Source organism: Hydrogenophaga borbori (genome assembly GCF_003417535.1).
GTDB lineage: Bacteria > Pseudomonadota > Gammaproteobacteria > Burkholderiales > Burkholderiaceae_C > Hydrogenophaga > Hydrogenophaga borbori.
This window is the reverse complement of sequence record NZ_QVLS01000003.1, coordinates 392180-446563: the sequence shown is the minus strand read 5'-3', so window position 1 is coordinate 446563 and position 54384 is coordinate 392180. Positions and strand designations below refer to the sequence as shown.

Here is a 54384-nt window from a genome sequence, read left to right as displayed (position 1 = left end):
CCGAGGTCGTCGCCGACATCCCCAAACGCCCCTTCATTCTCGTGGGCACGCTGGCCTGGCTGCTGCTGCTCGCGCTGGCGGCCACATCCTTCAACCGCGCCATCCGCGCGCTGGGGGCGCCGCGCTGGCAGGCCCTGCACCGCTTGGTCTATGCGGTGGCGGTGCTGGCGGTGCTGCACTTCTTCTGGATGCGCGCGGGCAAGCACGACTTCAACGAGGTCGCGGTGTACGCGGTCCTCTTCGCCGCGCTGCTGGGCTGGCGCGCCTGGCGGCGCTGGGGCGCGCCTCAGGGCAGGGGCGTTTCCAGCCGCATCTGATCGGCGGCGGTTTCACGCTGGCGGATCACGGTGGCCCGGGCGCCATCGACCAGCACCTCGGCGGCGCGGCCGCGCGTGTTGTAGTTGCTGGCCATGCTCATGCAGTAGGCGCCGGCCGACAGCACCGCCAGCCGGTCGCCGGCCTGCACCGCCAGCTCGCGGTCACGGCCCAGCCAGTCGCCGCTCTCGCAGACGGGGCCGACCACATCCCAGGTGAGCGGAGCGGTGTCGGCGCGCGCGCGCAGCGGTTCGATGCGGTGGTAGGCCTGGTACATCGCGGGGCGCGGCAAATCGTTCATGGCCGCGTCCACGATGAGGAAGTTCTTGTGTTCCCCGGGCTTGAGGTAGAGCACTTCGGTCAAGCAGACACCGGCGTTGCCCACGATGGAGCGGCCCGGCTCGATCAGGATCTGGCGGTCGCCGAAGCCGCGCGCGTCCAGGCGCTGCAGCAACTGCGCCCACAGCGCGTCGGCGGCGGGTGGCGTGTCGCCGCGGTAGTCGATGCCCAGGCCTCCGCCGAAGTCGATGTGGTGCAGGCGCAGGCCCAAGCCGAGGCCTTCAATGGCGGCGACCAGGTCGAGCACGCGCTCCAGCGCGTCGAGGTAGGGCGCCGCCTGCGTGATCTGCGAGCCGATGTGGCAGTCGATGCCGACCACCTCGAGGCCGCTGCACGACGCGGCCTGGCGGTAGGTGTCCAGCACCTCGTCGTGCGCGATGCCGAACTTGTTGTCCTTCAGGCCGGTGGAAATGTAGGGATGCGTTTGCGCGTCCACGTCGGGGTTGACGCGCACGCTCACGCGCGCGCGCCGCCCGACCGCGCGCGCGACCTCGTCGAGCACGGCCAGCTCGGCGCGGCTCTCGACGTTGAAGCAGCCGATGCCGACATCAAGTGCGCGGCGCATCTCGGCGCGGGTCTTGCCCACGCCCGAGAAGATGATGCGTTCCGGCGCGCAGCCCGCGGCCAGTGCACGCTCCAGCTCGCCGCCCGAGACGATGTCCAGCCCACAGCCCGCGCGCACCAGCGTCTGCAGGATGGCCAGCGAGGAGTTGGCCTTCATCGCATAGCAGATGAGGTGCGAGCGCCCGGCGAGACCACGCTGGTACGCGCCCAGGGCCTGCAGCATGGCGGCCTGGCTGTAGACAAAGAGTGGGGTGCCGTGGGCCCGGGCCAGGCTGTCGAGGCTCAGGTCCTCGACGTGCAGTTCACCGTGACGTTGCGTCAGGAAGGCGGGCAGGGGCGACAGGGGCATTGTTGGCGGGCTTGGGCGTGGTCTCGGGGCTCTTGGGGGGCGGCAGATAGAGCGGACCTTTCTGGCCGCAAGCCGCCAAGCCCGACAGCAGCAGCGACAAGGCCATGACCCGAGCGGGGCCTGAACAGCGACCTAGAATGCGCAGCCACCCAAACATCCGCGCATTGTATGACCGACCTCGAATACCAGGATCGCGCCGAGGCCCTGTTGCGCGCCATCGAACTGAACTGCGACCGCATCAACGAAGACACCGATGCGGACATCGACAACCAGCGCGTGGGCGGCATGATCACACTCACCTTCGCCAACCGCAGCCAGATCGTGATCAACCTGCAGAAGCCGCTGCAAGAGGTGTGGATGGCCGCACGCGCCGGCGGTTTTCACTACAAGCACGATGGCCGCGCCTGGCAAGACACCAAGGGCAACGGCGAGTTCTTCGAGAACCTGTCGCGTTACGCGAGCGAGCAGTCGGGCCAGGCGCTGCGCTTCAGTTCCTGAACAGGTCCAGGATGCTGCGCCGGTTTTCCACCGGTGGCTGCGGCGGCGGCGGGGCCATCGGCACGCCATTGGCATCGACCGCCGCGCCGGCGGGCGCGCCAGGCCAGGGATCCGCCAGGCCCAGCCCATGCACGCCATTGCCCGGGCCGTATTCTTCGTAGTACCACTCGCCGCCGATGTTGACCACGCCGGGCGGCGCGCTGTAGGTGGTCACGGGCACGTTCTTCAGCATCTCCTGCATGAAGGAGATCCAGATCGGCAGCGCCAGGCCGCCGCCGGTTTCTCGGCTGCCCAGGTTGCGCGGCGTGTCGTAGCCCACCCAGGCCGCGGCGGCCAGCGTGGGCTGGTAGCCGACGAACCAGGCGTCCACCGCGTCGTTGGTGGTGCCGGTCTTGCCATACAGGTCGGGCCGCTTGAGGGTGGCCTGCGCGCGCGCGGCGGTGCCTGAGCGGGTGATCTCCTGCAACAGGCTGTTCATGATGAAGGCGTTGCGCGGCTCGATCGCCTGTGGCGCGTTGTCCAGTGTGGTCTGTGGTGCTTCGAACAGCACGCGCCCGCGCGCGTCCGTCACGCGGGTGATCAGCAGGGGCGTCACCCGGTGGCCGCCGTTGGCGAACACCGAATAGGCCGTGACCATCTGCAGCGGCGTGACCGAACCGGCGCCCAGCGCCATGGTGAGGTAGGGCGGGTGCTTGTCGGCCTCGAAGCCGAAGCGCGTGACCCAGTTCTGCGCGTTCTGCGTGCCCACCAGCTGCAGCACGCGAATGGACACCATGTTCTTGGACTTGGCCAGCGCGCGGCGCACCGACATCGGGCCTTCGAACTGGCCGTCGTAGTTCTTCGGCTCCCAGGGCTTGCCGCCCGTTTCGGCGGCGGAATAGAACAGCGGCGCGTCGTTCACCACCGTCATCGGTGTCAGGCCCTTTTCCAGCGCGGCGGAATAGATGAAGGGCTTGAAGCTGGACCCCGGCTGGCGCCAGGCCTGGGTGGCGTGGTTGAACTTGTTCTTGTTGAAGTCGAAGCCGCCGATGACGGCCGCGATGCGGCCGTTGCGCGGGTCCAGCGCCACGAAGGCGGACTCGACCTCGGGCAACTGCGTCACGCGCCAGGATTTGTCGCCCACCTTGACGATGCGCACGACGGCGCCGGGGCGCAGCTTGATGTTTGGCCCGGCCTTGTCCGACAGGCCGCTCTGCACCGGCTTGAGGCCTTCGCCGGTGATCTCGATCGGGTCGCCGTCCTGGCGCACCACCACCACCTTGCGGGGGTCGGCCTGGAGCACCACGGCCGACAGCAGGTCCCCGTTGTCGGGGCGTTCCGCGAGGGCTTCGTCGATGGCCGTGTCGCGTTCCTGCGCGTCCTCGGGCAGGTTGATGAACAGCTCCGGGCCGCGGTAGAACTGCCGGCGCTCGTAGTCCAGCACGCCCTGGCGCACGGCGCGGTAGGCGGCTTCCTGGGCGCGCGGGTCGATGGTGGTGGACACCACCAGGCCGCGCGTGTACGCGGCCTCGCCATACTGGGCCACGATGGCCTGGCGAACCATCTCTGCCGCAAACTCCGCGCGCAGGCTGTCCTCCATGGCACCGCGGTGGACCTTGACCTCCTGGGCCTTGGCTTCTTCGGCCTGTTGGGCGGTGATGAAGCCGTTTTCGACCATGCGGTCGATGATGTACAGCTGGCGCGTGCGGGCGCGCTTGGGGTTGCGGACCGGGTTGTAGGCCGAAGGCGCCTGCGGCAGGCCCGCGAGCATCGCGGCCTCGGCGATGGTCACGTCCTTCAGCGGTTTGCCAAAGTAGATCTGCGAGGCCGACGCGAAGCCATACGCCCGCCGGCCCAGGAAGATCTGGTTCATGTAGATCTCGAGGATCTGCTCCTTGGTGAGCATGTGCTCCAGTTTGAAGGTGAGCAGCACCTCGTAGATCTTGCGCGTGTAGCTCTTCTCCGCCGACAGGTAGACGTTGCGCGCCACCTGCATGGTGATGGTGGAGGCGCCCTGGCTCTTGGCCTCGCGCAGGTTGGCCAGCGCGGCGCGCACCATGCCGCGGTAATCCACGCCGCTGTGCTCGAAGAAGCGTGCGTCTTCGATGGCCAGCACCGCGTGTTTCATCACGTCGGGGATCTGGTCGATGGTCAGCAGGTTGCGCCGCTCTTCACCGAACTCGCCGATGAGCTGGCCATCCACGGCGAGCACGCGCAAAGGCAGCTTGGGTCGGTAGTCGGCCAGGCCCGTGACGTCCGGCAGATTGGGGTAGGCCACCGCCAGGGCGATGCCAAGGGCCATCAGCATGGCCGCAACACCTGCCGCCGCCAGTCCGGCGACAACCACCACCAAGCGACCGATCCAGATGAGCGTGCGGGGCGCCGCAGATACTGCCTTGGCAGGAGCCGCGCGAGAGGGCTGGGATTCTTGGGGCATGCGAACTCGGACTGGAAACGTGCCGCATTTTAGAAGTCGGGCAAGGTGCCGACATGGAATGAACGGAACGTAGGGGTTTGGGCTTGTAGACCGGATTGTCGGTGGGGGTTCAGACCATCGCGTCGGCCCTTCATCCCGTCGGCTTTTGACAACGTTTCGATTTGTGCGTTTGGCAAAAAATCTTTGCCGCTCAATGGGCTTACTGCTAGCATTGAAGTGAATTCTTAAGTCTGGCGTAGTACATCGCCATGCGATTTGGGGGCCATCTTGATCTCACTGGGATCGCTATTCAGCCGAGAGCCAGCGCCGCTGCTGGGCATTGACGTGAGTTCGTCGAGCGTCAAGCTTGTCGAACTCAGCCGCAACCGCGCCGGCGAGTTCGTGCTGGAGCGGTGTGCCATGGAACCGCTGGAACGCGGCTGGATCACCGACGGCAACATCGAAAAATTCGATGAGGTGGCCGACGCGGTGCGCCGGGTGGTCCGCAAGAGCGGCAGCAAGACGAAAAACGTGGCCCTGGCGTTGCCGGCCTCGGCGGTGATCACCAAGAAGATCGTGCTGCCGGGCGGCATGAGCGACAAGGAGCTCGAGGCGCAGGTCGAGTCCGAGGCCAACCAGTACATTCCGTTCTCGCTCGACGAGGTGAGCCTCGATTTCTGCGTTGTCGGCCCCAGCGCGACGTCCGTGGGCGACGTCGAGGTGCTGATCGCCGCCTCCCGCAAGGAAAAGGTATCCGACCGGCAGGGTCTGGCCGAAGCCGCGGGGCTCAAACCCGTGGTCATGGACGTCGAATCCTATGCGTCGCGGCTGGCCGCTGGCCGCGTGATCGAAACCTTGCCGAACCAGGGAGTGGACGCGCTGGTGGCGCTGTTCGAGATCGGCTCCATGACCACGAGCCTGCAGGTCATTCGCAACGACGAAGTGCTCTACGAGCGCGACCAAGCGTTTGGGGGCGGTCAGCTCACCCAGCTCATCATCCGCCAGTACGGCTTTTCGCCCGACGAGGCGGAAGCGAAGAAGCGCTCGGGTGACCTGCCGGAGGACTACCAGAGCGCGGTGCTGGAACCGTTCATCGAGAGCCTTGCCCAGGAAATCGGTCGCGCGCTGCAGTTTTTCTTCACCAGCACGCCGTACAACAAGATCGACCACATCCTTCTGGCCGGTGGCAGCGCCGCCTTGCTGGGGCTCACCGAGGCGGTCACCCACCAGACCTCGTTCGCGTGCATGCTGATCAACCCGTTCGATGCGATGGAGCTGGGGACGGGTGTGCAGGCGCGAAAGATCTCGCGTGAGGCACCGGCCTACCTGACGTCCACCGGGCTGGCGCTGCGGAGGTTCTACCAATGATCCTCATCAACCTGCTGCCCCATCGCGAGGCAGCGCGCAAGCGCCAGAAGGAACAGTTCTATACGCAGCTGGGCTTGTCGGCGCTGCTGGGCGGCATCATCGGTGGCGCTGTCTTCACGTGGTATCAGGGCCAGATCTCCATCCAGCAAGACCGCAACCAGTTCCTGACCCAGGAAATCGCGAAGCTGGACGCGGAAATCAAGGACATCGCCACGCTGCAGCAGCAAATCGCGTCGCTGCGGGCGCGTCAGACCGCCGTCGAGGACCTTCAGGCGGGGCGCAACCTGCCGGTGTACCTGCTGGAGGAACTCGTCAATCAACTGCCCAAGGGCGTTTTCCTGCGGTCGATGAAGCAGGAAAACATGAGCGTGCTGTTGACGGGCACCGCGCAGTCGCAGGAGCGCGTGTCCGAGCTGTTGCGCAATCTGTCGAACAACAGCCCCGCCTTGACGCGTCCTGAGCTGGTGGAAATCGTGTCCGCCAACGCGGCCATCAGTGGCGCCGATGCGCGACGCGTGGCCAACTTCACCATGCGCGTGACCTTGCGCAAGCCGGCGGTCACGCCGGCGCCGGCCACGCCAGCCACCGCACCCGCGGCGGGCAAAGTCTGACCCGGGGTGGCGTGATGGCGAAGAAGTCGAGCATCAATATCGATCTGAAGGGCGTGCAGGACAAGCTGCGTGCCCAGTTCACCGGCCTCGATCCCAACGACCCGTCCTTGTGGCCGGCGCTGCCCCGAAACCTGCTGTTCGTGGCCGTGTGTTTGGGCGTCGTGGCCGCGCTGTGGTTCGTCTGGCTCAAGGGCGTCGACGAGGAGCTGGTGGCCGAGAAGGCCCGCGAGGAGCAACTGCGCACCACCTACCGCAGCAAGCTGGTGCAGGCCGTCAACCTCGACGCCTTGCGCAAGCAGCTGGAGCAGGTGCAGCAGTACGTGACGCAGCTGGAAAAGCAACTGCCCAGCAAGGCCGAAATGGACGCCTTGTTGTCCGACATCAACCAAGCCGGTCTGGGGCGCAGCCTGCAGTTCGAACTGTTCCGTCCCGGACAGGTGGTGGTCCGTGAGTACTACGCCGAGCTGCCGATCGCCATTCGGGTCACGGGCAAATACCACGACGTCGGCCTGTTCGCCGCCGATATCGCCAACCTGTCGCGCATCGTTACCTTGAACAACCTCAGCCTGACGCCCATCGCCACCCGCGACGGTTACCTGACGATGGATGGCGTGGCCAAGACCTTCCGGTACCTGGACCCCGAGGAAGTCGCGGCCCAGCAAAAAGCGAAGGGGGCAAAGAAGTGAGCCGCCTCGCCCCCTATTCCTTGTTGGTCCTGGGCCTTGTGTTGGCGGGTTGCACGTCGTCCGGGCAGGACGAGCTGCGGTCCTGGATGCAGGCCGAGCGCAATTCGATCAAGCCGTCGGTGCAGCCGATTCCCGAACCCACGCGGTTCGAGCCACAGCCCTACAGTGTCGAGCGCGAAACGCCGCCGTTCAGCACGGAAAAACTGGCCAGCCTGCTGCGCGGCACGCAAACGGCAAGCGCCGCCAATGCCGCGCTGATCGAGCCCGAACTGGCGCGTCGGCGCCAGCCGCTCGAAGCCTTCCCCTTGGACTCCATGACCATGGTCGGCAGCCTGGACCGTTCGGGGGAACTGGTGGCGCTGATCAAAGTGGACCGCTTGCTGTACCAGGTGCGTCAAGGACAGTACCTGGGACAGAACTTCGGACGCGTAACCCGCATCACCGAAACCGAAGTCGCCTTGCGCGAAATCGTGCAGGACCCGTCGGGTGAATGGATCGAGCGCCCCACGGCGCTGCAGCTAGTAGAGGACGCTAAATGAACAAGCCAGAACAGGCGACCGCTGGAACGGCGTGGGGGCGGAGGATGGTCAAGGGGGGGCTGGTTCTCGGTCTCGTCCTGTCGGCCTGCTGGGCGCAGGCGCAGTCTGCCATCCAGTCGGTCACCGGAGGTATTCAAAGCGGTGCCGAGGTGGTCCGGATCAACCTGTCGGAACCCCTGAAGGCCACGCCGTCGAGCTTCACCGTGCAGTCGCCCGCGCGCATCGCCCTGGACTTTCCGGGCGTGGCCAATGCCATGGGGCGCAGCACTGTTGACATCAACGAAGGCAATCTCCGTTCGGCCACCGTGGTCCAGGCGGGCGAACGCACACGGGTGGTGATCAACCTCAAGCAGCCGGCGCCGTTCCAGACGCGCGTCGAAGGCAACAGCCTGCTGGTGGTCATGGAGCGTCCCGAAGCGGTGACGGCCCAAACCAATCCGCCGACGCATTTTGCCGAGAGCCGCAACCTGGACGTGAGCTCGCTGCGCGACATCGACTTCCGCCGCGGCACGGGCAATACGGGGCGTGTCGTCGTCGAGTTGCCGAACAACCAGGTCGGTGTCGACATCCGCCAGCAAGGCACGGGCCTCGTGGTGGAGTTCCTGAAGAGTTCCCTGCCCGAGGGCCTGCGCCGCCGCCTGGACGTGACCGACTTCGGTACGCCGGTGCAGTCGGTGACCACCACGCAGACGGGCGACCGCGTGCGCATGGTGGTGGCGGCGGCGGGCAATTGGGAGCATTCCGCGTACCAGAGCGACAACCAGTTCGTGCTGGAAGTGCGCGAGCAGCGCGTGGATCCCAACAAGCTCAGCCAAGGCCCGGGCTACACCGGCGAGAAGCTGTCGCTGAACTTCCAGAACATCGAAGTCCGTGCGCTGCTGCAGGTCATCGCCGATTTCACGAACTTCAACATCGTGACGTCCGATTCCGTGGCGGGTTCGGTCACCCTGCGCCTGAAGGATGTGCCCTGGGATCAGGCGCTGGACATCATCATGCAGGCCAAGGGCCTGGGCCTGCGCAAGTCGGGCAACGTGCTGTGGATCGCCCCGCGCGATGAAATCGCGGCCCGCGAGAAGCAGGAGCTGGAAGCGCGCGCCACGGTGGAGAGCCTCGAGCAGGTGCGCACGCAATCGTTCCAGATGAATTACGCCAAGGCGGCCGACATCGCCACGCAACTGACGGCTGGGTCGTCGTCGACGGTCAGCGGCGGAGGCAATTCCAGCAACGCACGCATCCTGTCCCCCCGTGGCAGCGTGATCGCCGAGCCGCGAACCAACCAGCTTTTCGTGACGGACATCCCTTCGCGCCTGGCCCAGGTGCAGGAGCTGATCACCAAGCTCGATATCCCGATCCGCCAGGTGCTGATTGAGGCGCGCATCGTGGAAGCCGACGACGACTTCAGCAAATCCATCGGCGTGCGCCTGGGCGGTGGCGTGCGGGAATTCGGTGTGGGCTCGGCCAATGGCAACCCGGTGCGTGGCAACTTCGGCAGCAACTACGGGGCCGTGACCACCGGACCGTCTCTGACCTCCGCCCCCTTCGTGAACCTGCCCGCCTTGCCGCCGACCGGTCAGGCGGCGTCCTACGCCCTGTCGCTGTTCAGCCCGAACGCCTCGCGCTTCCTGGCGCTGGAAATCTCGGCGCTGGAATCCGATGGCAAGGGTCGCATTGTGTCCAGTCCCCGCGTGGTCACGGCCGACCAGGTGAAGGCGCTGATCGAGCAGGGCACCGAGTTCCCCTACCAGACGGCCACGTCCAGCGGCGCCACGGCCATCGCGTTCCGCAAGGCCAACCTCAAACTGGAGGTCACTCCGCAGATCACGCCCGAGGGCAACATCATTCTCGATCTCGACGTGAACAAGGACACCCGCGGCGAAACCACTGCGGACGGTATCGCCATCGACACCAAGCACGTGCAAACCCAGGTGCTGGTGGAGAACGGCGGCACGGTGGTGATCGGCGGCATCTTCGAGCGCACCGAGCGCAACCAAATCCAGAAGGTGCCGCTGCTGGGCGATCTGCCCGCCGTGGGCAATCTGTTCAAGTCGCGCAACCAGATCGATCAGCGTTCCGAGCTGCTGATCTTCATCACGCCGCGCGTCCTGGGGCGCACCGCCATCAACTAATTGAACCCCACGCAGTCGGTCTTCCTGGTCGGGCTGCCTGGATCGGGCAAATCCACCGTCGGGCGCCAGCTGGCCCGGCGGCTGGGGTTGCCTTTTGTCGATTCCGATCACGTGATCGAGCAACGCATAGGGTCGAGCATCCGGGCGTTTTTTGATCGCGAGGGGGAGGCGGCGTTCCGGGATCTTGAGGCACAGGTCATTGATGAAGTCACCGCCGGTCCGTTGGCGGTGATCGCCACCGGTGGCGGCGCCGTGCTGCGCCCGGAGAACCGGGTGCACCTGCATGAGCGCGGCCGCGTGGTCTATCTGCGATCGACGCCGGAGGACCTTTTTCGCCGTCTGCGCCACGACCGCCACCGTCCGCTGTTGCAGGTGGCCGATCCCTTGGCCCGGCTCAAGGACCTGCACGCGCAGCGGCACCCGCTGTACGCCGAGACGGCGCATTTCGCCATCGACACGGGACGCCCCTCGGTGGCCACGCTGGTCAACATGATCCTGATGCAGCTGGAGTTGGCCGGGCTGGTGTCCAGCGCCCCGCCTCCGGACGGGGCCGACACGCCGCCGTGAGGGGCGCCGGCCGCCCGTGAGGGGCGGCATACACTCGGGCCATGTCCCCCGCCATTTCAACCACCGAGACCCAGCGCGTCGCCATCGACCTGGGTGAGCGCAGTTACGACATCCACATCGGCGCCGACCTGATCGGCCATGCCGGTACCTTCGCCGGCCTGCCGACGGCGAACACCGGCGTGATTGTCACCAACGAGGTGGTGGCGCCGCTGTACCTGGCGTCCCTGCGCGCGGCGCTGAGCGGGCGCCATGCGCGTGTGCTGGACGTGGTGCTGCCCGACGGCGAATCGCACAAGCATTGGCAGACGCTGCAGACCATCTTCGATCGCCTGCTCGAGGCCGGCTGTGACCGCAAGACGGTGCTGTACGCGCTGGGCGGGGGGGTGGTGGGCGACATGACCGGTTTCGCGGCCGCCTGCTACATGCGTGGGGTGCCCTTCGTGCAGGTGCCCACCACCTTGCTGGCGCAGGTGGACTCGTCGGTGGGTGGCAAGACGGGCATCAACCACCCCCTGGGCAAGAACATGATCGGCGCCTTCCACCAGCCGCTCAGCGTGGTGTGCGACCTCGACGCGCTGCGCTCCCTGCCCGACCGTGAGTTCAGTGCCGGCATGGCCGAGATCATCAAGTACGGACCCATCGCCGACATGGCCTTCCTCGGTTGGATCGAGGACCACATCGAGGCCCTCATGGCGCGCGATCCGGCGCATCTGGCGCACGCGGTGCGGCGCAGCTGCGAGATCAAGGCCCAGGTGGTGGGCGCCGACGAACGCGAATCGGGGCTGCGCGCCATCCTGAATTTCGGCCACACCTTCGGCCATGCGATCGAGGCCGGCATGGGCTATGGCGCCTGGTTACACGGCGAGGCCGTGGGCTGCGGCATGGTGATGGCGGCCCGCCTGTCGCAGGCGCTGGGTTTGGTGGACGAGGCGTTCGTCGAGCGCCTGAAGCGCCTGGTGGTCCGCGCCGGCCTGCCGGTGGTGGCGCCGGTGCTCGATCCCGCGCGCAATGCCGAGCGCTACCTTGAGCTGATGCGTGTCGACAAGAAGGCCGAGGCGGGGGAGATCCGCTTCGTGCTCATCGACCCACCGGGCCGGGCCTCGATGCGCCCGGCCAGCGATGCCGTCGTGGCGGGGGTGATCGCGCGAAGCTGCCAGCCGGCATGAGCCTTGCACCGTACGCCAGCGATCCGGCGCGCAGCCGTGGCCGGCGCCACCCGGAACCCCCCGCGCCCACGCGCACCGATTACCAGCGCGACCGCGACCGGGTGATCCATTCGACGGCGTTCCGTCGACTGGTCTACAAGACGCAGGTGTTCCTCAACCACGAGGGAGACCTGTTCCGCACCCGCCTGACGCACTCGCTGGAAGTGGCCCAGCTCGGCCGCAGCATCGCGCGGTCGCTGGGGCTCAACGAAGACCTGGTCGAAGCCATCGCGCTCGCACACGACCTGGGCCACACGCCCTTCGGCCACGCCGGCCAGGACGCGCTGCACGCCGCCTTGCAGGCGCTTGGGCCCGATGGCCGCGCGCCCGACGGCTGGGGCTTCGAGCACAACCTGCAGAGCCTGCGCGTGGTGGACGAACTCGAGGAGCGCTACCCCGCGTTCGACGGCCTGAACCTGTCCTTCGAAACGCGCGAAGGCATTCTGAAGCACTGTTCACGGCACAACGCCGAACGCCTGGAGCGGCTGGAGCCCGGCGGCGTAGCGGCGCGCTTCCTGCGCGGCGGCGCTCCTTCGCTCGAGGCGCAGTTGTGCAACCTGGCCGACGAGATCGCCTACAACGCGCACGACATCGACGACGGCGTGCGCTCGGGCCTGCTCTCCCTGGAGCAGCTCGAATCCGTGGAGCTGTTCGACCACTACCGCCGCCAGGCCCTGCGGGAGCACTCGCAACTGCAGGGGCGCCGGCTGTTGTTCGAGAGCATCCGCCGCATGCTGAGCGACCAAGTCTACGACGTGATCGCCGCAACGCGCGGGCGCCTTCGCGACTCGGGCGTCGCCTCAGCCGACGAGGCGCGCACCCAGGCGGCCCTGGTGGCTTTCTCCGACGCCATGCGCGAGCGCAGCCGCGCGCTCAAGGCCTTCCTGTTTCGTAACCTCTACCGTCACCCGCAGGTGGTCGAGACCACTGGCCGCGCGCGCCAGGTGATCGGCGATCTTTTCACGCGCTACCTGGCCGAGCCTGGCGAGATGCCCGAAGCCCATGGGCAACGCCGGCACATCGAGCGCGCGGTGGCCGACTACATCGCCGGCATGACCGATCGTTTTGCCATCCGCGAGCACGAGCGCCTGTTCGGCTCGGTACTGTTTCCATGACCGCCATACCACCGCCCGAGTCCCATCCCGTTCGCGCTGCCGCCCTGGTCGTGGCGGTGGGTGTCACCTGTGCCCTGCACATCGGCAAGCTGCCCGTCGCCATTCCCGCGTTGCAGACCGGGCTGGGCGTGAGCCTGGTGCAGGCGGGCTTCCTGCTTTCGCTCGTGCAATTGGCCGGCATGGCGCTGGGTCTGTTCGTGGGCTTGGCGGCTGACCGCATCGGACCGCGCCGGATCATGCTGGTCGGCCTGGTGGCCCTGGCACTGGGCAGTGCCTGGGGCGCGACGGCCGGCTCGCCGGCCGACCTGCTCGCCTCGCGCGCGCTGGAAGGCCTGGGGTTCCTGCTTGCCGTGCTGCCGGCGCCGGGCCTGATCCGCCGCCACGTGGCCGAGCCGCGCCTGCTGGCCAAGGCCTTGGGCTGGTGGGGCGCCTACATGCCACTGGGCACGGCCCTGGCCTTGCTGTTCGGCGCACCGGTCATCGAGTGGCTCGGGTGGCGCGCCGTCTGGCTGGGGCTGACGGCCTGCTCGCTGCTGGCGCTGGTGGCCCTGTGGCGCGGCTTGCCGTCCGACGCGGCGCTGGCGGGGCAGGGCGCGCCGCTGGGCCCGCGCCTGCGCCGCACGCTGGGTGCGCCTGGGCCCTGGCTGGTGGCCGTGGCTTTCTTCCTGTACTCGGGGCAGTGGCTGGCGGTCGTGGGCTTCTTGCCCACCATCCTGGCCCAGGCCGGCGTGAGTGGCGTGCTGGCGGGCCTGCTCAGTGCGGCCGCGGCGGCGGTGAACATGGGCGGCAACATCGGGGCTGGTCGCTGGATCGCGCGCGGCGGCCGCCCCCGCGTTGTGATGGGCTTCGCCTACATCGCCATGGGCCTGGGGGCCCTGTTGGCCTTTGGCCTGAGGGGCGCGCCCGTGGTGCAGTACCTTGCTGTGCTGGCCTTCTCGGGCCTGGGCGGGCTTATCCCGGGCACCCTGTTCGGCTTGGCGGTGCGCCTGGCACCGGGTGAAGACACCATTTCCACGACGGTGGGCTGGATGCAGCAGCTATCGGCACTGGGGCAGTTTGTCGGACCGCCGTTCGTGGCCTGGGTGGCCACGCAAGTGGGTGGGTGGCAACTCACCTGGGTCGTCACCGGCGCGGCCTCCCTGCTGGGCCTCTGGGTCGCGCACCGCATCCAGCGCACGCTCCCGGCTTGACGGGGGGCTGGCCGGCTCTGGGGCCTCCCCCACCTTCCATGCTTTAATTAGGGTCAGATTCCAATTGAATTGAGCGCCATGGCCCGATTGCCCCGTTTGACCGTCGCTGGCTACCCGCACCACATCATCCAGCGCGGCAACAACCGCCAGCCCATCGTGCGCGACGACGAAGACCGGGACGCCCTGCTCGAACTGATCACCACCCGCGCTCGCCAACACGGCGTGGCGCTGCACGCCTGGGTGTTGATGGACAACCACTTCCACTTGTTGGCCACACCGGAAACCGTGGAGGGTGTGCCCCGCTGGATGCAGGACGTTGGCCGCAGTTACGTGCGCCGCTTCAACGATCGCCACCAGCGCACGGGCACCTTGTGGGAAGGGCGCTACAAGTCCACGCTGGTGCAGACCGAGCGCTATTTCCTGGCTTGCATGGCCTACATCGAGCTCAATCCGGTGCGCGCTGGCATGGTCATGGAGCCCCGGCAGTACCCCTGGTCCAGCCATCTGCACCACATTGGGCAGCGCGTGGACCGCCACCTCACGCCCCATCCCGTCTATTGGGCCCTGGGCAACACGCCCTTCGCGCGTGAGGCCGCTTACGCCGAGTGCGTGCGGACAGGCCTCGGCGCGCCACAGCAAAAAGCCATCACCGACGCCTCTTTGCATGGTTGGGCCTTGGGCGACGACCGCTTCGTCGAGGCGTTGCAGAAGCAGACCAGTCGCCGGGTGTCGCGTGCGGCGCGGGGTCGCCCGCCGGGGGCGCCTGAACCCAAGACCGAGGGCTGATCGCGCAAGCGCCGTCGTGTCACCTTCGGTTCTTTTGATATGTCCCTAATTATTATGGAGAGGTATCAGTCGGCGAATTAATTGGAATCTGACCCCATTAAAAATGCTTGGCACGCATGGTGCAATGCAATAAGCTCCGCGGTCCAACGGATTCGCCCCACAGACGAGAAGGAAGCGCGCCATGAACACGGCTGCCGAGAAAGCGCATTTGCAACAGCACGGCCTCTATGACCCGGCGAACGAGCACGACGCCTGCGGCGTCGGTTTCGTGGCCCACATCAAGGGCGAAAAGAGCCACGCCATCGTCGAGCAGGCACTCAAGATCCTTGAGAACCTGGACCACCGCGGTGCGGTGGGCGCCGACAAGCTGATGGGCGATGGCGCGGGGCTGCTGATCCAGATGCCCGATGCGCTGTACCGGGCCGAGATGGCCGCGCAGGGCGTGACGCTGCCGCCCGCGGGCGAGTACGGCGTGGGCATGATCTTCATGCCCAAGGAACACGCCAGCCGCCTGGCCTGTGAACAGGAAATGGAGCGCGCCATCGCCGCCGAAGGCCAGGTGCTGCTGGGCTGGCGCGAGGTGCCCGTGAACGCCGACATGCCCATGTCGCCCACGGTGCGCGCCAAGGAGCCGATCATTCGCCAGGTCTTCATCGGCCGTGGCAACGACGTCATCGTGCAAGACGCGCTGGAGCGCAAGCTGTACGTGATCCGCAAGACCGCCAGTGCCGCCATCCAGCGCCTCAAGCTCACGCACTCCAAGGAGTACTACGTGGTGAGCATGAGCAGCCGCACCGTGGTCTACAAGGGCCTGCTGCTGGCCGATCAGGTGGGCACCTACTTCAAGGACCTGCAGGACCCGCGCTGCGTGTCGGCCCTGGGCCTGGTGCATCAGCGCTTCTCCACCAACACCTTCCCCGAGTGGCCGCTGGCCCACCCTTACCGCTACGTCGCGCACAACGGCGAGATCAACACGGTCAAGGGCAACTACAACTGGATGAAGGCGCGCGAGGGCGTGATGAGCTCGCCCGTGCTGGGCGCCGACCTTCAGAAGCTCTATCCCATCAGCTTCGCGCACCAGTCCGACACCGCCACGTTCGACAACTGCCTCGAGCTGCTGACCATGGCGGGCTATCCGCTGTCGCAGGCCGTGATGATGATGATCCCGGAGCCCTGGGAGCAGCACACCACCATGGACCCGCGCCGCCGCGCCTTCTACGAGTACCACGCGGCCATGCTCGAGCCCTGGGACGGCCCCGCCTCCATCGTGTTCACCGACGGCCGCCAGATCGGCGCCACCCTGGACCGCAACGGCCTGCGTCCCTCGCGCTACTGCGTCACCGACGACGACCTGGTCATCATGGCCTCGGAATCCGGCGTGCTGCCCGTGCCCGAGAACAAGATCGTGCGCAAGTGGCGCCTGCAGCCCGGCAAGATGTTCCTTATCGACCTCGAGCAGGGTCGCATGATCGACGACGAGGAGCTCAAGGCCAACCTCGCCAACAGCAAACCCTACAAGCAGTGGATCGACAACCTGCGCATCCGCCTGGACGACGTCGAGCACCCGGTGGCCGGCGAGGCCGCGCAGGAGTTGCCCGTGGCGCAGACGGAACCCCAGGCCGCCGGTGTGGAGCGCGTGTCGCCCGAGCTGCTGGACCGCCAGCAGGCCTTTGGCTACACGCAGGAGGACATCAAGTTCCTCATGAGCCCGATGGCCGCCAACGGCGAGGAGGGCATCGGCTCCATGGGCAACGACAGCCCGTTGGCCGTGTTGTCGAGCAAGAACAAGCCGCTCTACAACTACTTCAAGCAGCTGTTCGCGCAGGTCACCAACCCGCCGATCGACCCGATCCGCGAAGCGATCGTGATGTCGCTGGTGTCCTTCATTGGCCCCAAGCCCAACCTGCTCGACATCAACCAGGTCAACCCGCCCATGCGCCTGGAGGTGAGCCAGCCCGTGCTGGACTTCGCCGACATGGCCAAGCTGCGCAACATCGAAGCCGTGACGCAGGGCAAGTTCCGCAGCGTCACGCTGGACATCACCTACCCCGCGAGCTGGGGCCGTGAAGGCGTGGAGGCCAAGCTGGCCTCGCTGTGCGCGGCCGCGGTGGACGCGATCAAGGGCGGCAAGAACATCCTCATCATCAGCGACCGCGGCATCGGCCCGGCGCAGGTGGCCATTCCCGCGCTGCTGGCGCTCTCGGCGATCCACCAGCACCTGGTGCGTGAAGGCCTGCGCACCAGCGCCGGCCTGGTGGTTGAAACCGGCACCGCGCGCGAGGTGCACCACTTCGCCGTGCTCGCCGGTTACGGCGCCGAGGCCGTGCACCCCTACCTGGCGATGGAGACCCTGGTGGCCATCCACAAGGACCTGCCGGGCGATCTGAGCGCCGACAAGGCGATCTACAACTACACCAAGGCGATCGGCAAGGGCCTGTCCAAGATCATGTCCAAGATGGGCGTGAGCACCTACATGAGCTATTGCGGCGCCCAGCTGTTCGAAGCCATCGGCCTCAACAGCGACACCGTGGCCAAGTACTTCACCGGCACCGCCAGCCGCGTGGAAGGCATCGGCGTGTTCGAGATCGCCGAGGAGGCCATCCGCATGCACAAGGCCGCCTTCGGCGACGACCCGGTGCTGGCCACCATGCTGGACGCCGGCGGCGAGTACGCCTGGCGCACGCGCGGCGAAGAGCACATGTGGTCGCCCGACGCCATTGCCAAGCTGCAGCACAGCACGCGCGCCAACAGCTGGAACACCTACAAGGAATACGCCCAGCTCATCAACGACCAGAGCCGCCGCCAGATGACGCTGCGTGGCCTGTTCGAATTCAAGCTGGACCCGAGCAAGGCCATCCCGCTGGACGAGGTGGAGCCCGCCAAGGAGATCGTCAAGCGATTCGCCACCGGCGCGATGTCACTGGGCTCCATCAGCACGGAGGCACACGCCACCCTGGCCGTGGCCATGAACCGCATCGGTGGCAAGAGCAATACCGGCGAAGGCGGCGAAGACGAGCGCCGCTACCGCAACGAGCTCAAGGGCATCAAGATCACCAAGGGTGAGACGCTCAAGTCCATCATCGGCGAGGACGTGGTCGAGGTCGACCTGCCGCTGGAAGACGGCGACAGCCTGCGCTCCAAGATCAAGCAGGTGGCCTCGGGCCGTTTCGGCGTCACCGCCGAGTACCTGCAGAGCGCCGACCAGGTGCAGATCAAGATGGCCCAGGGCGCCAAGCCCGGCGAGGGCGGCCAGCTGCCCGGCGGCAAGGTGTCCGAGTACATCGGCAAGCTGCGCTACTCGGTGCCGGGGGTGGGCCTGATCAGTCCGCCGCCGCACCACGACATCTACTCGATCGAAGACCTGGCCCAGCTCATCCACGACCTGAAGAACGTGGCGCCGCACGCCAGCATCAGCGTCAAGCTGGTGTCGGAAGTGGGCGTGGGCACCATCGCCGCGGGCGTGGCCAAGTGCAAGGCCGATCATGTGGTGATCGCCGGCCACGACGGTGGCACCGGCGCCTCGCCCTGGTCGTCCATCAAGCACGCGGGCAGCCCCTGGGAGATCGGCCTGGCCGAGACCCAGCAGACCCTGGTGCTCAACCGCCTGCGCAGCCGCATCCGCGTGCAGGCCGACGGCCAGATGAAGACCGGCCGCGACGTGGTCATCGGCGCCATGCTGGGCGCGGACGAGTTCGGCTTCGCCACCGCGCCGCTGGTGGTCGAGGGCTGCATCATGATGCGCAAGTGCCACCTCAACACCTGCCCGGTGGGCGTGGCCACGCAGGACCCGGTGCTGCGCAAGAAGTTCTCGGGCAAGCCCGAGCACGTCGTCAACTACTTCTTCTTCGTCGCCGAGGAAGCGCGCCAGATCATGGCGCAGCTGGGCATCCGCACTTTTGACGAGTTGATCGGACGCGCCGACCTGCTGGACACGCGCGCCGGCATCGCCCACTGGAAGGCGCGCGGCCTGGACTTCAGCCGCCTGCTGGCCTTGCCCGCCGTGCCGGCCGACGTGCCGCGCCTGCACACCGAGCAGCAGGACCACGGCCTGCACAAGGCGCTGGACAAGGTGCTGATCGAAAAGTGCCGCCCTGCCATCGAGAAGGGCGAGCGCGTGCAGTTCATCGAGGTCGCGCGCAACGTGAACCGCTCGGTGGGCGCCATGCTGTCGGGCGAGCTCACCAAGCACCACCCCGAAGGACTGCCGGACGACTCCATCCGCATCCAGCTGGAAGGCACGGGCGGCCAGTCCTTCGGTGCCTTCCTGGCCAAGGGCATCACGATGTACCTGATCGGCGACGCCAACGACTACACCGGCAAGGGCCTGTCGGGCGGCCGCGTGGTGGTGCGCCCCAGCATCGACTTCCGCGGCGAGGCCACGCGCAACATCATCGTGGGCAATACCGTGCTCTACGGCGCCACCACCGGCGAGGCCTTCTTCGCCGGCGTGGCCGGCGAGCGCTTCGCGGTGCGCCTGTCGGGCGCCACCGCGGTGGTGGAGGGCACCGGCGACCACGGCTGCGAGTACATGACCGGCGGCACCGTGGTGGTGTTGGGCAAGACCGGCCGCAACTTCGCGGCCGGTATGAGCGGTGGCGTGGCCTACGTCTACGATGAAGACGGCCGTTTCGCCGAGCGCTGCAACACCGCCATGGTGAGCCTGGAGCCCGTGCCCACGGCCAAGGAACAGGAGGCCACGTCCAGCGCAGGTGCCTGGCACCGCGGCCAGACCGACGAGGCCTTGCTCAAGAAGCTTCTGGAGGACCACAACCGCTGGACCGGCAGCAAGCGCGCGCGCGAGCTGCTCGACAACTGGGCCACGGCGCGCGGCAAGTTCCTCAAGGTCTTCCCGAACGAGTACAAGCGCGCCCTCGGCGAGATGGCCGCGAAGCAGACGGCCGCCGCCGCGACCACCAAGGCGCAAGGCTCGGCCAAGAAGGCCACCGCACCCGCGAAGTAAGCCCACGAGAAACAGCCCCACGAGATACAGGACAGCACCATGGGAAAAGTCACCGGCTTCATGGAATACGAGCGCATCGAGGAGGGCTACGCGCCCGTGCCCGATCGCCTGAAACACTACAAGGAGTTCGTTGTCGGGCTCGATGACGCGCAGGCCAAGGTCCAGGGCGCGCGCTGCATGGACTGCGGCACGCCGTTCTGCAACAACGGCTGCCCGGTCAACAACATCATTCCCGACTTCAACGACCTCGTTTACCAGGGCGACTGGAAGAACGCGATCACGGTGCTGCACAGCACCAACAACTTTCCCGAGTTCACCGGCCGCATCTGCCCCGCGCCCTGCGAGGCCGCTTGCGTGCTCAACGTGAACGACGACCCGGTGGGCATCAAGTCGATCGAGCACGCCATCATCGACCGCGCCTGGGCCGAAGGCTGGGTGGCGCCGCAGCCGGCCAAGCACAAGACCGGCAAGAAGGTGGCCGTGGTGGGCTCCGGCCCCGCCGGCATGGCGGCCGCGCAGCAACTGGCGCGCGCCGGCCACGACGTGACCGTGTTCGAGAAGAACGACCGCGTCGGCGGCCTGCTGCGCTACGGCATCCCCGACTTCAAGATGGAGAAGTCGCACATCGACCGCCGCGTCGAGCAGATGCAGGCCGAGGGCGTGGTCTTTCGCACCGGCGTGCTGGTGGGTGCCCTGCCTGAAGGCAGCAAGGTCACCAACTGGGCCAAGGAAACCGTCAGTGCCGAGCAGCTCAAGGCCGAGTTCGACGCCGTGCTGCTCACCGGCGGCGCCGAGCAGAGCCGCGACCTGCCCGTGCCAGGCCGCGAGCTGGACGGCATCCATTTCGCCATGGAGTTTCTGCCCCAGCAGAACAAGGTCAACGCGGGCGACAAACTCAAGGGTCAGCTGCGTGCCGACGGCAAGAAGGTCATCGTCATCGGCGGCGGCGACACCGGATCCGACTGCGTGGGCACCAGCAACCGCCACGGCGCCACCAGCGTGACCCAGTTCGAGGTCATGCCCCAGCCGCCCGAGCAGGAGAACAAGCCCCTGGTCTGGCCCTACTGGCCGCTCAAGCTGCGCACCAGCTCCAGCCACGAAGAGGGCTGCGCACGCGAGTTCGCCATCTCCACCAAGGAGTTCGTCGGCAAGAACGGCAAGCTCACGGGCCTGAAGACCGTGCACGTGGAGTTCAAGGACGGCAAGTTCGTCGAGGTGCCGGGCACCGAGAAGGAATACAAGGCCGACCTGGTGCTGCTCGCCATGGGCTTCACCAACCCCGTGGCCACCGTGCTCGAGGCCTTTGGCGTCGACAAGGATGCGCGTGGCAACGCCAAGGCCACGACCGACTTCACGGGCGGCTATGCGACCAACGTGCCGAAGGTGTTCGCCGCCGGTGACATGCGCCGGGGCCAATCGCTGGTGGTCTGGGCCATCCGCGAGGGCCGCCAGGCGGCCCGGTCGGTGGATGAGTTCCTGATGGGGTATTCCGACCTGCCCCGCTGACCCCCAGCGGCGCGTCGCGCCAGTCCTTCGGGACGCCAACACCCGCGGCCCGGCGACGCCGGTTGCGCGGTGTTACCGGGTGCAAGAGGCGGAAGCCCGTCCCATGCGAATCCCGTATCATGCAGCGGCCGGGTTTTCACCCGGCTTTTGCTTGATGAGCACCACACCCTCCGCCCCCCTCGTCGAACTGCGCGACCTCACCTTCGGCTATGGCCCGCGGGTGATCCTCGACAACATCTCGATGACCGTGCCGCGCGGCAAGGTCACCGCGCTCATGGGCGCCTCGGGTGGCGGAAAAACCACGGTACTGCGCCTGATCGGCGGCCAGATCCGTGCCCAGCGCGGCCAGACGCTGTTCGATGGCGCCGACGTCACCACCATGGACCAGGGCTCGCTGTACGCGGCGCGCCGGCGCATGGGCATGCTGTTCCAGTTTGGCGCGTTGTTCACCGACATGAGCGTGTTCGACAACGTGGCCTTCCCGCTGCGCGAGCACACCAAGCTGCCCGAGGTGCTGGTGCGCGACATCGTGCTGCTCAAGCTCAATGCCGTGGGCCTGCGCGGTGCGCGCGACCTGATGCCCAGCGAGCTGTCGGGCGGCATGGCGCGGCGCGTGGCCCTGGCGCGCGCGATCGCGCTCGACCCCGAGCTCGTGATGTACGACGAGCCCTTCGCCGGCCTGGACCCGATTTCTCTGGGCACCGCTGCGCGCCTGATCCGCGAACTCAACGGCGCGCTGGGCCTGACCAGCATCGTGGTCTCGCACGACCTGGACGAGACCTTCGGCATCGCCGACCAGGTCATCGTGCTGGCCAACGGCAAGATCGCCGCCCAGGGCACACCCGACGAGGTGCGCCACAGCACCGACCCGCTGGTGGCGCAGTTCGTCAACGCCCGGGCCGACGGCCCCGTGCGCTTCCACCACCCCGCGCCCGCGCTGGCCGAGGACTTCGGCAACGGAGCCGCCTGATGCTCAAGGCACTGCACCCCGCCCACGTCGGCCGCGCCGTGCGCCAGCACATCACCGCGCTGGGCCATGGCGCGCGGCTGTTCCTGCGCCTGCTGCTCCTGGGCGGGGCGGCGCTGCGCCGCTTCGGTCTGGTGCGAGACCAGATCCACTTCCTGGGCAACCACTCGCTGTCCATCATTGGCGTCTCAGGCCTGTTCGTGGGCTTCGTGCTGGGCCTGCAGGGCTACTACACGCTGCGCATCTACGGTGCCACCGAGGCCCTGGGCCTGCTGGTGGCGCTGTCGCTGGTGCGCGAGCTGGGCCCGGTGGTGAGCGCGCTGCTGTTCGCCGGCCGCGCGGGCACCTCGCTCACGGCCGAGATCGGCCTCATGAAGGCCGGCGAGCAGCTCAGCGCCATGGAAATGATGGCCGTGGACCCGGTGCGCCGCGTGCTCGCGCCGCGTTTCTGGGCCGGTGTCATCACCATGCCCTTGCTGGCGGCCGTGTTCAGTGCGGTCGGCGTGATCGGCGGCTGGGTCGTCGGCGTGGGCCTCATCGGTCTGGACGGCGGCGCTTTCTGGAGCCAGATGCAGGGCGGGGTGGACGTCTGGGACGACGTCGGCAATGGCGTCATCAAGAGCGCCGTGTTTGGCTTCGCCGTGACCTTCATCGCGCTGCTGCAGGGCTACCTGGCCCAGCCCACGCCCGAGGGCGTATCGCGCGCCACCACCCGCACGGTGGTCATGGCCTCTCTCACGGTGCTGGGCCTCGATTTCGTGCTTACCGCCATGATGTTCAGCATCTGAGGATGCGTCGGAGAAAGACCATGACCTCTTCCAAGAACGATTTCTGGGTTGGCCTGTTCGTGCTCATTGGCGGCGCGGCCATCCTGTTTCTCGCGCTGCAGTCGGCCAACCTGCTGCAGATCAGCTTCGAGCCCACCTACCGGGTCACGGCGCGTTTTGACAACGCGGGCGGCCTGAAGACCGGCGCGGCCGTGCGCTCGGCCGGGGTGGTGGTGGGGCGGGTCGAGACCATCGGTTTCGACGACAAGACCTTCCAGGCCAGCGTCGGCTTGACGCTGCAGAAGCGCTACGCCTTCCCGCGCGACAGCTCCATGAAGATCCTCACCAGCGGCCTGCTCGGCGAGCAGTACGTGGGCATCGAGCCCGGCGGCGACCCGGAAAACCTGGCCGATGGCGCCCTGGTCACCCAGACGCAGTCGGCCCTGGTGCTGGAAAACCTGATCGGCCAGTTCCTGTTCAGTCGTGCGGCCGAAGGTGGTGAGAAGAAGTCCGAACCCGGCGCCCAATAAATAAAGAGCAGTCCACGACTGGGAGACCCCATGACCCCCGCACGTTCCACCCCCCGCCCCGCGCTGGCGGTGGCCGCCGCCCTGGTGCTGCTGGCCGGCTGCGCCACCGGCCCCGATGCCGACCCGAAGGACCCGCTGGAGCCCCTGAACCGCGGCGTCTACCGCTTCAACGATGCGATCGACACGGCGGTGCTCAAGCCCGTGGCCACGGCCTACGTCGACATCACGCCCAGCCCGGTGCGCACGGGGGTCAACAACTTCTTCGGCAACCTGGGCGACCTGTGGTCCGCCGTCAACGCCGGCCTGCAGCTGCGCCCGCGCGAAACCGCCGACAACCTGCTGCGTTTCGGCGTCAACACCGTGCTGGGCTTGGGCGGTTTGCTCGACATCGCCGGTGAGGCCGGCATTCCGCGCACGCGCATCGACTTCGGCCAGACCCTGGGCCGCTGGGGCGTGCCGCCGGGCGCCTACGTGGTGTTGCCGTTCTTCGGCCCGTCCACCGTGCGCGACACCGGTGGCCTGGTGGTGGACTGGGAGGGCGATCTGGTGGACCATGTCAACCACATTCCCACGCGCAATTCCCTCTATGCCTTGCGCGTGGTGGATACGCGCGCCGGCCTGCTGCGCGCTGGCGAGTTGTTCGAAGGCGCCGCGCTCGACAAGTACAGCCTCATGCGCGACTTCTACCTGGGCCGCCGTCAGCGTCAGATCGACGACATGATCGACAAAGGCATTGGCACGGGCGATGGGGAATAGGGCGATAGTGGGCGCTTGCTGCTGAAACGCCTCGTCACGATCCCTCGCGAACCCGTCACATTCGACGGGCGCCGCCTCGCCACAATGCGGGCTCACGGGCCACAAGCCCGGAAAGGACTTTCATGATTCTTCTGCACCGACGTTCCTGGCTGGCCGGCATCGCGCTGGCCCTGACCGCCTTCACCTTGCCCGCCCGCGCCGCCGAGGCCCCCGACGCCATGGTCAAGCGCCTGTCCACCGAGGTGCTCGACCTGATCAAGGCCGATCCCGCCATCAAGGCCGGCAACATCGACCGCATCATGGCCGTGGTGGACGAAAAGATCATGCCGAACGTGAATTTCACGCGCATGACCGCTTCCGCCGTGGGCCGCCATTGGCGCCAGGCCACGCCCGAGCAGCAGCAGCGCCTGCAGGCGGAATTCAAGGCCCTGCTGGTGCGCACCTATTCTGGCGCCCTGAGCGAGGTGCGCGACCAGACCCTCAGCTTCAAGCCCCTGCGCATGCAGCCCGGTGACACCGAGGTGGTGGTGCGCTCCGAGGTGCGTGGCCGCGGCGAGCCCATCCAGCTCGACTACCGCATGGAAAAGGCCGGCGATGGCTGGAAGATCTACGACCTGAACGTACTGGGCCTGTGGCTGGTGGAGACCTACCGCACCCAGTTCGCCCAGGAGATCAATGCCAAGGGCATCGACGGCCTGATCCAGACCCTGGCGCAGCGCAACAAGGCCGGCGGTACCACCGCCAAAACCAACTGATGGGCGAGGCCCGCCTGCCCGAGCGGCTGACGACAGCGGAGGCCGCGGCCACGCTGGACGGCCTGCGCCGCGCGCTGGCCGCGCAGCCGGGGGGCGCCTTCACGGTCGACGCCGGCGGGCTGCGCAGCTTCGACTCGTCCGCGGTGGCCCTGCTGCTGGAGTTGCGGCGCGAGGCCCAGCGCGCCGGGCGCTCGCTGAGCGTGACCCACTGGCCGCCGCGCCTGCGCGATCTGGTCGCCGCCTACGGCGTGCAGGAACTGCTGCCCGCCTGAACCGTTGCCGGGGCACCCCTTCGCCAGCGCGGGCGAGGGCCCAGCCGTAGAATCCCCCGTTCCCCGCCCGCCACGGATGTCCCGTGCCTCGGGCCGGATTCGCGGTAGCTGCGCATGCCAGCCGTCTCATTCCAGAACGTATCCAAAACCTACGCCACCTCGCGTGGCGACCTGCACGCCCTGCGTTCGGTCAGTTTCGACATCGAGCCGGGTGAATTCTTCGGTCTGCTGGGCCCCAACGGCGCGGGCAAGACCACGCTCATCAGCATCCTGGCCGGCCTGGCGCGTGCCACCGAGGGCCGCATCACCGTGCACGGCCACGACGTGCAGACCGACTACCAGGCCGCGCGCCGCCAGCTCGGCGTCGTGCCGCAGGAACTGGTGTTCGACCCCTTCTTCAATGTGCGCGAGGCGCTGCGCATCCAGTCGGGCTACTTCGGCATCCGCCACAACGACGACTGGATCGACGAGCTGCTCAGTGGTCTGGGCCTGGCCGACAAGGCCACGGCCAACATGCGCCAGCTTTCGGGTGGCATGAAGCGGCGCGTGCTGATCGCCCAGGCGCTGGTGCACAAGCCGTCCGTCATCGTGCTCGACGAGCCCACCGCCGGCGTGGACGTGGAACTGCGCCAGACGCTGTGGCAGTTTGTCTCGGGCCTGAACAAGCGCCTGGGCAGCACCGTGCTGCTGACCACCCACTACCTGGAAGAGGCCGAGGCCCTGTGCAGCCGCATCGCCATGCTCAAGCTGGGGCAGGTGGTGGCGCTGGAGTCCACCTCGGCCCTGCTGGCGCGCGCCGCGGCCAACGTGCTGCGCTTCAAGACCGACACAGCCCTGCCGGCCGACATCGCGGCGCAGGCGCGCATCACGGGCCGCGTGGTGCAACTGCCCGCGCTGGACGCGCGCGCCGTGGAGCACGTGCTGTCGCGCCTGCGCGAGGCCGGCGTCATGCCCGAGGACATCGAGGTGCGCAAGGCCGACCTGGAGGACGTGTTCCTCGATCTCACGGGCAGCGGCGCATCGGCGATCCCCGCCCAACAGGCGCTGAAGGCATCGGTATGACTGGCTGGCAAACGCTTTTCTACAAAGAGGTGCTGCGCTTCTGGAAGGTCGCTTTCCAGACCGTGGCCGCACCCGTCATCACCGCCTTGCTGTACCTGGCGGTGTTCGCGCACGTGCTCGAGGGTCGGGCCGTGGTTTATGGCGAGGTGAGCTACACCGCCTTCCTGGTGCCGGGCCTGGTGATGATGAGCGTGCTGCAGAACGCCTTCGCCAACAGCAGTTCGTCGCTCATCCAGAGCAAGATCATGGGCAGCCTGGTGTTCCTGCTGCTCACGCCGCTGTCGCACCGCGCCTGGTTCGTGGCCTACGTGGGCTCGTCCATGGTGCGCGGCCTCGCCGTGGGCCTGGGCGTGCTGATCGTGGCCTGGTTGTTCGCGCAGCCCGGTTTCGTGGCGCCGCTGTGGATCCTGGTGTTTGGCGTGCTGGGTGCCGCGCTGATGGGCACGCTGGGGCTGATCGCCGGCCTGTGGGCCGAGAAGTTCGACCAGATGGCCGCGTTCCAGAACTTCATCATCATGCCCATGACCTTCCTGTCGGGCGTGTTCTACTCGATCCATTCCCTGCCGGCGTTCTGGCAGAGCGTGAGCCACCTCAACCCCTTCTTCTACATGATCGACGGCTTCCGCTACGGCTTTTTCGGCCGCAGCGACGTCTCGCCCTGGCTGAGCCTGGCGCTGGTGGGCGGAGCCCTGCTGGCGGTCAGCGCCCTGGCCCTGCACCTGCTCAAGACCGGCTACAAGGTCCGCCACTGATCCCATGACCGCCGAACAACTGCAATCCCTCATCGCCGGGGGCCTGGCCTGCCATCACATCGAGGTGACGGGCGACGGCCGCCACTGGTCCGCGGTCATCGTGTCGCCGGCTTTCGAAGGCAAGCGCCTGATCCAGCGCCACCAGGCCGTCTACGCCACGCTGGGCCAGCGCATGCACACCGACGAAGTGCACGCGCTGTCGATGCAGACCCTCACCCCCGCCGAATGGGCGGCCCAACACTGACACCATGGACAAACTGCTGATCCGCGGCGGCCGCAAGCTCAGCGGCGAGGTGCCGATTTCTGGCGCCAAGAACGCCGCGCTGCCCGAACTGTGTGCGGCCCTGCTCACCGAGGAGGCCGTGACGCTGACCAACGTGCCGCGCCTGCGCGACGTGGCCACCATGCGCCAGCTGCTCAACAACATGGGCGTGCGCACCGACACGCTGGGCGAGCGCGGGGGCATCCGCTTGCAGGCGCCGGACGGTCTGAACCCCGAGGCGCCGTACGACCTGGTGAAGACCATGCGCGCCTCGGTGCTGGTGCTGGGGCCGCTGCTGGCGCGCTTCGGGCGCGCGCGCGTCTCGCTGCCCGGCGGCTGCGCCATCGGCTCGCGCCCGGTCGACCAGCACATCAAGGGCATGCAGGCCATGGGCGCGGAGATCGTGGTCGAGCACGGCTACATGGTGGCGCGCCTGCCCCAGGGCCGCTCGCGCCTGCACGGCGCGCGCATCGCCACCGACATGGTCACTGTCACCGGCACCGAGAACTTCCTGATGGCCGCGGCCCTGGCCGAGGGCGAGACCCTGCTGGAGAACGCCGCCCAGGAGCCCGAGGTGACCGACCTCGCCGAGATGCTGATCCGCATGGGCGCGAAGATCGAAGGCCACGGCACCAGCCGCATCCACGTGCAGGGCGTGGACCGCCTGCGCGGCTGCGACCACCAGGTGGTGGCCGACCGCATCGAGGCCGGCACCTTCCTGTGCGCGGTGGCCGCCACCGGCGGCGACGTGCTGCTGCGTTGCGGCCGCGCCGACCACCTCGACGCGGTGATCGACAAGCTCACCGAGGCGGGCGCGGAGATCGAGGCGGGCGCCAACGCGGCCGGGCCTTTCATCCGCATCCGCGCCTCGGGCCGCATGAAGGCGCAGAGCTTCCGCACCACCGAGTACCCGGGCTTTCCCACCGACATGCAGGCGCAGTTCATGACCGTCAACTGCATCGCCGAGGGCACCAGCAAGGTGACCGAAACCATCTTCGAGAACCGCTTCATGCACGTGAACGAGCTGGTGCGCCTGGGCGCGCGCATCCAGACCGAGGGCAAGGTGGCGATGGTGGAGGGGGTGCCGCGCCTGTCCGGCGCCACCGTGATGGCCACCGACCTGCGCGCCTCGGCCAGCCTGGTGATCGCCGGCCTGGTGGCCGAGGGCGAGACCACCGTCGACCGCATCTACCACCTGGACCGCGGCTACGACCAGATGGAAGTGAAGCTGCGCGCCATCGGCGCCGACATCGAGCGCGTCAAATGAGCCCGTCCATCACGCTTGCCCTGTCCAAAGGCCGCATCTTCGACGAGACCCTGCCGCTGCTGCGCGCGGCCGGCATCGAGGTGCTCGAAGACCCCGAGAAGTCGCGCAAGCTCATCCTGCCCACCAGCCAGGCCGACGTGCGCGTGGTGCTGGTGCGCGCCACCGACGTGCCCACCTACGTGGAGCACGGCGGCGCCGATCTCGGCGTGACCGGCAAGGACACGCTGATCGAACACGGCGGCCAGGGCCTGTACCAGCCGCTGGACCTGAACATCGCGCGCTGCCGCGTCAGCGTGGCCGTGCGGGCCGACTTCGACTACGCCTCGGCCGTGCGCCAGGGCTCGCGCCTGCGTGTGGCCACCAAGTACACCGCCATCGCGCGCGAGTTCTTCGCCAGCAAGGGCGTGCACGTGGACCTGATCAAGCTCTACGGCAGCATGGAACTGGCCCCGCTCACCGGCCTGGCCGACGCCATCGTGGACCTGGTGTCCACCGGCAATACGCTCAAGGCCAACAACCTGATCGAGGTCGAACGCATCATGGACATCAGCTCGCGCCTGGTGGTCAACCAGGCCGCGCTCAAGCTCAAGCAGGCGCGGCTGCGCCCGCTCATCGACGCCTTCGCCCGGGCCGTGGAGCCCGCCACCGCATGACCCTGACCGCCCAGCCCCTTCGCCTGTCCACCACTCAGCCCGATTTCGAGGCGCGCTTTGCCGAGCGCCTGCATTGGTCGAGCGAGACGGACCACGCGATCGAGCAGCGGGTGGCCGACATCCTGGCCGACGTGCGCCAGCGCGGCGACGCGGCCGTGCTGGAGTACACCGCGCGCTTCGACGGCCTGCAGGCCAGCGGCGTGGACAAGCTCGAACTCAGCCAGGCCGATTTCAAGGCCGCCTTCGACGCCTTGCCCGCCGCCCAGCGCGAAGCCCTGCAGTCCGCGGCCGCGCGCGTGCGGCGCTACCACGAGGCGCAGAAGAAGGCCAACGGCGAGAGCTGGAGCTACCGAGACGAGGACGGCACCCTGCTCGGCCAGAAGGTCACGCCGCTGGACCGCGTGGGCATCTACGTGCCCGGCGGCAAGGCGGCCTACCCGTCCAGCCTGATCATGAACGCCGTGCCCGCGCACGTGGCCGGCGTGCCCGAGATCGTCATGGTGGTGCCCACGCCCGTGCGCGGCAGCGTGGCGACCGGTGGCGTGGAAGGCGGCAGCGGCGCCGCCACCGCCACGCGCGGCGAGCGCAACGAACTCGTGCTGGCGGCGGCCCACGTGGCCGGCGTCACGCGCGCTTTCACCATCGGCGGCGCCCAGGCCGTGGCCGCGCTGGCCTACGGCACCGCCACCGTGCCCAAGGTCGACAAGATCACCGGTCCGGGCAACGCCTACGTGGCCAGCGCCAAGAAGCGCGTCTTCGGCACCGTGGGCATCGACATGATCGCCGGCCCGAGCGAGATCCTGGTATTGGCCGACGGCAGCACGCCGGCCGACTGGGTGGCCATGGACCTGTTCAGCCAGGCCGAACACGACGAGCTCGCGCAGAGCATCCTGCTGTGCCCGGACGCGGCCTACATCGAGGCCGTGATGGCCGCGATCCACCGCCTGCTGCCCACCATGCCGCGCGCGGCCATCATCGCCAAGAGCCTCAACGACCGCGGCGCGCTGATCCTCACGCGCGACATGGACGAGGCCTGCGCCATCAGCAACCGCATCGCGCCCGAGCACCTGGAGGTGTCCAGCGCCGAGCCGCACCGCTGGGAACCGCTGCTCAAGCACGCGGGCGCCATCTTCCTGGGCGCCTACACCAGCGAAAGCCTGGGCGACTACTGCGCCGGCCCCAACCACGTGCTGCCCACCAGCGGCACCGCGCGCTTTTCCTCGCCGCTGGGTGTGTACGACTTCCAGAAGCGCAGCAGCCTGATCGAGGTGAGCGAGCGGGGCGCGCAGACCCTGGGCACCGTGGCCGCCGAACTGGCCTACGGCGAAGGTCTGCAGGCGCACGCGCGCGCCGCCGAACTCCGCCTGCCCACCGTACCCCCGATGCGAGGCGATCCCCGATGAACAGCCCCGTGAACCCCAACCCGCTCGCGCGCATCCGCCAGGACATCCAGTCCATGCAGGCCTACGCCATCCAGGAATCGGCCGGCCTGGTCAAGCTGGACGCGATGGAGAACCCCTTCCCCCTGCCGCCCGAGCTGCAGGCCGAGCTGGGTCGGCGCCTGGGCGCCGTGGCCATCAACCGCTACCCTGGTGCGCGCATCGACGAACTCAAGCGCGCGCTGGAGCGCTACGTGGACCTGCCCGCCGGCCACGCGCTGATGCTGGGCAATGGCTCCGACGAGCTGATCTCCCTGCTGGCCATGGGCTGCGACCTGCCCGGCGCCAGCCTGCTGGCCCCGCTGCCCGGCTTCGTGATGTACGCCATGAGCGCGCAATTGCAGGGCCTGGCCTTCCACGGCGTGCCGCTCACCGCCGACTTCGCGCTCGACGAGGCCGCCATGCGGGCCGCGATGCGCGCGCACCAGCCCGCCATCACCTACCTGGCGTACCCGAACAACCCAACGGCCAACCGCTTCGACCCGGACGTCATGCGCCGCCTCATCGCCGAGGCCGCCCGCTTCGGCGGGCTGGTGGTGGTGGACGAGGCCTACCAGCCGTTCTCCAGCCACACCTGGCTGGACGAGATGCGCGCCCGGCCCGAGGCCAACGCGCACGTGCTGCTCATGCGCACGCTCTCCAAGTTCGGCCTGGCCGGCGTGCGCATCGGCTACCTGCTGGGCCCGGCGGCCCTCGTGCACGAGTTCGACAAGCTGCGCCCGCCCTACAACGTGAGCGTGCTCAACGCCGAGTGCGCGCTGTTTGCGCTGGAGCACGCCGAGGTGTTCGCCCAGCAAGCGGGTGTGATCCGCGAGCAGCGCGACGCGCTGATGGCCGCGCTGGCCCGCCTGCCCAAGGTTCAGGCCTTTGCCAGCGAGGCCAACATGGTGCTGGTGCGGGTACCCGACGCGCAGCGCGCCTTCGATGGCCTCAAGGCACGCGGCTTGCTGGTGAAGAATGTTTCTAAAATGCACCCGCTGCTGGCCCAGTGCCTGCGGCTCACCGTGGGTACCCCCGACGAGAATGCCCGGCTCATCCAGGCCCTGCAGACCGCCATATGACCTCCACCACGCCCACTTTCCCCACGCCGGGTCCCGGTGACCGCGCCGCCCAGGTGCAGCGCAATACCAACGAAACGCAGATCGGCGTGCGCATCAACCTGGACGGCAGCGGCGTCGCCGTGCTGTCCACCGGCATTGGTTTCTTCGACCACATGCTCGACCAGATCGCGCGCCACGGCCTGATCGATCTGGAGATCATCGCCAAGGGCGACCTGCACATCGATGGCCACCACACCGTGGAAGACGTGGGCATCAGCCTGGGCCAGGCCTTCGCCAAGGCCGTGGGCGACAAGAAGGGCATTCGCCGCTACGGCCACGCTTACGTGCCTCTCGACGAGGCGCTCTCGCGGGTGGTGATCGACTTCTCCGGTCGCCCTGGCCTGCACATGCGCGTGCCCTTCAAGGCCGGCATGATCGGCGCCTTCGACACCCAGCTCACCTACGAGTTTTTCCAGGGCTTCGTGAACCACGCTGGCGTCACGCTGCACGTGGACAACCTGCACGGTGAGAACGCGCACCACCAGGCCGAGACGGTGTTCAAGGCCTTCGCGCGCGCCGTGCGTTTCGCCCTCGAGCGCGATCCCCGCCTGGGCGACGTGATCCCCTCCACCAAAGGTTCGCTCTGAACCCGTTCCCTTCCCCGTGATGAAAGCCAGGACGGTCGCCGTCGTCGACTACGAGAGCGGCAATCTGCGTTCGGTGTCGCAGGCCGTGCTGCACGCCGCGCGCGGCAGCGGTGTGGAAGTGGTCGTGACCCAGCGCGCCGAGGATGTGATGGCCGCCGAGCGCGTGGTGCTGCCTGGCCAGGGCCACATGGGCGACTGCATGCGCGCGCTCGCGGCCTCGGGCCTGAAGGACGCGGTGCTGCACGCCTGCGCGCACAAGCCGCTGTTCGGCGTTTGCGTGGGCATGCAGATGCTGCTGGACCGCAGCGACGAAGGGCCCACCGAGGGCCTGGGCCTGATCCCCGGACGGGTGGTGCGTTTCGAGCTGGAAGGCCAGCGCCAGCCCGACGGCAGCCGCTACAAAGTGCCGCAGATGGGCTGGAACCGGGTGTTCCACGACCTGGGACGCGGCGTGCACCCCTTGTGGGCGGGCATTGCCGACGGGGCCTACTTCTACTTCGTGCACAGCTACTACGCGCGGCCCGAGCGGCCCGAGCACGTGGTCGGCGAAGCGGACTACGGCGGCCGCTTTGCAGCTGCGGTGTCGCGCGCTAACATTTTTGCGACCCAGTTTCACCCCGAAAAGAGCGCGGACCAAGGTCTCGCGCTCTACCGCAACTTCCTCCACTGGAACCCCTGAGCCGCGCACCCGCGCCTGCCCAAGACCATGCTGCTGATTCCCGCCATCGACCTCAAGGACGGCCACTGCGTTCGCCTCAAACAGGGCGACATGGACCAATCCACGGTGTTCAGTGACGACCCGGCCGCCATGGCGCGCAACTGGGTCGACAAAGGCGCGCGCCGCGTGCACCTGGTCGACCTGAACGGCGCCTTCGCGGGCAAGCCGAAGAACGAGCAGGCCATCCGCGCCATCCTCAAGGAGATCGGCAGCGAGGTGGATGTGCAGCTCGGCGGCGGCATCCGCGACCTCGACACCATCGAGCGCTACCTGGACGCCGGCCTGCGCTACGTGATCATCGGCACCGCGGCGGTGAAGAATCCCGGCTTCCTGCAGGACGCCTGCACGGCCTTCGGCGGCCACATCATCGTGGGCCTGGACGCCAAGGACGGCAAGGTCGCCACCGACGGCTGGAGCAAGCTCACCGGCCACGAGGTGGTCGACCTGGCGAAGAAGTTCGAAGACTACGGCGTCGAATCCGTCATCTACACCGACATCGGGCGCGATGGCATGCTCAGCGGCATCAATATCGAGGCCACGGTCAAGCTGGCGCAGTCCCTGTCCATCCCGGTCATCGCCTCGGGGGGGCTGTCCAAGCTCGACGACATCCGCCAGCTCTGCGCGGTGGAAGACGAAGGCGTGGAGGGCGTGATCTGCGGCCGCTCCATCTACAGCGGCGACCTCGATTTCGAGGCCGCGCAGCAGCTCGCGGACGAACTGAATGGCTAATTTGCGCCCCCACGCTCATCCCTTCGTGTGTTCGCTGCCCCCCGAGGGGGGGCGGCCTTGCGGGGGGCGGCCCGGCGCCGTGGCCTGATGCTCGCCAAACGCATCATCCCCTGCCTGGACGTCACCGGCGGCCGTGTCGTCAAAGGCGTGAACTTCGTCGAACTGAGGGACGCGGGCGACCCGGTGGAAATCGCGGCGCGCTACAACGAGCAGGGCGCCGACGAGCTCACCTTCCTCGACATCACCGCCACCAGCGACGGCCGCGACCTGATCCTGCCCATCATCGAAGCGGTGGCCTCTCAGGTCTTCATACCGCTCACCGTGGGCGGCGGCGTGCGCACGGTGGAAGACGTGCGCCGCCTGCTCAACGCGGGCGCCGACAAGACCAGCTTCAACTCGGCGGCCATCGCCAACCCGCAGGTCATCCGCGACGCCTCCGACAAGTACGGCGCGCAGTGCATCGTGGTCGCCATCGACGCCAAGTGCCGCGCCGACGGCCAGGGCTGGGACGTCTACAGCCACGGTGGGCGCAAGAACACCGGGCTCGACGCCGTGGCCTGGGCCAGGCAGATGGCCGATTTCGGCGCCGGCGAGATCCTGCTCACCAGCATGGACCGCGATGGCACCAAGTCGGGTTTCGATCTGGCGCTCACGCGCGCCGTGGCCGACGCGGTGAGCGTGCCCGTCATCGCCTCCGGCGGCGTGGGCAACCTGGACCATCTGGCCGACGGCGTGCAGCAGGGCGGCGCCGACGCGGTGCTGGCCGCCAGCATCTTCCACTATGGCGAATACACGGTCGCGCAGGCCAAGGCCCGCATGGCCGAGCGCGGCATTCCGGTGAGGTTGTGATGGACTGGCTCGACGCCGTGAAATGGGACGAGCAGGGCCTGGTGCCCGTGATCGCGCAGGAAGCCGCCACCGGCGACGTGCTGATGTTCGCCTGGATGAACCGCGAAGCCCTGCACAAGACCGCCGAGCTGGGCCGGGCGGTGTACTACAGCCGCTCGCGCCGCAAGCTCTGGTTCAAGGGCGAGGAGTCCGGCCACGTGCAGACCGTGCACGACATCCGCCTGGACTGCGACAACGACGTGGTGCTGCTCAAGGTCACGCAGCTGGGGCACGAGCCGGGCATCGCCTGCCACACCGGCCGACACAGCTGCTTCTTCCAGCGCCACGAGAACGGCCAATGGGTCACCGTGGAGCCGGTCTTGAAAGACCCGGAATCCATCTACAAATAGGCATGAGCGACGCACGGCCGTCCGACGTCGCTCGCACCGCAGCGCGCTGCGCGGAGGTATCCAATTGACCAGCACCGACGACCTGGCCCGTCTGGCCGCCGTGATCGAGAGCCGCAAGCCCGCGAACGGCGGTGATCCCGAGAAAAGCTACGTCGCGCGCCTGCTGCACAAGGGCCCCGAGGCCTTCCTCAAGAAAATCGGCGAGGAAGCGACCGAGGCCGTGATGGCCGCCAAGGACCTGGAGCACGGCGGCAGCGACCGCCAGAAGCTGGTGAACGAAACGGCCGACCTCTGGTTCCACAGCATGATCGCCCTGGCCCATTTCGGGCTCGGGCCGTCCGACGTGGTGGCCGAGCTGGTGCGCCGCGAAGGTCTGAGTGGCCTGGAAGAAAAAGCCCTGCGCAAGGTGCGCGAACGCGAAGCGAAGGAGTGATGCCATGAGCGACGTGATCGACGTGGAAACCACCGACAACGAGAAAGCCCAGTCGCTCAAGAGCGTGGGCTGGCTCAGCTACATCCTGCACCTCATCGTGGCGGTCGGCGCGGTGCTGCCCTCGGCGCAGCCGGGCATCGCGCTGCTCATCGTGGCGCTGATCATCGACCTGGTGAAGCAAGGCGAGGCCGCCGGCACCTGGCAGGCCAGCCACTTCTCCTGGCGCATCCGCTCGGTCATCTGGGCCGCCATCCTGTACGTGGTGACGATCCCCCTCTGGCTGCTGCTCTTCGTGCCCGGCTGGATCGCCTGGTGCCTGATCTCGATCTGGTTTCTCTACCGCATCGTCAAGGGCATGGTGAACATGAACGCCAACCGCCCCATGCCGCAATAAGCCCACCGACCCATGAGCGCACACGACCCGAACTGCATCTTCTGCAAGATCGTCGCCGGCCAGATCCCGTCCCGCAAGGTCTACGAGGACGATGAGGTGTTCGCCTTCCACGACATCAATCCCTGGGCGCCGGTGCATTTCCTCATGGTGCCCAAGGCGCATATCCCCTCCATGGCCCAGGTCGGGCCCGAGCACGAGCGCCTGATGGGCCGCCTGCTCACCCTGGCCCCCAGGCTGGCGATGGAGCAGGGCTGCAACCCTTATCCCGAAGGCGGATTCCGCATCGTGTGCAACACGGGCCAGGAGGGTGGACAGGAAGTCCACCACCTGCACCTGCACGTCATCGGCGGCCCCCGCCCCTGGGTGCGGGGCTGATCCCTGTGGCCCGCGGTGTCATGCCGGGATGGCCGGTTGGACCCCGGGTGGCGGCTTAGAATCCCAGGATTGCGCGCGCGCTCACCCCACCTCTCTGGAGATTGACATGGGTACGTTTTCCATCTGGCACTGGCTCATCGTGCTGCTCATCGTGGTCATGGTGTTCGGGACCAAGAAACTCAAGAACATCGGCTCCGACCTCGGCGGCGCCGTCAAGGGCTTCAAGGACGGCATGAAGGAAGGCGGCCAGAACCCCGCCGACACGGCCGCTCCCACGGCCCAGGTCACGCAGAACAGCTCTGCGGACAAGGGCACCATCGACGTCGAAGCCAAGCAAAAGAGCTGAGGCGCCTCGCCCGCGCCCCTTCCTGGCCCGTGATCCCCACGGGCGCACCGGGCGGGGCCGCTGGCGCAGCGGCTGATCCATGATCGACCTCGGCATATCCAAGCTCGCGCTCATCGGGGCAGTGGCGCTCGTCGTCATCGGCCCCGAGAAGCTGCCGCGTGTGGCACGCACCGTGGGTGCGCTGCTGGGCAAGGCCCAGCGCTACGTGGCCGACGTCAAGGCCGAGGTCAACCGGTCCATGGAGCTCGAAGAGCTCAAGAAGATGAAGGACTCCGTGGAGACCGCGGCGCGCGACGTGCAGTCTTCCGTGGAGTCCGGTGCCAGCGATTTCGAGAAATCCTGGTCGGATGCCACCGCCGGCCTCGACAACGAACCCCTGCGCGAGCCCACCGAGGCGGACGCCATGAACGCCATCGGGCAAGGGGTGTACCCGGTCTACCGACACCCGAAGAAGAACTTCCGCCTGAAGCAGAAGGCCGTGCCGCAGTGGTTCAAGGCGCGCACGGGCGTGCGCACCCGCACCCAGTCGGGCGCCGCGCGCGTGGCGCGTTTCCGGCCCCGCCCGTCCAGCAAGCCCTGATGTCCAACAAGCCCGATTCCGACGACGAGCTGGCCGGTACCGAACAGCCTTTCGTGCAGCACCTGATGGAGCTGCGCGACCGCCTGATCTACAGCATCATCGGCCTGGCCGTGTGCATGGCCGCGCTGGCCCTGTGGCCCGGCCCCAGCGGCCTCATCGACCTGATCGCCATTCCCATCCGCGCCCACATGCCGCCCGAGGCGCGGCTGATCGCCGTGGGCGTGTTCTCGCCGTTCTTCGTGCCGCTGAAGGTGCTGGCCATGGCGGCGGTGCTGCTGTCGCTGCCCTGGTGGATGTACCAGCTCTGGTCCTTCATCGCGCCGGGCCTGTACAGCCACGAGAAGCGTTTCGCCGTGCCGCTGATCACCCTGGGCAGCCTGCTGGCCTACGCGGGCATTGCGTTCGTGCAGTTCTTCGTGCTCGACAAGATGTTCGGCTTCATCCAGAAGTTCACGCCGGCCAGCGTGGCCGCCACGCCCGACATCGCTTCCTACGTCGAGGCGATTCTGGGCCTGTACCTGGCGTTCGGCCTGGCGTTCCAGGTGCCCATCGTGGTGGTGCTGCTGGTGAAGATGGGCATGGTGTCGGTGCAGAAGCTGCGGGATTTCCGCGGCTACTTCATCGTCGGCGCCTTCATCGTCGCCGCCATCGTCACGCCGCCCGACGTGATCTCGCAGCTGGCGCTGGCGGTGCCCATGATCGTGCTGTACGAAGCCGGTATCTGGGGCGCGCAGCTGTTCGTCAAGCGCACGCAGGCCGAGGGCGAAGAGGCCAGCGACGAGAAGACCGCGTCCTGACGGCGGACGCGGCGCAGGCCAGGGGCCTCAGCGGCGGTTGATGGTCTGCTGCGCGATGTTGCGCCGGCCGGGCGTCACGTCGATCTGCATCGACGCTTCGCGGCGCAGCACGTCGAGCCGGGCCTTCTCGCCCGGCGGCAGCGCCGCCACGGCCGCCAGCAGCTGCGGCACGTTCTTCACTTCCTGGCCTTTGACGGCCGTGATCACGTCGCCCGGGCGAATGCCGGCCTGGGCCGCCGGGCCGTTCTGCAGCACGCCGGTGATGATGACGCCGCTGCGCCGGCCCACGCCGAAGCTCTCGGCGAGTTCGGGCGTGAGGTCCTGCGGCTCCACGCCGATCCAGCCGCGCGTGACCTTGCCCTCCTTGACGATGGCCTCCATCACGCTGCGCGCGGTGGACGTGGGGATGGCGAAGCCGATGCCCATGGAGCCGCCCGAGCGCGAGTAGATGGCGGTGTTGATGCCCATCAGGTGCCCCTGCACGTCGACCAGGGCGCCGCCCGAGTTGCCGGGGTTGATGGCCGCGTCGGTCTGGATGAAATTCTCGAAGGTGTTGATGCCGAGCTGGGTGCGGCCCAGGGCGCTGACGATGCCGCTGGTGACGGTCTGGCCCACGCCGAAGGGGTTGCCGATCGCCAGCACGGGATCGCCGACCTGCAGGCCGTCGGAGTTGCCCAGGGTGATGACGGGGAGGTCGGGCAGCTCGATCTTGAGCACCGCGAGATCGGTCTCGGGGTCGGTGCCGATCACCTTGGCGGCGGCCTGGCGGCCGTCGTTCAGGCTGACCTGGATCTCGTCGGCTTCCTCGACCACGTGGTTGTTGGTGAGCACGTAGCCGGCGGGGCTGACGATCACGCCCGAGCCCAGGCCAGTCTGCGGCTGGCTGTTGGCCTGGTCGCCGAAGAAGAAGCGGAACCAGGGGTCGACGCTGTGCGGGTTGTTGGCCGGCGCCTTGCTGGTGTTGATGCTCACCACTGGCGGCGAGGCGGTCTTGGCGGCGGCGCGCAGGCTCACGGTGCCTGGGTCGGCCGCGGCGGGCGCGCTGGACGGCGCTTCGAACACCGGCACCACCGAGGGCAGCGAGCGCCGGCCCAACCACTGCGGCTGCAGCGTGGCCACCACGAAGAACACCGCCACCAGCACGGTGACGGTTTGGGCAAACACGAGCCAGAGTCGTTTCATGGAAAAGTCGGCGGAGGAAAGAGTGGAATTGTCCCGCATTCGGCTGAGGGGTATGTGGCTGTCAGAATGCCGCTTTTCAAGCCGCCGCGCGCAGGCTTCCCCCCATGAGCACCACCCGAGACACCCTGGTTCACGCCTTTGAGGCCTTGCTGCAGCCCGCGCCGTTCAAGGACTACGGGCCCAATGGCCTGCAGGTGGAGGGGCGGGCGCAGGTTCGCCGCCTGATCAGCGGCGTCACCGCCAGCCTGGCGCTGATCGAGGCCGCGATCGAGGTGCAGGCCGACGCCATCTTCGTGCACCACGGGCTGTTCTGGCGCGGCCAGGACGGGCGGGTCACCGGCTGGATGAAGCAGCGCCTGTCGCGCCTGCTGGCGCACGACATCAACCTGATCGCCTACCACCTGCCGCTGGACGCTCACCCCACGCTGGGCAACAACGCGCAACTCGCCCGGGTGCTGGACATCGCGCTGGAGGACGGCGTGCGCTTCGGCGACCAATCGCTTGGCTTCGTGGGGCAGCGCCCCGCAGCACCGGCCGAGGCGCTGGCGGCCCATGTGGAACAGGCCCTGGGGCGGCCGGTGACGCTGGTGGCGCCGCCGGGCCACACGGTGCGCCGCATCGGCCTGTGCACGGGCGGGGCCCAGGGCTATTTCGAGGCCGCCATCGCGGCCGGTGCCGACGCCTTCATCACCGGCGAGATCTCCGAGCCCCAGGCCCACTACGCCCGCGAATGCGGCGTGGCCTACCTGGCCTGCGGGCACCACGCCAGCGAGCGCTATGGCGCCCCCGCCGTCGCCGCCCACGTGGCCTCGGCGCTGGGCCTCGAGCACCGCTTCATCGACATTCCCAACCCCGCGTGATGGCGAAGCGCCCGGTCCTGATCAGCATGGGCGATCCCGCGGGCATCGGCCCCGAAATCGTCTGGCGCGCCTTGCGCGAGCGGCCCGCGCTGCGGCGCGAGGTGGTGGTGGTGGGCGACATGGCCTGCCTGCGGCGCGCGGCGCGGTTGGGCGTGGTGCCCGACTCGGCCGAGAGGGGGCTGGTGCTGGCCGAGCTGGAAGAACCCGCCGAATGGGCCGGGCTGCCGCCCGGCGCCGTGGGCGTGTGGCAGGCGGGAGACGCGCTGGTGCCACCGGCCTGGGGCCAGGTGAGCGCGGCGGCGGGCCGGGCGGCGGCGGCGGCCATTCGCCAGGGGACCCAGGCGGCGCTGGACGGCCGGGCGCGCGCCCTGGTCACGGCACCCATCCACAAGGAGGCGCTGGCGGCGGCCGGTGAACCTTACCCCGGCCACACCGAGCTGCTGCAGGCCCTCGCGGCGCGGCACCAGGGCGTGCCCGCGGCGGCATTGCCGGTGCGCATGATGCTCAGCGCGCCCGGCCTGGCCACGGTGCTGGTGAGCATCCACGTCTCGCTGCGCGAGGCCCTGGCCGCGGTGACGACCGACGGTGTGCTGGAGACCATCCGCATCACCGACGCGCATTTCCGCCGCGCCGGCCTGGCCCAGCCCCGCGTTGCGGTGGCTGGGCTGAACCCGCACGCGGGGGAGGGTGGGTTGTTCGGGCGCGAAGAGATCGAAGCGATCGCGCCTGCTGTGCGGGCGGCGCGCGCCCAGGGCATCGCGGCCAGCGGGCCGCACCCGCCGGACACGGTGTTCATGCGGGCGCGCCAGGGCGCCTTCGACGTGGTCGTGGCGATGTACCACGACCAGGGGCTCATTCCCGTGAAGCTGCTGGGCCTGGAACACGGCGTGAACACCACCCTGGGCCTGCCGTTCGTGCGCACCAGCCCGGACCATGGCACGGCGTTCGACATCGCCGGCAGCGGGCGCGCCAGCGCGGACAGCCTGCTGGCAGCCATCGACGCCGCGCTGGCCGCCGCCCCGGAGGGCGGGGGCCTTACTTCTTGAGGCTGTCGCGGATTTCGCGCAGCAGGACGATGTCCTCGGGCGGCGCGGCGGGCGCTGCGGGGGGCGCCGGCGGGGTTTCGCGCTTGAGGCGGTTGACCTGCTTGATCATCAGGAAAATGATGAACGCCAGGATGAGGAAGTTGATGGCCACGGTGATGAAGCTGCCATACGCCAGCACCGGCACGCCAGCCTGTTTCATGGCCGCCAGGGTGCGGGCCGTGCCCTCCGGTGCCGTGCCCAGCACCAGGAACAGGTTGCTGAAGTCGAGCTTGCCGAACACCAGGCCCACCACCGGCATGATCACGTCGTCCACCAGTGAGCCGACGATCTTGCCGAAGGCGCCGCCGATGATCACGCCCACGGCCAGATCGATGACATTGCCCTTGACGGCGAACTCCTTGAACTCCTGCATCATGCCCATGTGCCTTCTCCGGGGGGGTAGTGGTCGGGCGCGCATTGTCACACGCGAATTCCGGCGCGCCCCGGTGGTGGGCCCCGGGCAAAACCCGGCTGGACCCTTGACATGGTCCAGTACAATGCCGGGTTGTCCCTGATTCCCCTCCCGCAAGACGAGAAAGTCCCCCATGAGTGAAGCTCCCGCCAACCAAGGCAAGGCCGCTGTGGACAACAGTCGCCGGACCTGGCTGATCACCTCCTGCGCCATGGGTGGCGTGGGTGCCGCGGCTGTCGCCGTGCCCTTCGTGAGTTCCTTCCAGCCTTCCGAGCGCGCCAAGGCCGCGGGCGCGGCGGTTCAGGTGGACGTCTCCACCATTGCCCCGGGCGAGAAGCGCATCGTGGAATGGCGGGGCAAGCCGGTGTGGGTGATGCGCCGCACGCCCGAGCAGCTGGCGACGCTGGAGAAGGACGAGGCCCAGCTGGCCGATCCGAAGTCCGAGCGCACCGCGTTCCCCACGCCCGAGTACGCCAAGAACCGCACCCGCTCGATCAAGCCCGAAATCCTCGTGGCCATCGGCATCTGCACCCACCTCGGCTGCTCGCCTGGCGACAAGTTCACGCCCGGCCCGCAGCCCTCGCTGCCGGACAACTGGCTGGGTGGCTTCCTCTGCGCCTGCCACGGTTCGACGTTCGATCTGGCCGGCCGCGTGTTCCAGAACAAGCCCGCGCCCGACAACCTCGAGATCCCGCCGCATTACTACGTCTCCGACAACATGCTGCTGATCGGCGAGGAAAAGCCGGCCTGAGGCCGCGCCATCGAGCCTGAACACCCACGGAACATCGAGGCACGCAAGCCATGGCCGAATTCAAAGAAATCTCCCCCGACGCACCGCTGAGCCAGAAGGCGCTGAACTGGGTCGACAACCGGTTCCCGCTCTCCAAGCTCTACAACGAGCACCTCGCCGAGTACTACGCGCCGAAGAACTTCAACTTCTGGTACTTCTTCGGTTCGCTGGCGCTGCTGGTGCTGGTCATCCAGATCGTCACCGGCATCTTCCTGGTGATGCACTACAAGCCCGACGCGAACGTGGCCTTCGCCTCGGTCGAGTACATCATGCGCGACGTGCCCTGGGGCTGGCTGATCCGCTACATGCACTCCACCGGCGCCTCGGCGTTCTTCGTGGTGGTCTACCTGCACATGTTCCGCGGCCTGCTGTACGGCAGCTACCGCAAGCCGCGCGAGCTGGTCTGGGTGTTCGGTTGCGCGATTTTCCTGTGCCTGATGGCCGAGGCCTTCATGGGCTACCTGCTGCCCTGGGGCCAGATGTCCTACTGGGGCGCCCAGGTGATCGTGAACCTGTTCTCCGCCATTCCTTACATCGGTCCTGACCTGGCCCTGCTGATCCGCGGCGACTACGTGGTGGGCGACGCCACGCTGAACCGCTTCTTCAGCTTCCACGTCATCGCGGTGCCGCTGGTGCTGCTGGGCCTGGTGGTGGCGCACATCATCGCCCTGCACGAAGTGGGCTCCAACAACCCCGACGGCGTGGAAATCAAGGCCAACAAGGACGCCTCGGGCAAGCCGGTTGACGGCATCCCCTTCCACCCCTACTACACCGTGCACGACATCCTGGGCGTGGCGGTCTTCCTGATGGTGTTCTCGGCGGTGGTGTTCTTTGCGCCCGAGTTCGGTGGCTACTTCCTGGAGTTCAACAACTTCATCCCGGCCGACCCGCTGACCACGCCGCTGCACATCGCACCGGTCTGGTACTTCACGCCGTTCTATTCGATGCTGCGCGCCATCACCGCCGAGTTCATGTACGTGCTGGTCGCCTGCGTGGTGCTGGCCGCCGTGTTCGGCCTGATCAAGGCCCGCGTCAGCGCGGCGCTCAAGGGCGTGATCGTGGTCGCCGCCCTCCTGGTGTCGGCCGCCATGCTGACCTACGACGCCAAGTTCTGGGGCGTGATCGTCATGGGCGCCGCCGTGATCATCCTGTTCTTCCTGCCCTGGCTCGACAACAGCCCGGTCAAGTCGATCCGCTACCGCCCGAGCTGGAACAAGTGGCTCTACACCGTGTTCGTCATCAACTTCTTCGTGCTGGGCTACCTGGGCATCCAGGCGCCTTCGCCGATCGGCGAGCGCGTGTCGCAGGTGGGCACCCTGTTCTACTTCGGCTTCTTCCTGCTGATGCCGTGGTGGAGCCGCCTGGGCGAGTTCAAGCCGGTTCCCGACCGGGTGACCTTCCAGCCGCACTGAGCCAACGCGACGACATCCGGAGAGTGAACGTTATGAAAAAGATTCTTCTGGGCATCGCGTTGTCCCTGGGCCTGAGCGGCGCCGCCCTGGCCGCCGGCGCCGGTATCCCGCTGGACCGCGCCCCGCAACGCACCAACGACATGGCCGCGCTGCAGAACGGCGCCAAGCTGTTCGTCAACTACTGCCTGAACTGCCACTCGGCGGCCTTCATGCGCTACAACCGCCTGCGCGACATCGGCCTGAACGACAAGCAGATCGCCGAAAACCTCACCTTCGCCACCGACAAGATCGGCGACACCATGAAGGCGGCCATCGATCCCAAGATGGCCAAGGACTGGTTCGGCAAGGTGCCGCCCGACCTGACCCTGGTGGCCCGTTCGCGCGCCAGCTCGGCCGGCAGCGGCCCCGACTACCTCTACACCCTGCTGCGCACCTACTACCGCGACGACACCAAGCCCACGGGCTGGAACAACAAGGCCTTCCCCAATATCGGCATGCCGCACCCCCTGTGGGAGCTGCAGGGCGAGCGCAAGCCCGTCTACGACAAGGTGGAGAGCCACGGCCACGAAGTCGAGGTGCTGCGCGGTTGGGAACAGGTCAAGCCTGGCACCATGACCCCGGCCCAGTACGACCAGAACGTCGGCGACCTGGTGGCCTACCTCCAGTGGATGGCCGAGCCCGCCGCGAAAAACCGCGTGCGCATCGGCGTGTGGGTGCTCATCTTCCTTGGCTTCTTCACCGTCGTCGCCTGGCGCCTCAACGCCGCGTACTGGAAAGACGTCAAGTAAGCCTTCGTCTCGGGGTGCGATCCACCCCTTTTCGCCCACAGTGGCTTGCGATGCCGACGCGGCACAATCGCAAGCCACTGTTTTCTGTTTCAGGAGACGCCAACCATGATGGTTTTGTACTCGGGCACCACCTGCCCCTATTCGCACCGCTGCCGCTTCGTGCTGTTCGAAAAGGGCATGGACTTCGAGATCCGCGACGTCGACTTGTACAACAAGCCCGAAGACATCGCCGTGATGAACCCGTACGGCCAAGTGCCGATCCTGGTCGAGCGCGACCTGATCCTGTACGAGTCGAACATCATCAACGAGTACATCGACGAGCGCTTCCCGCACCCCCAGCTCATGCCGGGTGACCCGGTCGATCGCGCGCGCGTGCGCCTGTTCCTGCTCAACTTCGAGAAGGAGCTGTTCACGCACGTGTCGGTGCTCGAATCGCGCACCAGCAAAGGCAATGAGAAGGCGCTGGAGAAAGCCCGCTCGCACATCCGCGACCGCCTCACGCAGCTCGCGCCCGTGTTCATGAAGAACAAGTTCATGCTGGGCGACAACTTCTCCATGCTCGACGTGGCGATTGCGCCGCTGCTGTGGCGCCTGGACTTCTACGGCATCGAGCTCAGCAAGAACGCCGCGCCGCTGCTGAAGTACGCGGAGCGCATCTTCTCGCGCCCGGCCTACATCGAGGCACTGACGCCGTCCGAGAAGGTCATGCGCAAGTAAGGCGCGCCCGTTCCGCCGCAGCGCCATGACCCAGGCAGAGCCACCGGTCCCGTCGACCCGCCCCTACCTCATCCGGGCGCTGTACGAATGGTGCAGCGACAACGGGTACTCGCCCTACATCGCCGTGCACGTGGATGCCTCGGTGCAGGTACCGATGGAGTTCGTGCGCAACGGCGAGATCGTGCTCAACGTGAGCATGGAGGCCACCAAGGACCTGCGCCTGGACAACGAGTACATCACCTTCAAGGCGCGGTTCGGCGGCGTGTCGCGGGAGATCGTGGTGCCGATCACCCACGTCATCGCGATCTACGCGCGCGAGAACGGGCAAGGCATGGCCTTTCCCGCGCCGACGCCCTCGCAGCCGCCGGCGGCTGCGGAGCCTGCCCCGCCGTCGTCGCTGCGGGCCGTCACGCCCGACGACCCGACCCCGCCCGAGCCGGGCGGCGACGGTCCTGGCCGTCCGGGTGGCCGGCCGCAGCTCAAGCGGGTGAAGTGAACCTAGAATCGCTGCCCCAGGCCGCTTTAGCTCAGTTGGTAGAGCAATCGCCTTGTAAGCGATAGGTCGTCCGTTCGAGTCGGACAAGCGGCACCACCCGGTCTTCCGGCGGGCGCGCTCATCGGCCTGGCGTTTGGACTTTGATGCGGATTGCGCTAACCTGCGCCCCGCTTTCGTGCAATGCGTCACGCAGCGCAGGCAACAGCTGCCGCAACTTGGCCGCCGCCGCGCTGCTTCGAACCAGCAGGCACCACTCGGTGTCCTGCAGGGGCCCGGCGGTGACCTGGGTGCGCAGGGCATGGGGAATGCGCTCCCGAACAAGATCGAGACAGCGCTGCGACTGGCGGATCCTGGCCTGCAGTTCGGCCAGGCCAGGCGCGGCGCCAACGGCCTCCTGCAGGCTGAAGACGGAGGGGGATTGTCGGGTCGGCATGCGGTCATTCTGACCGAGTCGGTCGTGCCGCGTCGAGCGGGTCGCTCAGCAAAGGAACACAGCCGTGCACATCATCATCACCGACGCCTGGCTCGCCCGCCGCCAGGCCCTGCACCTGAACGGCTGGAAGCTGATCGCCGTGGCCGTGCTGGCCGTGCTGGGCCTCATGTTCGGCGCGGTGGCCACCTACCACTGGGTGTTCCTGGAAGGCATTCGCCAGGGCTGGCCCGGCTTCGCTTCGGTGGCGCGACTGGTGCACCGCGACGACCCCGGCCAGCGCGACGCCTACCTGCGCGCCAACCTCGATGCGATGGCGCGCAAGCTCGGCGAGATGCAAGCGCGCATGATGCAGATCGACTCGCTCGGTGAGCGCGTCGCCGGCCTGGCCGGCCTGGAGCCCGCTCAGGCGCGGCCACCGCTGCCCGGTTCGGGCGGTGTGCTGGTCTCCAACCGCTCGCTCACGCTGGAGGAGCTCGCGCGGGAGATGGAGGCGGCGGACGCGGGCAGCGGCGCTCGCGTGGACTGGCTCACCGCGATCGAATCGCGTCTGTTCGACCAGAAAATCCAGAGCACCCTGATACCGACGGAAAAACCCGTGGTGGACGGGCGGGTGGGCTCGGGCTTCGGCTTTCGCATCGACCCGATCAACGGCCAGTCCGCCCTGCACACGGGCCTGGACTTTCCCGCGGAGACGGGCACGTCCATCGTGGCGGCCGCCGGTGGCGTGGTCATCGCGCAGGAGTACCACGCCGCCTATGGCAACCTGGTGGAGATCGACCACGGCAACGACCTGGTGACGCGCTACGCCCACACCTCCAAGGTCTTCGTGAAGAAGGGCGACATCGTCAAGCGCGGTCAGAAGATCGCCGAGGTCGGCTCGACCGGGCGCTCCACCGGCCCGCACCTGCACTTCGAGGTGTGGGTGGCGGGCGTGCCGCAGAACCCGCAGAAATTCCTGCAGGCCGGCGAAACCCTGGCCCGCTCGCCCCCCGGGCCGAACGCCCCACGCGCGCGCTGAAACGCGCCGGGGCCGGCCGCTAAAATGCCGGTTTCGCGCTTGAAAGCCGCGTGTTCGCCGGCATGTAGAGGCCTTGTGCCCCGTTGTCGCAGGCCGTGGGCGCGCAAGCGTCCTTCCGATCGATCCTTGCTGTCCACGCCAGCGCCTCGCGGCCTGGCTTCCCGGACGCCCTCATATGGCCACCAATTTCCTCACCAAGCTCTTCGGAAGCCGTAACGACCGCCTGCTCAAGCAGTTCCGCAAAACGGTCGAGCGCATCAATGCCCTGGAGCCGCAGTTCGAGAAGCTCGGCGACGACGAACTCAAGGCCAAGACCGAGGCCTTCCGCCAGCGCCTGGCGCAGGGTGAGACGCTGGACGCCCTCCTGCCCGAGGCCTTCGCGGTCGTGCGCGAGGCCAGCAAGCGCGTCATGAAGATGCGCCATTTCGACGTGCAGCTCATGGGCGGTATCGCTCTGCACAGCGGCAAGATCGCCGAGATGCGCACCGGCGAGGGCAAGACGCTCACGGCCACGCTGCCGGTTTACCTGAACGCCCTGGCCGGCCAGGGCGTGCACGTGGTGACGGTCAACGACTACCTGGCCAACCGCGACGCCCAGTGGATGGGCAAGCTCTACAACTTCCTCGGCCTGACGGTGGGCGTGAACCTGCCGCAGATGCAGCGCGAGGAGAAGCAGGCCGCCTACCGCGCCGACATCACCTACGGCACCAACAACGAGTACGGCTTCGACTACCTGCGCGACAACATGGTCTACGAGGCCGCGGACCGCGTGCAGCGCCCCCTGCACTACGCGATCGTCGACGAGGTGGACTCCATCCTGATCGACGAGGCCCGCACGCCACTGATCATCAGCGGCCAGGCCGAAGACCAGACGGCCGTCTATGTGGCCATCAACCGCCTGGTGCCGCACCTCAGCCGCCAGGAAGGCGAGGCCGACCCGCGCACCGGCGAAGGCGTGATCAAGCCGGGGGACTTCACGCTCGATGAGAAGGCGCGCTCGGTGCACCTCACCGAACAGGGCCACGAGAACGCCGAGGCCCTGCTGTCCAAGGCCGGCCTGCTGCCCGAAGGCGCCTCGCTGTACGACCCCGCGAACATCGCGCTGCTGCACCACCTGGTGACCTCGCTCAAGGCGCACCACCTGTTCCACCGCGACCAGCACTACGTGAACCAGAACGGCGAGATCGTCATCGTCGACGAGTTCACGGGCCGCCTGATGGCAGGCCGCCGCTGGAGCGACGGCCTGCACCAGGCGGTTGAGGCGAAGGAGGGCGTGGGCATCCAGCCCGAGAACCAGACCCTGGCCTCCATCACGTTCCAGAACTACTTCCGCCTGTACGGCAAGCTGTCCGGCATGACCGGCACGGCCGACACCGAGGCCTACGAATTCCAGGAGATCTACGGCCTGGAGACGGTGGTGATTCCGCCCAACCGCGTCAGCAAGCGCCAGGACCAGCTCGACCGCGTCTACAAGACCACCAAGGAAAAGTACGACGCCGCGATCGCCGACATCCGCGAATGCCACGAGCGCGGCCAGCCGGTGCTGGTGGGCACCTCGTCGATCGAAAACTCCGAGATCATTGCCCAGCTGCTCGACGCGGCGAAGCTGCCGCACCAGGTGCTCAACGCCAAGCAGCACGCGCGCGAGGCGGACATCATCGCGCAGGCCGGTCGGCCAGGCGCCATCACCATCGCCACCAACATGGCGGGCCGCGGCACCGACATCGTGCTCGGTGGCAACCTTGAGAAGATGGTCGAGGCCGTGATGGCCGACCCCTCGCTGGATGAGGCCACCCGCGCCGCGCGCGCCGAGGCGCTGCGCGCGCAATGGCAGGCCGACCACGAGAAGGTGGTGGCGCTCGGTGGCCTGCGCATCATCGCCACCGAACGCCACGAGTCGCGCCGCATCGACAACCAGCTGCGCGGCCGCTCGGGCCGCCAGGGCGACCCGGGGTCCAGCCGCTTCTACCTGAGCCTGGACGATCCGCTGATGCGCATCTTCGCGGGCGACCGCGTGCGCGCCATCATGGACCGCCTGAAGATGCCCGAAGGTGAGGCCATCGAGGCCGGCATCGTCACGCGCAGCATCGAAAGCGCGCAGCGCAAGGTGGAAGCGCGCAACTTCGACATCCGCAAGCAGCTGCTGGAGTACGACGACGTCGCCAACGACCAGCGCAAGGTCATCTACCAGCAGCGCAACGACATCCTCGACGCGCAGGACCTGCGCGCGCAGATCGACGCGCTGCGCGACGGCGCCATGACCGACCTGGTGCACCAGTACGTGCCCGAGGAAAGCGTGGAAGAGCAGTGGGACCTGCCCGGCCTGGAGAAGGCGCTGCGCGAGGAGTGGGCGGTGGACGTGCCGCTCGCGAGCTGGGTGGCCGCGTCGGAGGCGGTCGAAGCCGAGAACATCGCCGAGCGGGTGTGCGAGGCCGCGAAGGCGGTGTTCGTGTCCAAGGTCGACCAGGTCGGCGAGCAGAACTTCACCTCGTTCGAGCGCGTGGTGCTGCTGCAGACCATCGATTCCCAGTGGCGCGAGCACATCGCCGCGCTGGACTACCTCCGCCAGGGCATCCACCTGCGCGGCTATGCGCAGAAGCAGCCCAAGCAGGAGTACAAGCGCGAGGCCTTCCTGTTGTTCGGCCAGCTGCTCGACTCCGTGAAGAACGACGTCACCCGCATCCTCATGAACGTGCGCGTTCAATCGGCCGAGCAGATCTCGCAGGCGGCCGAGCAGCTGGAAGAGCGCGCCGAGGCCATCAGCAACGTCACCTACACGGCGCCCACCGAGACCGGTGAGGTCGAGACCCGCCCCGAGGCCGCCGTCGCCCAGGCGATGGCGGGCGAGGTGCCGCGCGTGGGGCGCAACGATCCTTGCCCCTGCGGCAGCGGCAAGAAGTACAAGCACTGCCACGGCAGGCTCGACTGAGCGGCTGGCGCCCTGGCCAGCCGTCCCCTTCCCGATCCGAGAACCTTTCATGCCTGTCCAGCTCTCCAGTCCCGCCGTGGCCGATCTGCTGCCCATCGCGGGCGTGCGCATCGGTGTCGCCGAAGCCGGCATCCGCAAGGCCAACCGCAAGGACCTCACCGTGTTCCTGCTCGATGAGGGCAGCGCGGTGGGCGCGGTGTTCACGCGCAACCGCTACGCGGCGGCTCCGGTGCAGGTGTGCCGCGAGCACCTGGCCAGCGGCCAGGGCGTGCGCGCGCTGGTGATCAACACAGGCAACGCGAACGCGGGCACGGGTGAGAGCGGCCTGGCCGACGCGCGCCAGACCTGCAACGCGCTGGCGCGCTCGCTGGGCCTGCACCACGAGCAGGTGCTGCCGTTCTCCACCGGCGTGATCATGGAGCCCCTGCCCATGGACCGCCTGCTCGGCGGCCTGCCGGCGGCGCTGACCAGCGCCTGTTCGGCGCAGCACGACTCCGGCGCCCAGTGGCTGGCCGCGGCCCAGGGCATCATGACCACGGACACCCTGCCCAAGGCTGCCAGCGTGTCCTTCGAGCTGGAGGGCCGCGCGCTGCGCGCCACCGGCATCGCCAAGGGCGCCGGCATGATCCGGCCCAACATGGCCACCATGCTGGGCTTCCTGGCCACCGATGCGGCAGTGGCGCCCGAACTCATGAACGAGCTGGCCCGCCGCCTGGCCGACGCCTCGTTCAACCGGGTCACGGTCGACGGCGACACCAGCACCAACGATTCTTTCGTGGTCATCGCCACCGGCCAGGCGGGCCATCCGCCGGTGACCGACCTGTCCAGCCCGTCGGGCCGCGCCCTGCTGGACGCGCTCACGCCCCTGGCCCAGCGCCTGGCGCACGCCATCGTGCGCGACGGCGAGGGCGCCACCAAGTTCATCACCATCCGCGTGGAGGGCGGCCGCGACACGGCGGAGTGTCTGCGCGCGGCCTATTCGGTGGCGCATTCGCCGTTGGTCAAGACGGCCTTTTTCGCCAGCGACCCCAACCTGGGCCGCATCCTCGCAGCGGTGGGCTATGCGGGCATCGACGACCTGGACGTGGGCGGCATCGACCTGTGGCTGGGCGACGTGCACGTGGTGACGCGTGGCGGACGCCACCCCAAATACCGCGAAGAAGACGGTCAGCGCGTGATGAAGCCGGCGGAGATCGAGGTGCGCATCGGCCTGGGCCGCGGCACGGCCAGCGACACCGTCTGGACCTGCGACTTCAGCCACGAGTACGTCACCATCAACGCCGACTACCGCTCATGAACCCCTCGTTCGAGCGCCTGATGCAGCGCGCCGAAGCCCTGATCGACCGCATCGAATCCGTGCTGCCGCGGCCGCTGTCGGCGCCGGACTGGTCGGCGTCCCACGCGTTCCGCTACCGCAAGCGCAGCAGCGGCCATGGCCTGCTGGAGCCCGTGCGCCACGTCGCCAGCATTGCACTGGACGACCTGAAGGAAGTGGAGCCGCAGAAGGAGCGCATCCAGCGCAACACCGAGCACTTCGTGAAGGGCCTGCCGGCCAACAACGTGCTGCTGACGGGCGCGCGCGGCACGGGCAAATCCTCGCTGGTCAAGGCCTGCCTCAACGCTTATGCGGCGCAGGGCCTGCGGCTGATCGAGGTCGACAAGAGCGACCTGGTCGACCTGCCCGACATCGTCGAGGTGGTGGCCGGCCGGCCCGAGAAATTCATCGTCTATTGCGACGACCTCAGCTTCGAGGACGGCGAGCCCGGCTACAAGGCGCTCAAGTCCATCCTCGACGGCTCGGTCTCGGCCTCCAGCGCCAACGTGCTGATCTACGCCACCAGCAACCGCCGCCACCTGCTGCCTGAGTACATGAAGGAGAACCTCACGTACACGCACACGGCGGACGGCGAGGTGCACCCTGGCGAGGTGGTCGAGGAAAAGATCTCGCTGTCCGAGCGCTTCGGCCTGTGGATCAGCTTCTACCCCTTCAGTCAGGACGAGTACCTGGCCATCGTCGCGCAGTGGCTGTCGTCCTTCGGGGTGGCGGCCGGGGCGATCGAGGCGGCGCGGCCGCAGGCCCTGGTGTGGGCGCTGGAGCGGGGCTCGCGCAGCGGCCGCGTGGCCTATCAGTTCGCGCGCGATTACGCCGGCGCGCACGGCGCCGAGGCCGGGGCGTGAGCGCCGAGGTGCTGGTCGTCGACGGTGGGCGCGAGGCCGTCGCCGCCCAGGGCGCGACGGACGTGGCCGTCGGCGTGCTCATTGACGATCAGGGGCGCTTCCTGCTCACCTCGCGCCCCGCGGGCAAGGTGTACGCGGGCTACTGGGAATTCCCGGGCGGCAAGCTCGAGGCCGGTGAGACCGTGGAACAGGCGCTGCGGCGCGAGCTGCAGGAAGAGATCGGCCTGACCATCGGGCCGGCGCAGGTCTGGCGCGTCCAACTGGTCGACTACCCCCACGGGCTCGTGCGCCTGCACTTCTGCAAGGTGTTCCAGTGGTCCGGGGAGCTGCAGATGCACGAGGGCCAGGACAGCCGCTGGGAGCGCCTGCCGGTGCGGTGCGAACCCGTGTTGCCCGGCACGGTGCCCGTGCTGCGCTGGCTGCAGGAAGAGGCCGACGCCGCCTGAAGCGCGGCGCGGTTCAGCGCGGCGACTCGGCGTCCCAGTCGTTCACTGGCGTGCCCTTGTCGGGCAGGGCGTACTGCTCGCTGGCCCAGGCGCCCAGGTCGCCTTGCTTGCAGCGCTCGCTGCAGAACGGGCGCCAGCGGTTGCTGGGGGCGTAGACGCTGTCGCCGCCGCAGGCCGGGCAGCGCACGATGCGGGGCTCGACCGGCTCGGCCATGGCCTCAGGCGCACAAGGCGAGCTCGAAGCTCGCGTCCTCGCCCGCCGGGTGCAGGCGGTGGTCCTCGCCCAGGCGCATGAGGCGCACCGAGAACATCAGCCGGTTGCCGCTGATTTCGGGAACCAGACCGGACGATGGGTCGATGCGCAAGCGCAGCAGCTGAAAGGTGCGCCCCTGGGGCAGGTTCTGCTGGAACTGCCCGCCGCTGGACACCACCTTCTGCGGCGCGCCGGTCTCGCGCATCATCTTCAGCAACAGCACCACGGCCTCGGCCAGCGGCGCCAGCGTGCGCGACCAGGCGCTCAGGTCGGCCTGGCGCTGGTCGGTGGCCAGGTGCTGCCAGTGGAAGTAGGCCGGCAGGTCGAATTCGCAGGTGCCACCGGGGATACCGATGCGGCTACGGATGGCCATCAGCCAGTCGTTCTCGGTGAGCGCCTGGCCCGGCTTGCCGGGCACGTCGGCGATCTGCGAAAAGCAGGTGTCGAGTTGGGCGATGGCGGATTCGAGCGCCGACTCGGAAATGGCGGGGTTGCCCCGAAAGCCCGCCAGCGCCTGTTTCTGCCGGTCGAGGTCTTTGAGCACGTCCGATTTCATGTCGGCGCGCGAAGCCACGTCCATGATCTCGAACAGCGTCTGGATCGCGTAGTGGTGATCCAGTGGGTGGTCGCGTGGCACGAGCGCGGCGAGGCGCTTGAACAGCTGCTCGAGCCGCAGGTAGGTGCGGATGCGTTCGTTGAAAGGGTATTCGTAGAGGATCACGGGCTCGCGGCGCGTGAGGCCGTGTTGGCCGCGCATGGACGGATCATAGCCCGAAGCTTGCCGATAGCCGGTCAACCAACCCATGCAAACGGTCGAGATCGTCCTCGTCGTTGAAGATCACCGCGTCGGCCACCGCCAGGCGCAGCGCCCGGGGGCTCTGGCTGCGCAGCACGCCATCGAGCACCGCGTCGTCCCAGCCGCTGCGGGCGCGCACGCGGCGGCGCTGCGTGGCCTCGCTGCAGTCGACCACGAGTACTCGGTCGAGCTGGGGCCGCCAGCGCGGCGACTCGGCGAGCAAGGGCACGTCGAACACCACGCAAGCCTTGTTGCTGAGCGTCACGCGCAGGGCGATCTCACGCGCGACGATGGGATGAACGATGGCCTCGAGCCGTTGGCGGGCGTCGGGGTCGGCGAACACCAGCTCGCGCATGCGGGCGCGGTGCAGCGCGCCATCGCTGTCGATGAAATCCGGGCCGAAGCCGTCGCGCACCGCGGGAATGGCCGCGCCCCCGGCCGCCGTGCTGGCGCGGGAGATGGCGTCCGCGTCGATGAGCTCCGCGCCGAGCGCCTGCAACCGGGCGCCGACCGTGCTCTTGCCGCTGCCAATGCCGCCCGTGAGGCCGATGCGCCAGGACGGTCGCGCGGCGCTCACAGGCCGACGGCGGCCAGGATGGCCGAGGGACCGAACACCATGGCGGTGAGCCCGCCCAACGCGAGGAAGGGGCCGAAGGGCACATAGCCGCCTTCGCGCAGGCGGCCCACCAGC

At 68.0% G+C, this 54384-nt stretch carries 60 protein-coding genes and 1 tRNA gene (2 of these 61 only partly in view); 51 read left to right on the top strand and 10 right to left on the bottom strand.

All coding sequences use genetic code 11. From position 1 onward, the window contains the following. A protein-coding gene (locus DY262_RS07920; RefSeq protein WP_245980869.1) for a protein-methionine-sulfoxide reductase heme-binding subunit MsrQ crosses the window boundary here: on the top strand, nt 1–317 show its end. Its footprint begins 382 nt before the window's first position; 317 of the gene's 699 nt are visible here — the last part of the coding sequence; the start codon falls outside the window, past its left edge; it ends in the stop codon at nt 315–317. Here the strand turns inward: DY262_RS07920 and lysA are convergent. Both lysA and lptM read right to left on the bottom strand, forming a co-directional pair. Further along, complete coding sequence (lysA, locus tag DY262_RS07915; protein ID WP_116958389.1) at nt 287–1567, bottom strand: diaminopimelate decarboxylase; 1281 nt, start codon at nt 1565–1567, stop codon at nt 287–289. The genes DY262_RS07920 and lysA overlap by 31 nt on opposite strands. After that, a complete protein-coding gene (lptM, locus tag DY262_RS07910; protein WP_116958532.1) occupies nt 1521–1673 on the bottom strand; it encodes an LPS translocon maturation chaperone LptM in 153 nt (50 codons plus the stop codon). The genes lysA and lptM overlap by 47 nt, the downstream gene beginning before the upstream one ends. Nucleotides 1674–1735: 62 nt before the next feature. Between lptM and cyaY the strand changes: the two genes are divergently transcribed. After that, the gene (gene cyaY, locus DY262_RS07905; RefSeq protein ID WP_116958388.1) at nt 1736–2065 is read left to right on the top strand and encodes an iron donor protein CyaY; all 330 of its coding nucleotides are present in this window, start codon (nt 1736–1738) and stop codon (nt 2063–2065) included. Here the strand turns inward: cyaY and DY262_RS07900 are convergent. Continuing rightward, nucleotides 2055–4481 carry a penicillin-binding protein 1A gene (locus DY262_RS07900; RefSeq protein WP_116958387.1) on the bottom strand — a complete coding sequence of 809 codons (2427 nt, stop codon included), beginning with the start codon at nt 4479–4481 and terminating at the stop codon, nt 2055–2057. The two genes, cyaY and DY262_RS07900, sit on opposite strands and share 11 nt — an antisense overlap. Nucleotides 4482–4748: 267 nt before the next feature. Between DY262_RS07900 and DY262_RS07895 the strand changes: the two genes are divergently transcribed. From DY262_RS07895 to tatC, 36 genes are all read left to right on the top strand, one after another. Next, entirely contained in the window at nt 4749–5828 is a 1080-nt protein-coding gene (locus DY262_RS07895; RefSeq protein ID WP_116958386.1) for a pilus assembly protein PilM, read from the top strand. Further along, nucleotides 5825–6439, top strand: coding sequence for a PilN domain-containing protein (locus DY262_RS07890; protein ID WP_116958385.1), 615 nt, complete (start codon nt 5825–5827; stop codon nt 6437–6439). The genes DY262_RS07895 and DY262_RS07890 overlap by 4 nt, the downstream gene beginning before the upstream one ends. A 14-nt stretch (nt 6440–6453) precedes the next feature. Beyond that, nucleotides 6454–7125, top strand: coding sequence for a type IV pilus inner membrane component PilO (locus DY262_RS07885; RefSeq protein ID WP_116958384.1), 672 nt, complete (start codon nt 6454–6456; stop codon nt 7123–7125). After that, on the top strand, nt 7122–7664 hold the full coding sequence (locus DY262_RS07880) for a pilus assembly protein PilP (protein ID WP_116958383.1): 543 nt from the start codon (nt 7122–7124) through the stop codon (nt 7662–7664). Before DY262_RS07885 ends, DY262_RS07880 begins: the two co-directional genes overlap by 4 nt. Beyond that, nucleotides 7661–9790 carry a type IV pilus secretin PilQ gene (locus tag DY262_RS07875; protein ID WP_116958382.1) on the top strand — a complete coding sequence of 710 codons (2130 nt, stop codon included), beginning with the start codon at nt 7661–7663 and terminating at the stop codon, nt 9788–9790. The genes DY262_RS07880 and DY262_RS07875 overlap by 4 nt, the downstream gene beginning before the upstream one ends. Further along, the gene (locus DY262_RS07870) at nt 9791–10357 is read left to right on the top strand and encodes a shikimate kinase (protein ID WP_116958381.1); all 567 of its coding nucleotides are present in this window, start codon (nt 9791–9793) and stop codon (nt 10355–10357) included. Nucleotides 10358–10398: 41 nt separating this feature from the next. Continuing rightward, nucleotides 10399–11523: a 3-dehydroquinate synthase gene (gene aroB, locus DY262_RS07865; protein WP_116958380.1), complete on the top strand. Its 1125-nt coding sequence runs from the start codon at nt 10399–10401 to the stop codon at nt 11521–11523. Continuing rightward, nucleotides 11520–12677 (top strand): deoxyguanosinetriphosphate triphosphohydrolase, encoded by a 1158-nt coding sequence (locus tag DY262_RS07860; RefSeq protein ID WP_116958379.1) that lies wholly within the window; start codon nt 11520–11522, stop codon nt 12675–12677. Before aroB ends, DY262_RS07860 begins: the two co-directional genes overlap by 4 nt. Continuing rightward, a complete protein-coding gene (locus tag DY262_RS07855) occupies nt 12674–13867 on the top strand; it encodes an MFS transporter (protein ID WP_116958378.1) in 1194 nt (397 codons plus the stop codon). Before DY262_RS07860 ends, DY262_RS07855 begins: the two co-directional genes overlap by 4 nt. 78 nt (nt 13868–13945) lie before the next feature. After that, nucleotides 13946–14653: an REP-associated tyrosine transposase gene (locus DY262_RS07850; RefSeq protein ID WP_116958377.1), complete on the top strand. Its 708-nt coding sequence runs from the start codon at nt 13946–13948 to the stop codon at nt 14651–14653. A gap of 181 nt (nt 14654–14834) precedes the next feature. Next, nucleotides 14835–19613: a glutamate synthase-related protein gene (locus DY262_RS07845; protein ID WP_116958376.1), complete on the top strand. Its 4779-nt coding sequence runs from the start codon at nt 14835–14837 to the stop codon at nt 19611–19613. 39 nt (nt 19614–19652) lie between these two features. Beyond that, nucleotides 19653–21119, top strand: a complete 1467-nt coding sequence (locus DY262_RS07840; RefSeq protein WP_116958375.1) for a glutamate synthase subunit beta — start codon at nt 19653–19655, stop codon at nt 21117–21119. A 154-nt stretch (nt 21120–21273) separates the two neighbouring features. Next, the gene (locus tag DY262_RS07835; protein ID WP_116958374.1) at nt 21274–22089 is read left to right on the top strand and encodes an ABC transporter ATP-binding protein; all 816 of its coding nucleotides are present in this window, start codon (nt 21274–21276) and stop codon (nt 22087–22089) included. After that, on the top strand, nt 22089–22874 hold the full coding sequence (gene mlaE / locus DY262_RS07830; RefSeq protein WP_116958373.1) for a lipid asymmetry maintenance ABC transporter permease subunit MlaE: 786 nt from the start codon (nt 22089–22091) through the stop codon (nt 22872–22874). Before DY262_RS07835 ends, mlaE begins: the two co-directional genes overlap by 1 nt. A 20-nt stretch (nt 22875–22894) precedes the next feature. Next, the gene (gene mlaD, locus DY262_RS07825; protein WP_116958372.1) at nt 22895–23383 is read left to right on the top strand and encodes an outer membrane lipid asymmetry maintenance protein MlaD; all 489 of its coding nucleotides are present in this window, start codon (nt 22895–22897) and stop codon (nt 23381–23383) included. A gap of 30 nt (nt 23384–23413) precedes the next feature. Then, nucleotides 23414–24139: an MlaA family lipoprotein gene (locus tag DY262_RS07820; protein WP_116958371.1), complete on the top strand. Its 726-nt coding sequence runs from the start codon at nt 23414–23416 to the stop codon at nt 24137–24139. Nucleotides 24140–24261: 122 nt separating this feature from the next. Beyond that, nucleotides 24262–24894, top strand: coding sequence for an MlaC/ttg2D family ABC transporter substrate-binding protein (locus tag DY262_RS07815; protein WP_181936443.1), 633 nt, complete (start codon nt 24262–24264; stop codon nt 24892–24894). Further along, nucleotides 24894–25166 (top strand): STAS domain-containing protein, encoded by a 273-nt coding sequence (locus DY262_RS07810; RefSeq protein ID WP_116958369.1) that lies wholly within the window; start codon nt 24894–24896, stop codon nt 25164–25166. The genes DY262_RS07815 and DY262_RS07810 overlap by 1 nt, the downstream gene beginning before the upstream one ends. Nucleotides 25167–25280: 114 nt before the next feature. Further along, on the top strand, nt 25281–26228 hold the full coding sequence (locus DY262_RS07805) for an ABC transporter ATP-binding protein (RefSeq protein ID WP_116958368.1): 948 nt from the start codon (nt 25281–25283) through the stop codon (nt 26226–26228). Continuing rightward, complete coding sequence (locus DY262_RS07800; RefSeq protein WP_070399147.1) at nt 26225–26980, top strand: ABC transporter permease; 756 nt, start codon at nt 26225–26227, stop codon at nt 26978–26980. Before DY262_RS07805 ends, DY262_RS07800 begins: the two co-directional genes overlap by 4 nt. 4 nt (nt 26981–26984) lie before the next feature. Continuing rightward, the gene (locus DY262_RS07795) at nt 26985–27224 is read left to right on the top strand and encodes a BolA family protein (protein WP_070399146.1); all 240 of its coding nucleotides are present in this window, start codon (nt 26985–26987) and stop codon (nt 27222–27224) included. A gap of 4 nt (nt 27225–27228) precedes the next feature. Further along, nucleotides 27229–28509: a UDP-N-acetylglucosamine 1-carboxyvinyltransferase gene (gene murA, locus DY262_RS07790; RefSeq protein WP_116958367.1), complete on the top strand. Its 1281-nt coding sequence runs from the start codon at nt 27229–27231 to the stop codon at nt 28507–28509. Beyond that, complete coding sequence (hisG, locus tag DY262_RS07785) at nt 28506–29162, top strand: ATP phosphoribosyltransferase (RefSeq protein WP_116958366.1); 657 nt, start codon at nt 28506–28508, stop codon at nt 29160–29162. The genes murA and hisG overlap by 4 nt, the downstream gene beginning before the upstream one ends. Beyond that, a complete protein-coding gene (gene hisD, locus DY262_RS07780) occupies nt 29159–30565 on the top strand; it encodes a histidinol dehydrogenase (protein WP_116958365.1) in 1407 nt (468 codons plus the stop codon). The genes hisG and hisD overlap by 4 nt, the downstream gene beginning before the upstream one ends. Further along, nucleotides 30562–31662, top strand: coding sequence for a histidinol-phosphate transaminase (gene hisC, locus DY262_RS07775; RefSeq protein WP_116958364.1), 1101 nt, complete (start codon nt 30562–30564; stop codon nt 31660–31662). The genes hisD and hisC overlap by 4 nt, the downstream gene beginning before the upstream one ends. Next, a complete protein-coding gene (gene hisB, locus DY262_RS07770; RefSeq protein WP_116958363.1) occupies nt 31659–32288 on the top strand; it encodes an imidazoleglycerol-phosphate dehydratase HisB in 630 nt (209 codons plus the stop codon). The genes hisC and hisB overlap by 4 nt, the downstream gene beginning before the upstream one ends. Before the next feature lie 19 nt (nt 32289–32307). Then, a complete protein-coding gene (hisH, locus tag DY262_RS07765; protein WP_116958362.1) occupies nt 32308–32967 on the top strand; it encodes an imidazole glycerol phosphate synthase subunit HisH in 660 nt (219 codons plus the stop codon). A 27-nt stretch (nt 32968–32994) separates the two neighbouring features. Beyond that, nucleotides 32995–33735 (top strand): 1-(5-phosphoribosyl)-5-[(5-phosphoribosylamino)methylideneamino]imidazole-4-carboxamide isomerase, encoded by a 741-nt coding sequence (gene hisA / locus DY262_RS07760; RefSeq protein ID WP_116958361.1) that lies wholly within the window; start codon nt 32995–32997, stop codon nt 33733–33735. An 87-nt stretch (nt 33736–33822) separates the two neighbouring features. Next, nucleotides 33823–34584, top strand: a complete 762-nt coding sequence (hisF, locus tag DY262_RS07755; RefSeq protein WP_116958360.1) for an imidazole glycerol phosphate synthase subunit HisF — start codon at nt 33823–33825, stop codon at nt 34582–34584. Further along, complete coding sequence (gene hisI, locus DY262_RS07750) at nt 34584–34973, top strand: phosphoribosyl-AMP cyclohydrolase (RefSeq protein ID WP_116958359.1); 390 nt, start codon at nt 34584–34586, stop codon at nt 34971–34973. The genes hisF and hisI overlap by 1 nt, the downstream gene beginning before the upstream one ends. 64 nt (nt 34974–35037) lie before the next feature. Then, a complete protein-coding gene (locus DY262_RS07745; protein WP_116958358.1) occupies nt 35038–35406 on the top strand; it encodes a phosphoribosyl-ATP diphosphatase in 369 nt (122 codons plus the stop codon). A gap of 4 nt (nt 35407–35410) precedes the next feature. Then, a complete protein-coding gene (locus DY262_RS07740) occupies nt 35411–35800 on the top strand; it encodes a DUF4870 family protein (protein ID WP_116958357.1) in 390 nt (129 codons plus the stop codon). Between the two features lie 12 nt (nt 35801–35812). Then, on the top strand, nt 35813–36175 hold the full coding sequence (locus DY262_RS07735; protein ID WP_116958356.1) for a histidine triad nucleotide-binding protein: 363 nt from the start codon (nt 35813–35815) through the stop codon (nt 36173–36175). 106 nt (nt 36176–36281) lie between these two features. Next, nucleotides 36282–36521: a Sec-independent protein translocase subunit TatA gene (gene tatA / locus DY262_RS07730; protein WP_116958355.1), complete on the top strand. Its 240-nt coding sequence runs from the start codon at nt 36282–36284 to the stop codon at nt 36519–36521. Nucleotides 36522–36600: 79 nt separating this feature from the next. Beyond that, a complete protein-coding gene (tatB, locus tag DY262_RS07725; RefSeq protein WP_070399133.1) occupies nt 36601–37101 on the top strand; it encodes a Sec-independent protein translocase protein TatB in 501 nt (166 codons plus the stop codon). Beyond that, complete coding sequence (tatC, locus tag DY262_RS07720; RefSeq protein ID WP_116958354.1) at nt 37101–37898, top strand: twin-arginine translocase subunit TatC; 798 nt, start codon at nt 37101–37103, stop codon at nt 37896–37898. The genes tatB and tatC overlap by 1 nt, the downstream gene beginning before the upstream one ends. A 27-nt stretch (nt 37899–37925) precedes the next feature. Here the strand turns inward: tatC and DY262_RS07715 are convergent, their stop codons facing one another. Next, nucleotides 37926–39080: a Do family serine endopeptidase gene (locus tag DY262_RS07715; protein WP_116958353.1), complete on the bottom strand. Its 1155-nt coding sequence runs from the start codon at nt 39078–39080 to the stop codon at nt 37926–37928. 104 nt (nt 39081–39184) lie between these two features. On the opposite strand from DY262_RS07715, the gene DY262_RS07710 reads away from it, so the two are divergent. Together DY262_RS07710 and pdxA are read left to right on the top strand one after the other, a co-directional pair. Next, nucleotides 39185–39940 carry a Nif3-like dinuclear metal center hexameric protein gene (locus DY262_RS07710; RefSeq protein WP_116958352.1) on the top strand — a complete coding sequence of 252 codons (756 nt, stop codon included), beginning with the start codon at nt 39185–39187 and terminating at the stop codon, nt 39938–39940. Further along, nucleotides 39940–40986 (top strand): 4-hydroxythreonine-4-phosphate dehydrogenase PdxA, encoded by a 1047-nt coding sequence (gene pdxA, locus DY262_RS07705; protein ID WP_116958351.1) that lies wholly within the window; start codon nt 39940–39942, stop codon nt 40984–40986. The genes DY262_RS07710 and pdxA overlap by 1 nt, the downstream gene beginning before the upstream one ends. On the opposite strand, the gene mscL is transcribed toward pdxA, so the two are convergent. Continuing rightward, nucleotides 40976–41407, bottom strand: a complete 432-nt coding sequence (mscL, locus tag DY262_RS07700) for a large conductance mechanosensitive channel protein MscL (protein WP_116958350.1) — start codon at nt 41405–41407, stop codon at nt 40976–40978. The two genes, pdxA and mscL, sit on opposite strands and share 11 nt — an antisense overlap. Before the next feature lie 163 nt (nt 41408–41570). Here mscL and petA point away from each other — a divergent pair, with 163 nt between their 5' ends. The 6 genes from petA (at nt 41571) to DY262_RS07670 (ending at nt 45736) form a co-directional block, all read left to right on the top strand. Further along, nucleotides 41571–42188, top strand: coding sequence for a ubiquinol-cytochrome c reductase iron-sulfur subunit (gene petA, locus DY262_RS07695; protein WP_070399129.1), 618 nt, complete (start codon nt 41571–41573; stop codon nt 42186–42188). 50 nt (nt 42189–42238) lie between these two features. Next, nucleotides 42239–43639, top strand: a complete 1401-nt coding sequence (locus DY262_RS07690) for a cytochrome b (RefSeq protein WP_116958349.1) — start codon at nt 42239–42241, stop codon at nt 43637–43639. A gap of 32 nt (nt 43640–43671) precedes the next feature. Next, nucleotides 43672–44427 (top strand): cytochrome c1, encoded by a 756-nt coding sequence (locus DY262_RS07685; protein ID WP_116958348.1) that lies wholly within the window; start codon nt 43672–43674, stop codon nt 44425–44427. A 105-nt stretch (nt 44428–44532) separates the two neighbouring features. Continuing rightward, nucleotides 44533–45144 (top strand): glutathione S-transferase N-terminal domain-containing protein, encoded by a 612-nt coding sequence (locus DY262_RS07680; protein WP_116958347.1) that lies wholly within the window; start codon nt 44533–44535, stop codon nt 45142–45144. A gap of 25 nt (nt 45145–45169) precedes the next feature. Beyond that, nucleotides 45170–45640, top strand: coding sequence for a ClpXP protease specificity-enhancing factor (locus DY262_RS07675; protein WP_116958346.1), 471 nt, complete (start codon nt 45170–45172; stop codon nt 45638–45640). A gap of 20 nt (nt 45641–45660) precedes the next feature. Further along, nucleotides 45661–45736: transfer RNA gene (locus DY262_RS07670), tRNA-Thr, on the top strand. A 22-nt stretch (nt 45737–45758) separates the two neighbouring features. Here the strand turns inward: DY262_RS07670 and DY262_RS07665 are convergent. Further along, the gene (locus DY262_RS07665; RefSeq protein ID WP_116958345.1) at nt 45759–46073 is read right to left on the bottom strand and encodes a DciA family protein; all 315 of its coding nucleotides are present in this window, start codon (nt 46071–46073) and stop codon (nt 45759–45761) included. A gap of 64 nt (nt 46074–46137) precedes the next feature. Between DY262_RS07665 and DY262_RS07660 the strand changes: the two genes are divergently transcribed. The 5 genes from DY262_RS07660 (at nt 46138) to DY262_RS07640 (ending at nt 52644) form a co-directional block, all read left to right on the top strand. Further along, nucleotides 46138–47091: a M23 family metallopeptidase gene (locus tag DY262_RS07660; protein WP_116958344.1), complete on the top strand. Its 954-nt coding sequence runs from the start codon at nt 46138–46140 to the stop codon at nt 47089–47091. A 175-nt stretch (nt 47092–47266) separates the two neighbouring features. Beyond that, complete coding sequence (secA, locus tag DY262_RS07655; protein WP_116958343.1) at nt 47267–50020, top strand: preprotein translocase subunit SecA; 2754 nt, start codon at nt 47267–47269, stop codon at nt 50018–50020. Between the two features lie 49 nt (nt 50021–50069). After that, nucleotides 50070–51317 carry a bifunctional glutamate N-acetyltransferase/amino-acid acetyltransferase ArgJ gene (gene argJ, locus DY262_RS07650; RefSeq protein WP_116958342.1) on the top strand — a complete coding sequence of 416 codons (1248 nt, stop codon included), beginning with the start codon at nt 50070–50072 and terminating at the stop codon, nt 51315–51317. After that, nucleotides 51314–52198, top strand: a complete 885-nt coding sequence (locus DY262_RS07645; protein WP_116958341.1) for an ATP-binding protein — start codon at nt 51314–51316, stop codon at nt 52196–52198. The genes argJ and DY262_RS07645 overlap by 4 nt, the downstream gene beginning before the upstream one ends. Further along, complete coding sequence (locus tag DY262_RS07640; protein ID WP_116958340.1) at nt 52195–52644, top strand: (deoxy)nucleoside triphosphate pyrophosphohydrolase; 450 nt, start codon at nt 52195–52197, stop codon at nt 52642–52644. Before DY262_RS07645 ends, DY262_RS07640 begins: the two co-directional genes overlap by 4 nt. A gap of 13 nt (nt 52645–52657) precedes the next feature. On the opposite strand, the gene DY262_RS07635 is transcribed toward DY262_RS07640, so the two are convergent. The 4 genes in view from DY262_RS07635 to DY262_RS07620 are tightly spaced (at most 43 nt apart) and all read right to left on the bottom strand, a layout consistent with a single transcriptional unit that may run on beyond the window. After that, nucleotides 52658–52858 (bottom strand): DNA gyrase inhibitor YacG, encoded by a 201-nt coding sequence (locus tag DY262_RS07635; RefSeq protein WP_116958339.1) that lies wholly within the window; start codon nt 52856–52858, stop codon nt 52658–52660. Nucleotides 52859–52862: 4 nt separating this feature from the next. Further along, nucleotides 52863–53618, bottom strand: a complete 756-nt coding sequence (gene zapD / locus DY262_RS07630) for a cell division protein ZapD (RefSeq protein ID WP_116958531.1) — start codon at nt 53616–53618, stop codon at nt 52863–52865. Nucleotides 53619–53661: 43 nt separating this feature from the next. After that, the gene (coaE, locus tag DY262_RS07625) at nt 53662–54270 is read right to left on the bottom strand and encodes a dephospho-CoA kinase (RefSeq protein WP_116958338.1); all 609 of its coding nucleotides are present in this window, start codon (nt 54268–54270) and stop codon (nt 53662–53664) included. Beyond that, nucleotides 54267–54384, bottom strand: partial view of a prepilin peptidase gene (locus tag DY262_RS07620; RefSeq protein ID WP_116958337.1) — the 3' portion only. Its footprint extends 740 nt past the window's final position; only the last 118 of its 858 coding nucleotides appear in the window; the start codon falls outside the window, past its right edge — the gene reads right to left on this strand; it ends in the stop codon at nt 54267–54269. Before DY262_RS07620 ends, coaE begins: the two co-directional genes overlap by 4 nt.

Excerpts from the sequence above, each read along its gene's own strand:
- DY262_RS07850 (WP_116958377.1), top strand. The coding sequence starts at position 13,946 with ATGGCCCGATTGCCCCGTTTGACCGTCGCTGGCTACCCGCACCACATC.
- DY262_RS07820 (WP_116958371.1), top strand. The coding sequence starts at position 23,414 with ATGACCCCCGCACGTTCCACCCCCCGCCCCGCGCTGGCGGTGGCCGCC.
- mscL (WP_116958350.1), bottom strand. The coding sequence starts at position 41,407 with ATGGGCATGATGCAGGAGTTCAAGGAGTTCGCCGTCAAGGGCAATGTC.
- mlaD (WP_116958372.1), top strand. The coding sequence starts at position 22,895 with ATGACCTCTTCCAAGAACGATTTCTGGGTTGGCCTGTTCGTGCTCATT.
- DY262_RS07860 (WP_116958379.1), top strand. The coding sequence starts at position 11,520 with ATGAGCCTTGCACCGTACGCCAGCGATCCGGCGCGCAGCCGTGGCCGG.
- DY262_RS07735 (WP_116958356.1), top strand. The coding sequence starts at position 35,813 with ATGAGCGCACACGACCCGAACTGCATCTTCTGCAAGATCGTCGCCGGC.
- DY262_RS07680 (WP_116958347.1), top strand. The coding sequence starts at position 44,533 with ATGATGGTTTTGTACTCGGGCACCACCTGCCCCTATTCGCACCGCTGC.
- DY262_RS07795 (WP_070399146.1), top strand. The coding sequence starts at position 26,985 with ATGACCGCCGAACAACTGCAATCCCTCATCGCCGGGGGCCTGGCCTGC.
- hisH (WP_116958362.1), top strand. The coding sequence starts at position 32,308 with ATGAAAGCCAGGACGGTCGCCGTCGTCGACTACGAGAGCGGCAATCTG.
- tatB (WP_070399133.1), top strand. The coding sequence starts at position 36,601 with ATGATCGACCTCGGCATATCCAAGCTCGCGCTCATCGGGGCAGTGGCG.
- DY262_RS07805 (WP_116958368.1), top strand. The coding sequence starts at position 25,281 with ATGCCAGCCGTCTCATTCCAGAACGTATCCAAAACCTACGCCACCTCG.
- hisI (WP_116958359.1), top strand. The coding sequence starts at position 34,584 with ATGGACTGGCTCGACGCCGTGAAATGGGACGAGCAGGGCCTGGTGCCC.
- DY262_RS07665 (WP_116958345.1), bottom strand. The coding sequence starts at position 46,073 with ATGCCGACCCGACAATCCCCCTCCGTCTTCAGCCTGCAGGAGGCCGTT.
- aroB (WP_116958380.1), top strand. The coding sequence starts at position 10,399 with ATGTCCCCCGCCATTTCAACCACCGAGACCCAGCGCGTCGCCATCGAC.
- pdxA (WP_116958351.1), top strand. The coding sequence starts at position 39,940 with ATGGCGAAGCGCCCGGTCCTGATCAGCATGGGCGATCCCGCGGGCATC.
- tatA (WP_116958355.1), top strand. The coding sequence starts at position 36,282 with ATGGGTACGTTTTCCATCTGGCACTGGCTCATCGTGCTGCTCATCGTG.
- DY262_RS07710 (WP_116958352.1), top strand. The coding sequence starts at position 39,185 with ATGAGCACCACCCGAGACACCCTGGTTCACGCCTTTGAGGCCTTGCTG.
- DY262_RS07875 (WP_116958382.1), top strand. The coding sequence starts at position 7,661 with ATGAACAAGCCAGAACAGGCGACCGCTGGAACGGCGTGGGGGCGGAGG.
- DY262_RS07675 (WP_116958346.1), top strand. The coding sequence starts at position 45,170 with ATGACCCAGGCAGAGCCACCGGTCCCGTCGACCCGCCCCTACCTCATC.
- DY262_RS07885 (WP_116958384.1), top strand. The coding sequence starts at position 6,454 with ATGGCGAAGAAGTCGAGCATCAATATCGATCTGAAGGGCGTGCAGGAC.
- DY262_RS07740 (WP_116958357.1), top strand. The coding sequence starts at position 35,411 with ATGAGCGACGTGATCGACGTGGAAACCACCGACAACGAGAAAGCCCAG.
- DY262_RS07690 (WP_116958349.1), top strand. The coding sequence starts at position 42,239 with ATGGCCGAATTCAAAGAAATCTCCCCCGACGCACCGCTGAGCCAGAAG.
- DY262_RS07845 (WP_116958376.1), top strand. The coding sequence starts at position 14,835 with ATGAACACGGCTGCCGAGAAAGCGCATTTGCAACAGCACGGCCTCTAT.
- DY262_RS07855 (WP_116958378.1), top strand. The coding sequence starts at position 12,674 with ATGACCGCCATACCACCGCCCGAGTCCCATCCCGTTCGCGCTGCCGCC.
- argJ (WP_116958342.1), top strand. The coding sequence starts at position 50,070 with ATGCCTGTCCAGCTCTCCAGTCCCGCCGTGGCCGATCTGCTGCCCATC.
- cyaY (WP_116958388.1), top strand. The coding sequence starts at position 1,736 with ATGACCGACCTCGAATACCAGGATCGCGCCGAGGCCCTGTTGCGCGCC.
- DY262_RS07890 (WP_116958385.1), top strand. The coding sequence starts at position 5,825 with ATGATCCTCATCAACCTGCTGCCCCATCGCGAGGCAGCGCGCAAGCGC.
- hisF (WP_116958360.1), top strand. The coding sequence starts at position 33,823 with ATGCTCGCCAAACGCATCATCCCCTGCCTGGACGTCACCGGCGGCCGT.
- murA (WP_116958367.1), top strand. The coding sequence starts at position 27,229 with ATGGACAAACTGCTGATCCGCGGCGGCCGCAAGCTCAGCGGCGAGGTG.
- lysA (WP_116958389.1), bottom strand. The coding sequence starts at position 1,567 with ATGCCCCTGTCGCCCCTGCCCGCCTTCCTGACGCAACGTCACGGTGAA.
- lptM (WP_116958532.1), bottom strand. The coding sequence starts at position 1,673 with ATGGCCTTGTCGCTGCTGCTGTCGGGCTTGGCGGCTTGCGGCCAGAAA.
- mlaE (WP_116958373.1), top strand. The coding sequence starts at position 22,089 with ATGCTCAAGGCACTGCACCCCGCCCACGTCGGCCGCGCCGTGCGCCAG.
- DY262_RS07900 (WP_116958387.1), bottom strand. The coding sequence starts at position 4,481 with ATGCCCCAAGAATCCCAGCCCTCTCGCGCGGCTCCTGCCAAGGCAGTA.
- DY262_RS07715 (WP_116958353.1), bottom strand. The coding sequence starts at position 39,080 with ATGAAACGACTCTGGCTCGTGTTTGCCCAAACCGTCACCGTGCTGGTG.
- DY262_RS07810 (WP_116958369.1), top strand. The coding sequence starts at position 24,894 with ATGGGCGAGGCCCGCCTGCCCGAGCGGCTGACGACAGCGGAGGCCGCG.
- DY262_RS07645 (WP_116958341.1), top strand. The coding sequence starts at position 51,314 with ATGAACCCCTCGTTCGAGCGCCTGATGCAGCGCGCCGAAGCCCTGATC.
- DY262_RS07840 (WP_116958375.1), top strand. The coding sequence starts at position 19,653 with ATGGGAAAAGTCACCGGCTTCATGGAATACGAGCGCATCGAGGAGGGC.
- hisD (WP_116958365.1), top strand. The coding sequence starts at position 29,159 with ATGACCCTGACCGCCCAGCCCCTTCGCCTGTCCACCACTCAGCCCGAT.
- DY262_RS07685 (WP_116958348.1), top strand. The coding sequence starts at position 43,672 with ATGAAAAAGATTCTTCTGGGCATCGCGTTGTCCCTGGGCCTGAGCGGC.
- petA (WP_070399129.1), top strand. The coding sequence starts at position 41,571 with ATGAGTGAAGCTCCCGCCAACCAAGGCAAGGCCGCTGTGGACAACAGT.
- tatC (WP_116958354.1), top strand. The coding sequence starts at position 37,101 with ATGTCCAACAAGCCCGATTCCGACGACGAGCTGGCCGGTACCGAACAG.
- secA (WP_116958343.1), top strand. The coding sequence starts at position 47,267 with ATGGCCACCAATTTCCTCACCAAGCTCTTCGGAAGCCGTAACGACCGC.
- DY262_RS07635 (WP_116958339.1), bottom strand. The coding sequence starts at position 52,858 with ATGGCCGAGCCGGTCGAGCCCCGCATCGTGCGCTGCCCGGCCTGCGGC.
- DY262_RS07835 (WP_116958374.1), top strand. The coding sequence starts at position 21,274 with ATGAGCACCACACCCTCCGCCCCCCTCGTCGAACTGCGCGACCTCACC.
- hisC (WP_116958364.1), top strand. The coding sequence starts at position 30,562 with ATGAACAGCCCCGTGAACCCCAACCCGCTCGCGCGCATCCGCCAGGAC.
- DY262_RS07800 (WP_070399147.1), top strand. The coding sequence starts at position 26,225 with ATGACTGGCTGGCAAACGCTTTTCTACAAAGAGGTGCTGCGCTTCTGG.
- DY262_RS07815 (WP_181936443.1), top strand. The coding sequence starts at position 24,262 with ATGATTCTTCTGCACCGACGTTCCTGGCTGGCCGGCATCGCGCTGGCC.
- hisG (WP_116958366.1), top strand. The coding sequence starts at position 28,506 with ATGAGCCCGTCCATCACGCTTGCCCTGTCCAAAGGCCGCATCTTCGAC.
- hisB (WP_116958363.1), top strand. The coding sequence starts at position 31,659 with ATGACCTCCACCACGCCCACTTTCCCCACGCCGGGTCCCGGTGACCGC.
- hisA (WP_116958361.1), top strand. The coding sequence starts at position 32,995 with ATGCTGCTGATTCCCGCCATCGACCTCAAGGACGGCCACTGCGTTCGC.